Origin of the sequence: Nonomuraea sp. NPDC050680, assembly GCF_040654555.1 — a bacterium.
Classification (GTDB): domain Bacteria; phylum Actinomycetota; class Actinomycetes; order Streptosporangiales; family Streptosporangiaceae; genus Nonomuraea.
The window spans coordinates 112445-169300 of record NZ_JBFAIF010000007.1 but is presented as its reverse complement, the minus strand read 5'-3'; the positions used below and the strand labels follow the sequence as shown (position 1 = coordinate 169300).

Here is a 56856-nt window from a genome sequence, read left to right as displayed (position 1 = left end):
ACCTCGGGAGGTACGGCAGCAATGGCAACGGAGAATTCCGGAGCACCCCACCTGCCACCGTCCTGGCCCGAGGCGCCAAAGCCGGAGGTGCCGACATCCTGGCCCGAGGCGCCCCGACAGGACGCGGCATGGCCTGACTCCTCACGGAGCGGCGCCGCCCAGTCGTCATGGCCGGACTCGTCGCAGTCCTCGCCGTCGTGGCCCGACCCATCGCAGTCCTCACCCTCGTGGCCGGATCCGGCGCAGTCCTCGCCGTCCTGGCCCGATCCCGCGCAGTCCTCGCCCTCGTGGCCGGACCCCGCGCAGTCCTCGCCTTCATGGCCGGACCCCTCGCAGTCCTCACCGTCCTGGCCCGATCCGTCGCGGCAGGGCGGCGCGCCGTCACAGGGGTCGCAGCAGTCCTGGGCGGACTCCGGGCCCGCCTGGTCGGAGGCTCCGCCCTCCTCGGACGCGTGGTCGAACCTCGGCCCGCAGGACGCCCGGTCTCAGCCGCGTCCCGGCGACCCGATGGAGCGCACGGCCTCCTACGGCCAGGGTTCTCCGGACAATCAGCCCACGGCGTACCACCAGTTCCCGCAGAATCCGCTCGGCGAGCGCGCGTACCCGCCCCCGGACGACCGAGGCGCACCCCGCTCCAGTTCCCCGCTGGACGGCCCCCGCTCCAGCTCCCCGCTGGACGGCCCTCGTTCCAGTTCCCCGCTGGACGGCCCTCGTTCCGGCTCGCCGCTGGACGGGCCGCAGGGCGGCTCGCCGCTGGACGGGCCGCGAAATGTCACTCCGCTGGACAGCCGGCGCCGGGGCACTCCGCTCGACGATCGTGCGGTGCCGCGTTCCGCGCCCTCCCCCGACGACCGCCTGGTCGCGTACGGTCAGGCGCCGGTCGGCCAGGCACCGCCCGGCCAGCCGCCGATCGGCCAGGGACCGGGTGGTCACGGACCAGGCGGTCACGGACCAGGCGGCCAAGGACCGGGCGGCCAGGGATCGGACGGCCAAGGACCAGGTGGCCAGCCGCCGGGCGGCCAGCCGCCGACCGGGGAGGACCACCAGGGTGAGCACGGCAGGCCGGGTTCCAACCTGAGCCGCGACCCGTCCGACCCGGACCACAGGTTCGTGACGGCCGGCCAGATCAGCGGCTCCCGCACCCCGCCGCCCGAGCGCCAGCAGGAGCTCTGGAACACCGTCTTCGGCGACGACTACCAGGCGATGGGTGAGCCGGATTCGCTGGACAATCCCGGCAAACCCCTCTGGATCTACGCCCTGGCCGGCTCGGTGGCCATCGCCCTGGTCGGCGCCGTCCTCTGGGCGTTCCTGGCAGGACCGCTGGCCAGCAACGCGCCGGCCGCCACCACCAACACCGGGGCCGCCAAGCCGAGCACGTCGGCCAGCACCTCCCCCACCAAAGCGGTGAGCTCGATCCCCCGTCTGCCGCGGTGGTCCGGCAAGGCCGCCCCCGTGACGGGCATAGTCGCCAACCCCTCGGCCGGCATCACGGTCCCGCGCCTCGGCGGCACCTGGCAGCAGGACCAGCGCGCCACCGTCAAGACCACGTACGGCTTCGACACCCGCCAGTACGTCATCACGGGCACCAACAGCTCCGCCCAGATCCTCACCGGCCCACTCCCGGCCAAGCTGGCGTCCTCGTTCACCAGCGAGGACGACCTGGAGCCGGTGATCAAGCAGGTGGTGCTGAACGCCCGGAAGCGCTTCTTCCCCGAGGGCAACACGGTCAAGAAGATCGCCCAGCAGCCGATCAAGGTCGGGCAGTCCTCGGGCCGGGTCATCGCCTACGCCCTCACCTCGGGCACCGAGAAGGCCACCATCGTCACGGCCGCGATCAACACCGGCAAGGACGTACCGGCGATCGTCTACATGTCGATCCCGTCGACCAGCAAGCAACTCCTGCCGGACGTCAACACGGTCATCAAGCAGATCAAGGTGACCCCCACCTCCTGACCCCTGCCCCCGACCCCCGCGGCCCGGGGGTCGGGAAGGTGGCTCTAGAAGGTGCACTCCAGGTGCTTGATGCCGTTGATGAAGCTGGAGTGCAGGCGGTCCGGCTTGCCCGCCTGGATGCCCGGCACCCGGCGGAGCAGTTCCCGGTACATCACCGTGATCTCCCGCCGGGCCAGGTGCGCCCCGAGGCAGAAATGCGGCCCCGGTCCGCCGAACCCCACGTGCGGGTTGGGCGAGCGGGTGATGTCGAACCGCTCGGGCTCCTCGAAGACGGCCTCGTCGCGGTTGGCCGCCCAGTAGTACAGCACCACCTTCTCGCCCGCCCGGTACAGGTGGCCGTTCATCTCGTGGTCCCTGGTCACCTTGCGGCGCATGAAGTTCACCGGCGAGGCCAGCCGGACGATCTCCTCCACGGCCCCGGTCGCCCGGCCCTGGACGTCCTCCACCCACAGCGCCCGCTGGTCCGGGTTGTTGGTGAGCAGGCGCAGGCCGTACGAGATGGCGTTGCGGGTGGTCTCGTTGCCCGCCACCACCAGCAGGATGAAGAACGAGCCCAGCTCCTGCGAGGTCAGCCGCTCGCCGTCGATGTTGGCGTTGACGAGGGATGACGTCAGGTCGTTCGTGGGATTGTCGGTGCGGTAGGCGGCCAGGTCCTGGACGAGCTGCTGCAGCTCCATCCCGGCGTTGAGCAGGAGCGGGACCACCTGGGTGACGTCGTCGCCGGTGTATTCGGGGTCGAAGCCGCCCAGGATGACGTTCGAGCGCTCGTAGACGAACTGGTAGTCGCGCTCGGGGATGCCCATCATGTCGCAGATGATCTTCAAGGGCAGGCGGGCGGCGACCTCGGTGACGAAGTCGCAGCCGGAGCCCTTGACCAGCAGGTCGTCGACGATCTTGGCGGCCGCGACGTCCACATCCGCCTCGAACTGCTTGATCATCTTGGGGGTGAAGGCCCGGGAGACGATCCGGCGCAGGCGCGCGTGCCGGGGGTCGTCCATGTTGATCATCGAGCCGAAGTACTCGGTGAACTCGGCGGGCATGTCGAGGATGTTCGTGGCCCCGCCGTCGCCCGAGGAGAAGACCTCGGGATTGCGGCTGGCCTCCAGGATGTCGGCATGCTTGACCAGCGCGTAGTAGCCGGGCCCCTGCGGGGCGAAGTCGACCACGGGCTCGGCGAAGAAGGCCGGCGTATCTCGCGCCCGCAGCCGGTCGAAGGCGGCCCTCCGCTCCGCCATCGGCTTGGCCCAGAAATCACGGTCCGACAGGTCGAAGTCCAGCACGTCCATGAACACCATCATTCGGATAGCGGCCTATTCACGTCAACGCGATCGAAGTACACCGTACGTCTGTGGGGCCGGGCGTGCGCGGAAAATCGGTGGCCTCTGGAGGCGGGTGATCTATAGCGTGGGGGCATGACGTTCTTCTTCTTCCTGCGCTAGCGACCCGCCGGCGGGTCGTGGATGACCCACCGCCGGTGATGCGGGACGGCCGGCCGCCGTCCCGGGTCGCGACGTGGGAGAAGGACACGTGCATACACTTGCCGTGGCCAGGGCGGTGCGTGGCATCGAGCCCCTGGTGGCCGCGGAGATCCGACGTGCCGGGCTCGGGGTGGTGCGCGGAGTGCGCCACCGTGAGGTGTGGTTCGAGACGGCCGATCCCGGGCCGGAGCTGCTGGGGTTGCGGACGGCCGACGACGTGCTGCTGGTGGCGGCCGTCGTGGAGGGGATCGGGCACGACAGGGAGGCGCTCGGACGCCTGGCGCGGGCGGCTCGCCGGCTCGACACCGAGAGCCTGACGAAACTCGTCCACCAGATCACCGACCGAGCCGCCGACCGCCCGCACGAGGTACGGGACGGCGGCCTACCGTACGGGGAGCGGGACAGCGGGGTACTGGACGGCGGCCCCCCGTACGCCATGCGGGACAGCGGGGTACTGGACGGCGGCCCACCCTGCGCCGTGCGGGGCGGTGGGGTGGCCGTGCGGGGCGCTGGGGTGGAGGTGTCGGCGTCGTTCGTCGGGCGGCGGAACTACAACCGGTTCGACATCGAGGACGCCGTCGGCGCCGAGCTCGCCCGGCCGCTGGGCCTGCCGTACCACTCCCGCCGCGACGGCCGGGTGCCGCCCGAGGGCTCGACGGCTTGGCGGGTCACTCTGGAGGCCGGGCAGGCGGTCATCGCGCTGCGGGTGCCCGCCAGGCCGCTGCACCGCAGGCCGTACAAGACGGAGTCGATCCCCGGCACGCTGCACCCGCCGGTGGCCGCCGCCATGGCCGGGCTGGCGCGGCTAGACCGCGCCGGCACGGTGCTCGACCCCTGCTGCGGCGCCGGCACCACGCTCATCGAGGCCCGCGCGCTCGCGCCGCACGCGCGCCTGCTCGGCTTCGACCACGACCCGCACGCCGTCCACGTCGCCGCCGCCAACGCCGCCCGCGCCGCAGCCCACGCGATCACCCCGGCCCACGCGGGCCGGACTCCCGCGACGGGCGGCATCGCCTGGGGTGTGGCCGATGCGGGGCGGATTCCCCTGCCAGACGGCAGCGTGGACCGGGTCCTGGTGAACCCGCCCTGGGACCGTCAGGTCGCCCCGAGCGGGCGGCTCCGCCGGGACCCCGGCCGCCTGTGGCGCGAGATCCACCGTGTCCTGGCCGTGGACGGAACCGTCGTGACGCTCCTTCCGGAGGCTTGGCAGCCGCCCGGATTCTGGGTGGACAAGGTGATTCACCTCACCCTGTCAGGACGCCATCCCGTCGTGGCGGTCCTCAGAAGGCCGGCCAGTCGAGGACGAGCCGGTTGACGCCGCCCTCAGGAGGCCAGCCAGTCGAGGACGAGCCGGTTGACCTCCGCGGGCTTTTCGAGGTGGAGGAAGTGACCCGCGCCGGCCACCTGCTCGGTCCGCGATCCGGCCGGCAGGTGGCTCAGCGCGTCCTTGGCCAAGTCGGCCGAGATGCAGCCGTCCTGGGTCCCGTGCAGGTAGAGGATCGGCCCGGTGGTGGCGGGCTCCGGTGCCGGATAGCGCCCGGTGGGCGGGGTGGTGCCGAGCATCGCCCGGTAGTAGCCGATGGCCGCCGCCAGGTTCGCCGGTGCGCCGATGCTCTGCCGGACGAACTCCAGGTCCTGTTCGGCGTCGTAGCCAGGCGACCAGTCGCGCCAGAGCCCCTCCAGGAAGCCGGGGGCGGCGGCGGCCGTCTCGGCCAGGGCGGTCTGGAAGAGAAAGACGTAGAATGAGCGCTTGAGCTGCTCGTAGTCCAGGAATCCGGTCGCCAGGGCGGCCGCCGGTGGCACGGCCATGGCCACGGATCTGCGGAAGCGGTCGGCGGACGCGTAGACGGGGAACGCGCCCCAGTCATGGCCGATGAGCACCGCGGCGGAGTCGCCACCGAGCTCCTCGTGCAGCGCCCGTACGTCGGCGACGAGCGCGCCGGCCTCGTAGGCGCCGTCGGCGGGGATCTCGGTCGGCGCGTAGCCGCGCAGGAACGGCGCGACCGCGCGGTAGCCACGCTCGGCCAGCGCCGGGAGTAGGTGACGCCAGGTGTGGGCCGTGTCAGGGAAGCCGTGCAGGCACAGGGCCAGCGGCCCCTCCCCTACGGCCAGATACGCGAACTCCACCCCGTTGGCGTGGACGGTTCTGATCTCCATGACTGCGAAACCTAGCAGTCGGCCCTCCGCTGGAATAGCACTCCGCTCCGGGACCGGAATCAGCCGCCCTCCTCGACTCCCCGCAGCAGGCAGCGCAGCCCGAACTCGAACTGATCGGTGAAGTCCAGCTCGCCGGCCTCCACCACCCTCCTGGTGAACTCCGGGTAGTCACCGCTCGCGATGACCTCCCTGAGGTATGGTGCGACGCTCTGCCTCCACTCCTGCTCGGTCATCCCGGTGCGGCGGCTCGCCTCCTGCTCGGCCAGCTCCCTGGCGACGGCCCCCAGCACGTAGTCGCCGAGCATCGCGATGACCGCGGCGGCCCGCGTGATGTCGGGGGTCAGCGCGGCGGCGGCCTTCAGCGTGGCGTCGAAGTGGCGCAGGGAGTGGGGACCGAGCGTGGGCCGGCTCGCCATCAGCGTCCCGAGCCAGCCGTGGCGCAGCAGCGCCGACCGCTGCGCGCGCGCCACCCCGGCCAGGTCGGCCCGCCAGTCACCGCTGACCTCCCGAGGCGGCTCCTCGCCCCAGACCGCGTCGACCATGAGGTCGAGCAGCTCGTCGCGGTTGGCTACGTAGCGGTAGAGCGAGGTGGTGCCCGACTTCAGCTCGGCCGCCACCCTGCGCATCGACAGGGCGTCGAGCCCCTCCGCGTCGGCGATCCCGATCGCGGCGCGTACGACCCGCTCGACGCTCATCGTCTGCCGCTTGGGCGAGTACGGCTCGCGGCTCCACACCAGAGACATCCGGCCACCCCCTCTGGTGCCATCGTACGGCAGTGGGTACAGTGTTCCCAATCGCGGGAACACTGTTCCCACAACGAATAGGGGTGGAGTCATGCACGATGTCCTCATCGCCGGCGGCGGCACGGTGGGCCTGAGCGCGGCGGTCTTCCTGGCGCGACACGGCGTCCGGGCCCTGGTGCTCGAGCGCCAGCCGGGGCCACAGATCCACCCGCGCGCCACCGGCCTGGGCATGCGCACCGCCGAGCTGCTGCGCGAGGTCGGCCTGGAGGCGGCCGTCAACGAGGTGGCCGTCGACGCGACCGGCTCGGGTTTGGGCAAGATCACCGTGGACACGCTCGCGGGGGCCGACCTGGCCACCCTGGCCAAGACCCTCCCCACCCGCGCCCAGACCGTCGCCCAGATGGGCTACACGCCGGCCCGGATTCGCGGCACCTGTCCCCAGAACCGCCTGGACGCGGTGCTCCTCGACGCGGCCCGCGCCCGGGGCGCGACCGTGCGCTACGGGGCCGAGGTGGTCTCGGTGGAGCAGGACGGCGAAGGCGTGACCGCGCTGCTGTCGGACGGGAGCGCGCTGCGGGCCCGCTATCTGATCGCCGCCGACGGAGTGCGCAGCCGGGTGCGCTCGGAGCTCGGCATCGGCTTGTCGGGCCCCGGCGCGCTCGGTCCCGCCATGAAGAACGTCCTGTTCCGCGCTGATCTGAGCGAGCTGACCGGCGAGTACACCTTCGGCCTCTGCGAGATCACGAACCCGGCCGCGCCCGGCATGATCCTGACGATCGACGCCAAGAGCGAGTGGGTCTTCCACACCGGTCAGGAGCCCACCGCCGACCTGATCAGGACCGCCATCGGCGACCCCGGCCTGGAGGTCGAGATCCTCAGCGTGCTGTCGTGGCGGGCGCGCGCCCAAGTGGCGGACCGGCTGTCTCAGGGCCGGGTGTTCCTGGCCGGGGACGCGGCGCACGCCGTACCGCCGACGGGGGCGTTCGGCCTCAACACCGGCATCGCGGACGCCCACAACCTGGCGTGGAAGCTCGCCTGGGTGCTGTCCGGCGAGGCCGCGCCCGGCCTGCTCGACACCTACCACGACGAGCGGCGCCCGGTGGCGGTGCTCGCGATGGAGCAGTCACTGCTGCGGATGCGCGACCTGCGGCTGCACTTCGACGGCGGCCCGGACGCGCCCCGGCGGCGCGCCGAGGCGGGCGCGGTGAACGCGCCCATCGTCCACCTGGGCTACCGCTACGGCGCCTCGGTCGACGAACTGCCCTCGACCGAGGACGTGGCGCTGACCTTGGACGGCTCGCCCGGTTCGCGGCTGCCTCACGTCTGGGTCGGCGAGCGCTCCACGCTCGACCTGGTCGGCTCAGCGTTCTGCGTGTTCGCGGCCGAGCCGGTGACCGGGATCGACGTGCCGGTGCACGTGGTGGACGGCTGGCCGTACGGGACGCTGCTCGTACGGCCGGACGGGTTCGTGGCCTGGCGCGGCGAGGAGGGCCTGGCCGAGGCCCTCAGAAGGTGTACTTCAGGTGCTTGATCCCGTTGATGAAGTTGGACAGCAGGAAGTCGGGCTCCCCCTCTGACCTGATGCCGGGCAGGCGCGTGAACAGCTCGCGGAACATCACGGTCATCTCCCTGCGCGCCAGGTGGGCGCCCAGGCAGAAGTGCGGGCCGGGACCGCCGAAACCGACGTGCGGGTTCGGATCGCGGGTGATGTCGAACGTGTCGGGGTCCTTGAACACCGTCTCGTCACGGTTGGCCGAGTTGTAGAAGAGCAGGACCTTGTCCCCCTTCTTGTAGCGCATGCCGTTCATCTCATGGTCCTGCGTAAGCGTGCGGCGGAACTGGATCACCGGCGTGGCGTAGCGCACGATCTCGTCGCACGCCTTGGTGACGCGGCCGTCGAAGTCGTCCAAGAGCAGCCGCCGCTGCTCGGGGTGGTCGGTGAAGAGCTTGAGCCCGTACGCGATGGCGTTGCGGGTGGTCTCGCTGCCGGCCACCACCAGCAGGATGAAGAACGAGCCCAGCTCCTGCGAGGTGAGCCGCTCCTCGCCGTTGACCAGCAGGCTGACCAGGTCGCCCGTGGGATGCTTGCGCCGCTCGTCGCCCAGGCGGGCGGCGAGCCGGTTCAGGGAGAAGCCGGCGTGCAGCAGCTTGGCCAGGCCGCGGGCCACGTTGACGCGGCTGAAATCGGGGTCGATGCCGGTGTACTCGGGGTCGGCGTTGCCGAGGATCACGTTGGTCCGCCGAAGCACCATGTCATGAAATGTCGCCGGAATGCCCATCATGTCGCAGATGACGCGGACCGGGAGCCGGGCGGCGATCTGCGCCACGAAGTCGCCCGGCCCCTCCTCGATCGCCCGGTCCACGATCTCGGCGGCGGCCGTGGCAAGGTCCTCTTCCATCTTGGACAGGATGCGCGGCGTGAACGCCCTGGACACGATCCTGCGCAGCCGGGCGTGCCGCGGGTCGTCCATATTGATCATCGAACCGAAGTACACCGCCAGCCAGCGCGGCATGTCGGGCACGCTGTTGGAACACGGCTCACTGCTGAACACGGCCGCGTTCCTGCTGGCCTCGGTCACGTCCATGTGGCGCACCAGGGCGTAGTAGCCGGGCCCGCCCTTGATGAACGGCACGGCCTGCTCCGTCAGGAACACCGGCTCGTCCAACTGGCGCAACCGGCGGAAGACGGCCATGCGCTCGGCCTGGGGCAGCCCCCAGAACACCAGTTGCGAGATGTCCAGATCACTGGAGAGCGTCATGAACACCAAGCCTTCTGCAAGTAGTCACTTACGTCAAGACCGCGCGGCGATGAGCTCGGCCCCCTTCTCGCCGATCATGATGGCCGGGGCGTGCGTGTGTCCGCGGTTCAGGGTCGGCATGATCGACACGTCCACGACCCTGAGCCCGTCGAGGCCGCGTACCTTGAGCTCCGGGTCGACGACCGACTCGGCGTCGGTGCCCATGCGGCAGGTGCCGACCGGGTGGTAGAGGGTCTCGCCGCGCTCGCGTACCCACTGGGCGAGCTCGGTGTCGCTCTCGGGCCCCTGGTAGGGGGCCATCGGACCGCCCGCGTACTTGCTCATCGCGGCGGTGGCGAAGACCTGCTTGGCCGTCTTCAGCCCGGCGACCAGCCGCTTGACGTCGGCCTCCCGGGTCAGGTAGCCGGGGTCGATCACCACCTCGCGGCCGCTCAGCCCGACCCTGCCGCGGCTCTCCGGCTGCAGCAGCACCACGCCGACGGTCATCCCGTGCCCGGTCGGCGGCGTGAGGCCGTGGTCGATGAACGGGCCGGGCGCGAAGATCAGCTCGATGTCGGGGGCGGGCTCCTCCGGCGAGGTCCTGATGAACGCCACCGCCTCGCCCACGTTCGTGGTGAGCATGCCGGAGCGCAGCACGATGTAGCGCAGGAGGTTGCCGATCGACTCCGCCTTGGTCAGCGTGACCGGCTGCTTGGACTGCACGTACACACCGCTCGACAGGTGGTCCTGCAAGTTCTTGCCGACCTCGGGCAGGTCCCGCACGATCGGGACGCCCTCCTCGCGCAGCTCGTCGGCCGCGCCGACCCCCGAGCGCATGAGCAGGTAGGGAGAGCCGATCGCGCCCGCCGACAGGATGACCTCCCGCTTGGCCTTGATCTGCCCGCCGCCGTCGTGCTCGACGCCGACGGCCCGTGTGCCGTCGAACACCACCCGGTCCACGGTCACGCCGGTGATCACCGTCAGGTTGGGCCGCTTCAGCACCGGACGCAGGTAGGCGTCGGCGGAGCTCCATCTCCTGCCCCGGTTCTGGGTGACGGGAGTGGCGCTGCAGCCCTCGTTGGAGCGGCCGTTGAGCTCGCCCAGCCGCTGTAATCCGAGCTCGTCGCAGGCTTTGAGGAAGGCCGCGGTGGTGACGTTGGGACTGCGCAGCTCGGAGATGAACAGCGGGCCGGACGAGCCGTAGACGCCGCCGTGGTTGCTGCCGACGCGGTGCTCGGCCTTGGTGAAGTACGGCAGGACGTCGTCGTAGGTCCAGCCCGGGATCCCCCACTGGTCGTAGTCGCGCTCGCAGCCCCGTACCCACATCTGCGCGTTGAGCGAGGACGAGCCGCCGATCACCCTGCCCCTGGGCCAGTAGAGCTCCCGGCCGGACATCTCGCTCTGCTTGGCGGTGGTGTAGTTCCAGTCGTAGTCGGTCTTGAACAGCTTGGCGAAGCCCGCGGGCATGCGGATCTCCAGCTTGTCGTCCTTGCCGCCCGCCTCGAGCAGCGCCACGGACACCCCGGGATCGGCCGTCAGCCTGTTGGCCAGGACACACCCCGCCGACCCGGCCCCGACGATCACGTAGTCGTACTCCATGGCCCCTCCCGGGCGTAAGTAATCTGGTACTTGCTTACTCCAGGCGATGTACCGCGTCTATACGCATCTATAACTGGCCTCTGAGGTGACCGTCGGGTGCGGCTTTTGCCCCTACGGTGGTCCGCGTTCAGCAGGCCACCGCAGGGTGCGGCTTTTGCCCCTACCGGTCGGTATGTCTTGCTGCCATGATGGCGCGCAAGCCGTACACAGGGAGGAAGGCGCTCATGCTCAACCTGTCGATCGTCCTGGAGGACAGTGCCAGGGCCACGCCGGATGGCACGGCCATCGTCTTCGGTGACATGCGCCTGCCGTACTCAATGATCGACACTGTGGCCGCGCAGGTGGCCAACCTGCTGGTCTCGCGCGGCATCGGCAAGGGTGACAAGGTCGCGCTGGCCTGCCCCAACCTGCCGTACTTCCCGTTCGTCTACTACGGCATCCTCAAGGCCGGGGCGACGGTGGTGCCCCTCAACGTGCTGCTGCAGTCGCGGGAGATCGCCTACCACCTTGACGACAGCGACGCCAAGGCGCTGTTCTGCTTCGAGGGCACCCCCGAGCTGCCGCTGGGCGAGCGCGGCAAGGCCGGCTTCGAGGCGGCCGAGGGGTGCGAGCACTTCTTCGTGCTGCCCGCCACGCCGCTGGCGACCGAGTCCGTGTACGGCGAGTCGATCTGGGCGGCGCTCGACGGCATGTCCGGCGCGTTCGAGACCGTGCAGACGGCGGCCGAGGACACGGCGGTGATCCTCTACACCTCCGGCACCACGGGCCGGCCCAAGGGCGCCGAGCTCAGCCACCAGAACATGCTGATGAACGCCCTCGTCTGCGACCAGATGTTCCCGAGCGCCGAGGGCGGCGACGTGATGATGGCGGTGCTGCCGCTGTTCCACTCGTTCGGGCAGACCGTCGTGCTGAACCAGGGGTTCCTGCGGCGGGCCACGGTCGTGCTGATGCCGCGCTTCGAGCCGGGCGAGGCGCTGGCGCTCATGGCCAAGGAGGGCGTCACGTTCTTCGCCGGCGTGCCGACCATGTACTGGGCGATGCTGTCGAAGGTCCACGCGGACGGCGTCGCGCCGCCCGCGAGCCTACGGACCGCCGTGGCGGGCGGCTCCGCCTCTCCGGTCGAGGTGCTGAAGGACTTCGAGAAGACGTTCGGCGTCGCCATCCTCGAGGGGTACGGACTGTCGGAGACCTCGCCGGTGGCCAGCTTCAACCAGCCGGACCACCCCGCCAAGCCGGGCACGGTCGGCACCCCGATCTGGGGTGTGGAGATGAAGCTCATCGACAGCGACTGGAAGACGATCGAGGGCGAGGGCCCGGGCGAGATCGCGATCCGCGGCCACAACATCATGAAGGGCTACTACGGCCGTCCGGAGGCCACGGACGAGGTGATGAGCGACGGCTGGTTCCGCAGCGGCGACATCGCCACCCGCGACGCCGACGGCTACTACGCGATCGTCGACCGGTCCAAGGACATGATCATCCGTGGCGGGTTCAACGTCTATCCGCGCGAGCTCGAAGAGGTCCTGATGACCCACGAGGCCGTCTCGCTGGCCGCCGTCGTGGGCGTACCGCATGACTCGCACGGCGAGGAGATCAAGGCGTACATCATCCGTACGCCCGGCTCGACCGCGACCGAGGATGACCTGATCGCCTGGGCCAAGGAGAACATGGCGGCCTACAAGTACCCGCGCGTCGTGGAGTTCCGCGACGCGCTGCCGATGACCGCCACGGGCAAGATCCTCAAGCGCGAGCTCCGGTAGCCCCTCCGAACCCGACCGGCTGTGACGGCGTGGCGCGCGTGCGCCGCGCCGTCGCTGCCGGGCGCAATCCGGGCTAACTTGTCCGCTTCGCCACCACGGCCCGGCCCATGGCCGGGTCATCGCAGAACGCGCCGTCCGCGCCCAGGTCGAGCAGCCTGGTCAGCCAGCCCATCACGTCGCCGGTGGCGCGCGGGAAGGCGGGACTGGCCGGGTTGCCCAGCCGGTAGTCGAGGGGGAGCTGGGAGTTCTCGTTGCGGATGGTCCAGACGTGTACGTCCAGCCGCCTGCGGTGGGCGTCCTGGACGAGCGTGGTGGGCTCCGTCACCTTGCCGTCCGCTCCCACGGGCACGACGCGGCGGGTGTCCACGCCGATCCCGTTCGCGTACGAGGCCACCTCGCGCAGCCCCTCCGGCTTCACCATGTCGTCATAGGTACGCTGATCACCGGCGGCGACCCAGTCGTACGGCGCCCCGCCGAACGTGATCAGCTGGATCAGCGGCAGCCTGGTCTTCTTGCGCAGCTCCCGCAGGTTCGCGGTCTCGAACGACTGGATGTACACCTTGCGCATGTGGTTGCTGTTGAGTGTCTCCAGCAGCGGCTCCTCCAGCGACAGGCCGATGGAGTCGAAGTACGTCGGATGCTTGGTCTCCGGATAGACGCCCACGCCGTGGCGCTGCGCGAGCCGCACGACCTCATCGAACGTCGGGATCTCCGCCACCCCGTCGAAGGCCGTGTTGTCGGGCCGCAGGTCGGGCACGCGTTCCTTGGCCCGCAGCGTCTTCAGCTCGGCCAGCGTGAAGTCCTCGGTGAACCACCCGGTGATCGGCCGCCCGTCGACCGTCTTGGTGGTGCGCCGGTCGGCGAACTCCGGGTGCGCGGCCACGTCGGTGGTGCCGGTGATGTCGTTCTCGTGCCTGGCCACCAGGATGTGGTCCTTGGTGGAGACCAGGTCGGGCTCGATGTAGTCGGCGCCCATCGCGATGGCCGCCTCGTACGACAGCAGCGTGTGCTCGGGCCGGTGGGCGCTGGCGCCCCGGTGCCCGATGACGACGGGGGCCTGGCCGCGGCGCTCGGCCGTGGCGGCGTGGGGCTGGAGCAGCACGACCGCGACCGTACCACCGGTCAGGACGGCCAGAGCGCTCGCGAATAATCTGCGCGTCAGCATGCCGCGTACGTTAGACCGGCAAAGTGGCCGGTGAGTGACGACCGGGCACACAACCGTTGATCACCTGTTGCGCGGAAGGCCGCCGCGCGTCATCGAACACCTGTATGGTCCTGAGGCGTGCTGGCACTCTTCGACCTCGACAACACCCTGATCGACCGCCTCGACGCCTTCAAGCGCTGGGCCGCCGAGTTCGCCGCCGACAGGGGACTGGGCGCGCAGGATGTGGCGTGGATGATCGAGCTGGACGCCGACGGCTCCATCCCGATGAGCACGTTCTTCACCCACGTCCGCGAGCGGTTCGGGCTCGCCGAGTCGGCCGACTCGCTCTGGCAGGGCTACCGTGACCGCCTGCCGCACCTCGTCACCTGCCGCCCCGCCGTGCTTGAGTCCCTCGACATTCTGCGCTTGTCCGGCTGGCGGGTCGGCATCGTGACGAACGGCATGACCGACAATCAATCCGGCAAGATCCACCACAGCGGCTTAGTCGACCGGGTGGACGGTTGGGCCATCTCGGACGCCGAGGGCGTCCGGAAGCCGTCCCCCGAACTGTTCGAGATCGCCGCTCACCGATGCGGCACGTCGCTGGCGGACGGCGGGTGGATGGTGGGCGACGACGTGGAGAAAGATGTGGCGGGCGGTCGGGGCGCGGGTCTCCGCACGATCTGGATCGACCGCGGCGTGTCCCCGGGTCAGTCCCCAGGGGCGGACCATGAGGTGAGCGACGTACTCGAGGCGATCGCCCTGCTTGATGTGGGCTGTTGATGGTCGTTTCCACCCTCATCTCGAGCGTCGGATAGCTGGACCATCTCTCAGCCGCGCTGACCAAAGTCGGGGAGCCGTACATCCATGGATGTACCGCCGTTTTCGCCCGGCGGGACGAGAGCGCCGAGGTCACGCGCCGCGAGGCTTGAGGGGTGACGAGACGAATAGACGCCTTGGACGTGTTGCGCGGCGTGGCGATCATGGGCACGCTCGGGACCAACATCTGGATCTTCACCGATCCAGCGGGCCCGGCGGGGTTTCTGGGGATCGGTCGCGATATGGGGGTCGTGGAGACGTTCCTGCGGTTCCTGTCCAACGGCAAGTTCCTCGGCCTGCTGACCCTGCTGTTCGGCGTCGGCCTCGAACTCCAGTACCGCAGCGCGGTGCGCAAGGGACTGGCCTGGCCGGGCAGGTACCTCTGGCGGGCGACCCTGCTGCTCGCCGAGGGGGCGCTGCACTTCGTCCTGATCTTCGAGTTCGACGTGCTGATGGGCTACGCGATCACCTCGGTGATCGTCGCCTACCTGATCGGCCGGAGTGATCGCGTGGTCAGGACCTGGATGGTCACGGTCGGCGCGCTACACCTCACGCTGGTCAGCCTGCTCACGGTGGCCCTGCTGGCCGCGGACGACAGCACCCCCCGGACCCCCGTCGACACTCTCTACACCGACGGAAGCTGGCCACAGCAGGTCGCCGCCCGCCTCCACCAAGTCGCCCTCTATCGCGCGGAACTGATCTTCATCGTCCCCATGGGCATCGTCCTGTTCCTGCTCGGCTCCCGGCTGCTGCGCGCGGGCCTGTTCGACGAGCGCGGCGCGAGGCTGCGCCGGAGGCTGACCGCCCTCGGGCTCGGGGTCGCCGCGCCGGTGAACCTGGTCATCTCCTACTCCGGACCCGCCTGGTTCGCCGTCGAGCGCTACGTCCTGGCGCCGCTGGTCGCGCTCGGCCTGCTCGGGCTGATCACCTCGATCGTGCTCGGCATGGACGGCGCGCCCGGCATGATCCGCCGGGGCGTCACGAACGTCGGCCGTACGGCACTGTCCTGCTATGTCTTCCAGAATCTGGCCGCCAGCATCCTCTGCTACGGCTGGGGCCTGGGCCTGGCGGCCGGCCTCGACTGGCTGCGCCCCTGGTGGGTACCCGTGGCCTGGGCCGGGATCTGCCTGCTCTTCATGACGCTGACCGCGCTATGGCTGCGCCGATTCGAACGGGGACCGCTCGAATCGGCCTGGCAATGGGCGTACCGGGCTCCGTGGGCGAAGCGGGCAAGCGTCCACTAGGGCGTGTGAAAGCGACCATCTCCCAGTGAGCTGGGTTCCCTTTCCCGCTGCCTTGACGTAAGCGGAACTGGGGCGATAGGTATGGCGCTCCCACTTCCCCAAGATCAGGATCGCCAGTGCCGAGACTGTCCGTTGCCTGCTTATCCGGCTTGGCGATCCTCCTCCCCTTGTCGCCTGCGGCGATCGCCCCGACCGGCTCCAGCGTGGCCGTCGGTGCGGGTGCGGCGGCCTTCCTGGTCGTTCCCGCCGTGCTGCTGCGCCGCCGGCGATGGGTCCTCCGGCTGAGCGCGACCTTCCTGATCCTGCTCGCCGCGGCCGCCGTCACGCCGCCGCTCACCGGACTCGGCCGGCCGAGCGAGGCGGAGGTGCGAGCCCGGGTCACCATGGGCGAAGCTCCCGCCGTCGCCACCGGCCACCGCAGCGGCGTCATGCGCTTGGTGCCCTTCGACGACGATGCGCTACTGCTGATCGGCGCCGCCTTCGCCGCGGCCGCTGTGCTGCTGCTCGTGCTCGGGTGGCTGGTCCACCGGCCAGAGACCGGGCCGCGCGAAGTGCTCCCGATGCGGTGGCGGATGTCGCTGACGCTGTGGAGCATCGCGCTCACGCTGGTGAGCATCCCGTACGCGATCTCCCTATTCTCTTCGAGCACGACTGAGTACGACATCATCTTGGGCGGTTGTTCCGGCTTCGACCTGTACATGTCGGCCGACTTCCTGCTGTCCCCCTTGCACCTTGTGCCGCAACCCGCGCTGGTGGCGGTGGGCTTCGGGGTGTGGGCGCTGCTGGTGTGCAAGGGCTACCGGCGGTGGGGCCGCGCGGTCGGCTGGGCGACGGTGATCCCCTTGGCGGCGTTCGGGGCGCTGGCCTTCGTGATGGCCGGACTCGACGTGGTCGCCGGTGAAGGATGCGCGCGAACCTGGGGGCAGATGTACGAGCCCGGCATGTTGGCCTGGCAGCTCTACGAGGTCGTCACCGCCGTTCTGATCATCGTGGCGGTACGCGTACGCCGCGTGCGACGGCCGTACCGGAGTCCGGACGTCCGCGCCGCCGCCGCGCTCGCCGTCGTCCTGCTGCTGGTCACCGTGCCGCGCATGGACGCCCCGATCGGGAAGGTCACGGCGGCGAGCTCCCCGGTCTGCGAACCGTGGGAAACCGCCCGCTACGTCCCGGTGCAGCCGTCAGCCGGGCAGCGCGAGCTCGCCTTCCTCTGCCTCGTCAGGCAGGACGGCGAGCAGCCGGGGCAGTTCACCGATGTGCCCGACGATCGAGTGGTCGCGATCGGCCGGCGACTGTGCGAGGCGGTCCTGCGCGACGGCGCACCGGATCGGCGGGCCGAGGAGGGGCCGCTGGGGACGTACCTGCGGAATTATGAGACCGTCGAGGCGCTCGCGTACTTGTGCCCGGAGGTCGAGCAGCGCCAGGACCAGCAGGCCGAGCGGCAACAGGACGCCGAGGTGGCCTTCATCGAGAAAGCCCGCGCGCGCTGCGCCAAGGTGCCGGGACACCGGCCGTCGATCCGCGCGTCCTGGACCGACCGGGCCACGCTGTGGTCGGAAGCCGGCAGCATCAACGCGTACGAAGACGACCCGGACGACGACTTCCCCGCACTCGACAACGCCTTCACCAACGGGCTGGTGGGAACCGCACCCGGGCAGCTCACCATCCTCACGGCCGACGAGGCCATGCACGTGTGCGTCACCGGGGAGGCCTACCGCAGGCGGCCCCCCGTCGAGCTGAAGGGCTGGGAGAGGGTGGTGGAGGTGGGGTACCGCAGCGGCAACGGCGACCTCACCCTCACCGGTGACGACGGGGGCGACCTGGAGAACCTGGCGGTCAACGGCCCGGGCCGCTACCGGGTTCGAGTGCACATGCGCGGCGCGAAGGCCGCGCTGAAGAGGGAGGGGGATGCCCGGCAGGAGTTCCTCATCATGGTCTATCCGGGGAAGTCCGAGCGGACTGCGCTACTGAAATAGCGTCCTTTGCCCTACCCGACGCTGTTGGGTCATTTGCTCTGGGCGGCCAGAAGTTTCGGCGCCGCCAGCCTCGCCGCCCGCTTGCTCAGACCGGGCTCGAACGCCCCGAAGAACCCGTCACTCACCAGCAGCGTGACGGCGTTCTTGACCCTGATGAGCACGACATCCGCCGCCTGAAGCTCGGCGTCCCTCGTCGCCATCATCTCCTTGTACCTGATCCCGTACACCCAGCTCCCGACCGTACCGATGGAGAGTTTGGTGATGGCCGACTTGGCGCGTTTGGTCTTCGTCTTGGTTCCGGCGCAGTCCCGGACCATGGCCTTGCCCACCGTCTGCCAGGCGGCCATCTTGGCCGAGGTGCCGCTGATGGCGAACTGCTTGACGCCCGACGGCAGGCCCTCCTTGTCGAGGTAGACGGCCGCCGGACTTTTGAGGAGGGGCTTCAGGGCCCTCATCGCCCGTACGCACTTCTTCGTGTGGGCCGACTCGGCGTCCAACGCCTCGCGGATGTGCTTCGGATTGGGGGCGTAGGCGTCGCCCAGGTCTTCGGGCGTGATGAGGGCCTCACTCAGCTGAGCTGAGGTCAGGGGCTTGTCAGGGGCGGCGGCCAGCGCGGGAGTGGCGGAGGCCAGAAGGAGGACGGCGGCGGAGCCGCCTAAGATCACGAAGCGCATGGCAACGCATCCTAGTGAGGTGATCACCGGGGTTCCCCGGGCGTTTCGTCACACGATCGTCTCGATCTTTGTGACGGTCCGTGGTGGCTGGGGCCCCTTGAGGGATCCCCCTCCGGGGGAGCGGAAGAGGACGGTCCGTGGCGGCTGAGGTCCCTCGGGGGAACCCCTCCTGGGGGGCGGAAGAAGACGGTCCGTCGTGGCCGAGGTCCCTCAGGGGAACCCCCTCCGGGGGCGGAAGAAGACGGTCCGTCGTGGCTGAGGTCCTTCGGGAGGGAATTCGCCCCCCGGGGGGTGGAAGAAGGGGCGCCGTAGAGACCCGCCTTTCGGCTTTACGCGACTATGGCCGATGAGCGCTGCTTGCCGCGCGGTTTAAGGCGCGCATGTGCATTGTCTGTCATGACGCCATATATTCGCCATAAGTTCGCCATACGAGTGCGTCCACCTGCGCAGATGCGATATACCAGCATATTTAGCAGCGATTGATACATCTACCTCGGCCCAGGCCCTTGTTGAGTAGGTTTCGATCATTTACTGTCCAGGTGATCAATTCACTCACCTTGGAGTGGCGGATGAAAAAGTGGGTTTTATCCTGCATCATCATGGCGTTAGCGGCCACGACAGGCGTGAGCGTGCCGGCCCATGCCACATCGGCGACTCTGGATGAACAGCCCCCGTCGGCGGCCCCGACGATAGAGCCCGGGTTGAGCGCGCGGCTGGCCGCCGGTGCCAAGATCAGGGTGAATGTGGTCACCAAGAGCCGGGCGGATCTCCCGGAGGCGTCGAGTGCCGGTCAGGTGCTGCAGACGATGTCCCGGTTCCCCATGGTCACCCTGCGCGTCGACGCGGCGGCGGTGGACCGGCTGGCCAAGCTGCCGAACGTGGTGAGCGTCTCGGAGGACCGGCCCGTACCACCGGTGCTCGCCGAGAGCATCCCGCTGATCGGCGCGGACAAGACGCGGGCGGCCGGCCTGACCGGCGAGGGCAGCGTGGTGGCCGTGCTGGACACCGGCGTCGCCGTCAAGCACCCCTTCCTGGGCGGACGGGTGATCGAACAGGCGTGCTTCTCCCCCATCGACGCCGACTACGGCGCCACCAGCCTGTGCCCGAACGGCACCGCCACGCAGACGGGAGCCGGCTCGGCCGACTCCGAGAGCGGGCCGTGCGCCGACGCCGCCCTCGACTGTGATCACGGCACGCACGTGGCCGGGATCGCGATCGGCGACGGCAAGAACGTGGCCGGAGCCCCGCCGGCCGGGGTCGCCCCGGGGGCGAAACTCGTCGCCATCCAGGTGTTCAGCAAGTTCACCTCCGACGACTTCTGCGGGGCGGGCGCCTCGCCGTGCGTGCTGAGCTTCACCAGCGCCCAGGTGGCGGGGCTGGAGAAGGTCCTGCAACTGAAGGAGGCCGGTACGGCGCTGGTGGCCGCCAACCTGAGCCTGGGCGGCGGCCAGTACACCTCCGCGTGTGACACCGATCCGCGCAAGCCGGCCATCGACGCGCTCCTGGCCGCCGGGGTCGCCACCTTGGTCGCGGCCGGGAACAACGGCTACGGCGACGCGGTCAGCGCGCCCGCCTGTGTGCCCTCGGCCATCACGGTCGGCAGCACCACCGACACGGACGAGGTGTCCGCCTTCAGCAACCGCGGTCCGCTGCTGGACCTGTTCGCCCCCGGCACCTCGATCGTCTCCTCGGTGCCCGGGAACACGTGGGGGTCACTGAGCGGCACGTCGATGGCCGCTCCGCACGTGGCCGGCGCGCTGGCCGTACTCCGCCAGGCCTTCCCCCAAGCGAGCATCGGGCAGCTGGAAGCGGCCATGGAGAGCTCAGGCAAGCCCATCGCCTATACGAGCGCCACCACCCCCCGCCTCCGGCTGGACAGCGCGGCTCTCCCGCCGACCCAGCCCACCGACGGGGCCCTCTGGCCGATGTACTTCGCCAACTTCAAGGACTACGCCATCCCTGATCCGGGCAGCGTGGACTCGCCGATCGTGGTGAGCGACCTCCTCGGTATGACCCCGTCACAGGTGCACGTCTACGTCTCCATCCAGCACCCCTGGGTGGGTGACCTGAAGCTCTCCCTGATCAGCCCGGACGGGAAAGTACATGTGCTGAGGTCGCCGTCCTCGGACGGCGCCGATTTCATCGACGAGACGTACAACGTGGACATCAGCGCCGTGACGAAGCAGAACGGGACCTGGAAGCTGCGTGCCGCGGACGGCTGGTCACCCCATTCCGGCATCATCGACGCCTGGTCGATGGACTTCCCCTACTTCGAGAACTGGACCGAGTACGCCATCCCCGACAAGGGCGGCCTCGTCAAATCGCCCATCACGGTCACGGGCTGGCTCCCTGGTAACGCACCCCAGAAGATGACGGTCTCCGTGGACATCAGTCACCCCTGGCGGGGCGATCTGAAGATCGATCTGATCGGCCCGACCGGCGTCGTCTATCCGCTGCGCGCGGCGAACTCCAAAGACGACGGCGACCAGATCGAGGAGACCTATCCGGTGGATGGGAGATCCTCATCGGCCAACGGGACGTGGACGTTACGCGTCGAAGACGTCACAACCGGCGACACGGGCTACATCAACGGGTGGATGCTGAGGTTCTGAACCGTCGGCAGCAGGTGTGAGGGGCCGGTGAGCCCCTCACACCGGAAGCTCTAGGGCCAGTCGATCGACGGACGCAGCGGGACCCCGGAGTGTCCCTCCGAGTCGAGTTTGACGCCCAGCACCTGGTGCAGCTGCACCTTGTTGCGTTCGAAGCCCACGATGCAGCCCGCCATGTACAGGGCCCAGACGCGGGCGGTGCCCATGCCGACCTCCTGCACCGCGTCGGCCCAGTTGGCATCGAGGTTGGCGCACCAGTGCCGGAGGGTCTCGGCGTAGTGCTCGCGCAGGTTTTCCTCGTGGCGGATCTCGAATCCGAGGTCCTCCATCTGCCTGACCAGGTAACCGACCGACTCCAGCTCACCGTCGGGGAAGACGTAGCGGTTGATGAAGCCGCCCTTGTTGAACGTCTTCTCGGTGCCGGTCGGCCGGGTGATGCAGTGGTTGAGCAGGCGGCCGCCCGGCTTGAGCTTGCTGTAGAGGAAGGCGAAGTAGGAGGGCAGATTGCGCTTGCCGATGTGCTCCGTGAGACCGATGGAGCTGACCGCGTCGAAGTCCGACTCGACGACGTCGCGGTAGTCCATGAAGCGGACCTCGGCCAGGTCCTGGAGCCCGGCGTCGACGATGGCCTTCTGGGCCCATTCGGCCTGCTGCTTGCTGAGGGTGACGCCCAGGGCCTTGACGCCGTAGTGCTTGGCGGCGTGCATGACCATGCCGCCCCAGCCGCAGCCGACGTCGAGCAGCCGCATGCCGGGCTTGAGGCCGAGCTTGCGGGCCACCAGGTCGAACTTGGCGTATTGCGCCTCCTCCAGCGACGACTCCTTGGTGGGGAAGACGGCGCAGGTGTAGGCCATGGACGGGCCCAGGACCCACTCGTAGAAGCGGTTGGAGACGTCGTAGTGGTGGTGGATCGCCTCGGCGTCACGCTGCTTGGCGTGCCGGGAGCCGAGCTTGGCCAGCGTGCTCTGGCGGATCTCCTGCGGCGGCGCCGGGACGCGCATCATCAGCGGCTTCAGGCCCAGCGATCGGACGGCCGCCACCTTCTCGGCGGTCGTCAGGTCGTTGGTGGTGATGTTCCACATGCGGTCGAGCAGGGCGTACATGTCGCCGTGCACGTCGATGTGGCCGGAGATGTAGGCCCTGGCAAGGCCGAGCTCTCCGGGTGCCTGCGCGAGGTAGGCGACCGCTATCGGAGACTTCACCTCCAGGGCGAGGTCCGCGCCGTCCGGCCCGGCCTTGCTGCCGTCGTAGGCCATGAACGCGATGTTGGCCTGCGGGCCAACGATCTTCTCAAAGATGGATGCGAGAGCCATCTGCTCACCTTCCCCGTACACACTTGTCGTACAGGTCAAGCATTCGGCCGTTCGGGTCGTATTCCTGCTTGACCGGCCAGTAAGCATCGCCGTTGTACAGCTGCCAGAACTGCTCACGGGCGTAGAAAGAAGTCGAGTAAAGCGACTTGTGCCCGTCGAGCTCGTGCACAGAGTTCTCGATGAGACGGTTGTAATAACCGTCGAACTGCCCCCGAGGCAGCGGAACCATTCCCCAGAAGCCGAAGTTCACGTACAGCTTTCCGGGCTCCAGGGGGTAGAGCGGCCAGCGGGATGAGGCCCGCAGCGGGCACATCCACACCGGCGTCATGCCGACCTTGTCGTGGAAGAACTCCAGGAACTCCGCGCCCCGCTCGACCGGGGTCTCGACGTCCTGGATGACCGATTCCTGGACGGGCTGGTCGCGCCATCTGTCGACGCGCGCCACCACCCCGTATTTGCGGTCGAGCGCGACCAGTCGCCGGTAGACGTCGGAACGCATCCAGCGGCGCGGCATCAGCGAGCGGACCACCGGCTGCTGGACGCCGAAGGCGCGCGAGCACCAGAACCAGTCGGTGTCCCAGCGCCACAGGTAGTCGCGGATGCTCAGCCAGTCGCGGTTGCGCTGCCTGATGGACTGGTAGTAGATGCGCATGCCGGTGTAGTCGGAGGTGTAGGGGGCACGCTCGGCGAAGCGGCCGACCGTGAGATACATCTCCCCCGGCTCGAAGAAGACGCCGTCGACGAAGTCGACGGTCTCTCCGTCATGCTCCATGCTGTCGCAGATCTCCTGCATGGCCAGCATGCACTTGTCGGCGTCGGTGAACTTGACGTGCGTCAGCTTGACGTAGGGCTGGACCTTCCTGAGCTTGATCCTGATGCGCAGGGCGTAGCCGAGCGTGCCGTAGGAGTTGGGGAAGGCCCGGAACAGGTCGCGGTGCTCGTTGTCGTCGCGGGCGACGACGATGCGGCCGTCTCCGGTCAGGATCTCGAGCTCCTCGACCGACTCGTGCGGCAGCCCGTCTCTGAAGCTGGTCGACTCGATCCCGAGCCCCGTCACCGCGCCGCCCAGCGTGATCGTCTTGAGCTGGGGCACCACATAGGGCATGAGCCCGTGTGGCAGCGTGGCGTCGACCAGGTGCTCGTAGGTCGTCATGCCCTGGACCTCGGCCGTCATCGTCACCGGGTCGACACTGATGACCTCGTCGAGCTCCCTGGCGGAGAGCTTGGCGGTCTTGCCCGAGTCGCGGAATCTGAAGAGGTTGGACGTGGCCTTGGACAGCCGCGGCGAAGCGTCCCCCGGGATCTCCGCGTACGACTGCCTGATGTGCTCTACTGCCCGTCGGTGTGTCGACATCGTCGTCGTCACGGAAGCACCCCCTTGAGCCGGTAGAGATCGTCCGTAAGAAGGTATCTCCCTGGACTGACATCGACCAGACCGGGGTCGTTAAAGACACGAAAACTGTTTATCGTGCCCGGTCGAATGCCTACGCGGTGGGCGAACTCGGAAACTTCCGGCGGATGATCGGCGATACACCGTTTATCACGTTGGCCACCTCGTGGCCGTCCAGCGCGGCCGTGAGGTTGTCCATCGTGGCCGTGAGCAGGCGTCCGGTGGACTCCGGCGTGACTCCGGCGACGTGCGGCGACAGCAGCACGCCGTCGATCTCGCGCAGCGGGTCGCCGTCGGGCAGGGGCTCGGTCTCGAACACGTCGAGCGCCGCGCCGCCGAGGTGCCCGCCGGTGAGCGCGTCGGCCAGCGCCGCCTGGTCGACGACCCCGCCCCTGGCCGCGTTGACCAGCAAGGCGCCCTGCTTCAGCCGCCGGGGATCGATCAGCCCGCGAGTCTCGTCGGACAGCGCGATCACCACGACGACCACGTCGGAGGTGGACAGCAGCGGCGCCAGCTCCTGATAGCCCGGCTCCGCACGGGGTGTGCGGGTCCAGTAGGACACCTGGCAGCCGAACGCCCGGAACAGCCGGGCGCAGGCCGCGCCGATCGGACCGTAGCCGACGATGCCGACCTGCCGGCCGTGCAGCTCGCGGGGCTGCAGGCCCTGCTGCGGCCAGTGGCCCGCGCGGACGGCGGCGTCGGCTTCGGCGAGCTTGCGCGACAGCGACAGGGCGGCGGCCAGGCACCACTCGGACACCGCGACGGCGCTGACGCCGGCCGTGTTGGCCAGCGGCACGCCCGCGGCGGCCAGCGCGGCCAGGTCGTGGCCGTCGACGCCGACCGAGGGCTGCTGGACGAAGGCCAGCCGGGGCGCGGCGGCCACCGCCTCGGCGTCCAGGGCCAGCTGGCCCGTCCAGTCGCCGAGCACGATCTCCGCCTCGGCCAGCGAGGCGAGAAGCGCGGCGCGGTCGCGGACCGGCGGCACCCGCACGGCCACCCGGTCGCCGAGCGGCGCGAGCAACTGCCGCAGCACCTCCTCGGGGAGCGGCGGCAGTGCGAGCAGATTCCAGGGCGTCATGCGACCACCGGCCCCACCATGGAGAGGCAACTCATGCCGTCACCGGCCCGACCGTGGAGAAGGCAACTCATGCCGCCACCGGCACGACCGTGGAGAAAGCAACTCATGCCGCTACCGTAAAGCTGGCGATCACCTGCCGCATCAACCCCTGATCTTGTCTCCACCGTGCCTCGGTGGCCGTCCACGACAGGACATAGGCGGTATTCCCGATCGCCACCGCCCGCTGCACCTCGTGGTACTTCACGCCCTGCGTGCTCCACGGCGCGTCGCCGGTCGGCCCCGCCGTGTAGGTGAACTCCCACTCCACGGCCTTGGTCCCCTGGTGGGTGACGGACCTGCGGCGCAGGGTCCGAAGGTCCTGGTCGTTCTGCCCGGCGGTCTCCTGCGAGTCGCGGATGATCTGGTTCGGGTCGAGGTTGACGTAGATGGCCTGGACGTCGAAGTGCCCGGTCCGGTCCCGGCGCGTCCACTCGGTGTAGGCCTCCTTGCGGGCGCCCTTCCAGCCGGTGGGCCGCATGATGGACCAGCCGTCGGGCGACTTCCAGGCCCGTACCGCCGCCACCACCCTGGTCGGGGTGGGCGTCGGGGTGGGGGTGGGCGTCGCGCTGGTCTTGGCGCTGGGCGGCGGCGTGCTCGGCGGCGCGCTGGCCACGGCGCTCTGCGTGACGCGCGGCGCGCCTTCGGCCGACCCGCTGAACTTGAAGAAGGCGAACCCGCCGCCCCCGACCACCAGCACCGCCGCCGCTGCCGCCGCGAGGAGGGTACGGCCGCCGCGGGGTGGCTTCGGCTCCACCACGACCCGGTCGGCGTTCGGCTGCTTGGCGGCGACGATGGCGGCCAGCAGCGCGTCGGCCTGCTCGGCGTTGACCCGTTCGTGCGGCTCCTTGCGCAGCAGCCCCTGCAGGGCGGGGTGCATGATCGGCGGGATCCGGCGGTAGTCCGGCTCGTCGCTCAGCAGCGCGTTCAGCGTGGCCATGGGATCGCCGCGCTCGAACGGCGACCGGCCGACCAGCGTGGCGTAGAGCGTGGCCCCGAGCGACCACAGGTCGGAGGCGGGCCCGGACTCGGCCGCGCGCACCCGTTCGGGAGCCAGGAAGCTCGGCGAGCCGGTCACCATCCCGGTCTGGGTGAGCGACGCGTCGCCCTCGGCGGTGGCGATGCCGAAGTCGGTGAGCACGGCCCGGCCGTCGTCGGTGAGCAGGATGTTGCTCGGCTTGACGTCGCGGTGCAGGATCCCGACCTCGTGCGCGGCCCGCAGCGCCGACAGCACCTGCCGGCCCACGTCGGCCGCCTGCCGCACCGGAAGGGCGCCGGAGGTGGCGACGACCTCCTCCACCGAGGGGTACCGCACCAGCTCCATGATGATCCACGGCCGGCCGTCCTCCTCGACCACGTCGTAGATCGCGACGACGGAGGGGTGGTTCAGCCGTGCCGCCATGCGCGCCTCGCGGGCGGTACGGAGCAGCTGCCGTTCCTGGTCGGCCCGGGGCAGTCCCTCGGGCAGGAGCACTTCCTTAACGGCGATCTGCCGGTTGAGCAGTGTGTCGCGGCCTTCCCAGACCACGCCCATACCGCCGCGCCCCAGTTCGCGCAGTAACTGGTAGCGCTTGGCCACCAGCCGGTTGCTATCCGAAACCATGTCCAACCCTTGTAGACCCACCCGAACAGTGGGCAAGTTTCCCATACCTCGCGTATGTCTGCCTGAAGGACGGGAAGGCGGCTTGCCAGAGGTCACCGAATGTTGTTCTACTGAGGCCAGCCGAGTCGTAGGAGATGCCGATGTCTGAAGGCCGTCAGGGCCCGCTCGCCGGGATCCGGGTGCTGGAGCTCGCGGGACTCGCGCCGGGCCCGTTCGCCGGGATGATGCTCGCCGACCACGGCGCCGACGTGCTGCGCGTCGACCGCGTGTCCGCCGTCTCCGACGAGCCGCGCACGGACGTCATGGACCGCGGCAAGCACACCATCGGCCTGGACCTGAAGTCGCCCGAGGGCGTCGCCGCGCTCAAGGAGCTGGCCAGGAACGCCGACGTCGTCATCGAGGTCTTCCGGCCCGGTGTGGCCGAACGGCTCGGCATCGGCCCCGCCGACCTCCACGCGGTGAACGAGCGGCTGATCTACGGCCGGATGACCGGCTGGGGACAGGACGGGCCGCTCGCCGCCACCGCGGGCCACGACATCGACTACATCGCGATCTCCGGCATCCTGTCGATGCTCGGCCGCGCGGAGGACAAGCCGACGCCGCCGATCAACATCCTGGGCGACTTCGCCGGCGGCGGTCTCATGCTCGCGTACGGTGTGCTGCTCGCCCTGTTCGAGCGGGAACGCACCGGCAAGGGCCGGGTGATCGACGCGGCCATGGTGGACGGCGCCGCGATCCTGTTCGCGATGTTCTACCACGGCGTCCAGAGCGGCTTCTGGGGCCCGCGCGGCACCAACCTGCTGGACACCGGTGCGCCCCACTACGACACCTATGAGACGGCCGACGGGGAGTTCATGGCGGTCGGCTCGCTGGAGCCGCAGTTCTGGGACGCGATGGTGACGCGGATGGGGCTGACGGACCTGCCGGACCGCGGCGACAGGAAGCAGTGGCCGGCGCTCAAGGCCCGCCTGGCCGAGGAGTTCAGGTCGCGGACGCGGGCGGAGTGGGAGGCGGTGTTCGAGGGCTCCGACGCGTGCGTGTCGCCGGTCCTGTCCATGAAGGAGGCCGTCCGGCATCCGCACAATGTGGCCAGGGGCGCCTTCGCCGACGTCGGCGGCCTCAGCCAGCCGGTCCCCGCCCCGCGCCTGCTCGGCGTGCCGGACCAGGACCTCTCGCCCGCCACCCGGCTCGCCGACCTGTCCGCCTGGGGCCTGAGCGCCGAGGAGGCGGAGAAGCTGCGTTCCCAGGGGGTGCTGGCCTGACATGGACCCCGACCTGCTCGACGGCGCCCTGTACGCGGGCGACCCGGCACCCGTCTATGCCTGGCTGCGTGAGCACTCCCCCGTCCACCACGACGCCGCCAACGGGCTGTGGGGCATCTCCCGCCACGCCGACATCACGGCCATCGAGCGCGATCCCGGGCTGTGGACCAGCACCGGCGGTTACCGCCCCCAGCTGCCCTCCGATCCGTCGATGATCGGGATGGACGACCCGGAGCACGCCGAGCACCGCCGCCTCGTCTACCGGCGCTTCACGCCGCGCCACGTCCACGAGCGCTACGCCGCCCGCGTCCGCGAGGTCGTCGTCGAGCTGATCGACCAGGCCCTGGAGGCCGGCACCGTCGACGCGGTGCCCGCCCTGGCCGCGCCGCTGCCCGCCCGCATGATCGGCTGGCTGCTCGGCTTCCCCGACGCGGACTGGCCGCGGCTCAAGCACTGGTCGGAGACCACGATCGTGGCGGGCGGCGGCCTGCGCTACGTCACGCACGAGGCCGCGGTCGCCGCGGGCGAGTTCGGCGAGGCCGTACTGGCCCTGGCCGCCGAACGCCGCGCGTGCCCGGCCGACGATCTGGTGACCCTGTGGTCCGGCCGGGCCGCCTACGACGACGACCACCTGGCGAACGAGGCGCTGCTGCTGCTCGACGGCGGCGCGGAGACCACCCGTACGGTCATCGCGACCGCGATCGACGCGCTGATCCGTCACCCGGACCAGTGGCGGCTGCTGCGCGAGGACCGCGGCCTGATCGACAACGCCGTGGAGGAGTTCATCCGCTGGACCACCCCGATCCTGAACATGTGCCGCTCGGCCACCCGCGACACCGAGCTCCATGGGCAGCGCATCGGGCGAGGCCGGCAGGTCCTGCTCATGTACGGCTCGGCGAACCGGGACGAGGCGGTGTTCGAGCGTCCGGAGGTGTTCGACGTGACGCGCAAGCCGGGCGGGCACATCGCGTTCGGCCTGGGGACCCACTTCTGCCTGGGCGCGTCACTGGCCCGGCTGGAGTTACGGATCTTCTTCGAGGAGTGGATCGACCGGGTGGGCTCGGCCGCCTGGGCCGACGACACGGGCCCGCGCATCCTGCCCAACGCGTTCGTGCGCGGCGTCACGTCCTTTCCCGTCGTGCTCTCGCCGCGCGGGTGAACTGGTCGTCGAAGCGGCGGGGGAAGGGCACCATCCGATGCTTGTGCCGGTACGGCGCGGCCTGCCGTACCACGTTGAACCCGGCGGCGGAGACGATGCGGCCGGCCGTCGCGAACAGCGGCCAGGCCGGACGGACGGCGCGATGGGCCACCCCGGCGGGCAGGCCGGGCGGCGCGGCGGGCGAGACGAGCACGAGGCGCGGGCTGAGACCTTCGAGCAGGGCGCTCTCGCGGGCGTACGCCACCAGCTCCAGGATCTCGCCCGGCGGCCCGGAATGCACGATCAGCCAGTCCCCCGGAGCCGTCACAGGCCATGGGCCCGGCGGGTCCCCGGGCGCCGTGGCGGGCGGCGGGTCCAGGAGCGACAGGGGATCGATCCGATCCGAGACCGAGCGCAGATACGACAAGTGCGGCCCGCTCACCGGCTCGGCCAGCCACGTCTGGGCGAAGCGGAGCGGCCGGTCCTGGATCAGCGGCCGGTAGGCGTCCCAGCGCAGCAGCCTGGCCAGGTGCACGACCCGCGCCCCCGGCGGCACGCCCGCCGCGTCCAGCTCGCCGCCGAGCCCGGCGGGGAAGGCGTCCACCACGATCTCGTCGGCCCACGCGAGCACGGCCGGGTCGCGCGGCCACTCGGTGCGGATCGTGGCCGCGGCGCCCGGATGGACCGTGTGCAGGTAGGCCCGGACCCGGGTGAGATGGCCGAGCCCGCCGCCTCGGGCGTAGCAGACGATCATGCGTTCTCGTTGAACACCTTCAGGTAGCCCTCCGTCTCGGCGGCCACCGTGAAGTCCCTGCGTACCCGCTCGGCCGCCGCCGTGCCCAGCTTGGCCAGCTGCTCGTCCGTGGCCCGCGCGGCCCGGTCGACCGCCGCCCGGCACTCGTGCGGGTCCCCGGCTGCGAAGCGGAAGCCGATCTCGTCGTCGACCAGGTCGGCCAGCCCGCCCGCGTCGGAGGCGAGCAGCGGGACGCCGAGGGCCGCGGCCTCCAGGGCCACGTTCGGCAGGCCGTCGTAGAAGGAGGGCAGCGCGACCAGGTCGCAGGCGGCATAGAGCGCGGGCAGCTCGTACCGGTCGAGGAACGGCAGCCGCGTGTGCCCGGCCGGCACGGCCAGGTCGGCCTCCAGTTCCCCGACGAGCAGCAGGTGGAACAGGTCGGCGTGCCCGGAGGCGGCCAGCGCGTCGAGCAGGAAGCCGACGCCCTTCTTGTTCTTGAGCTGCCCGATGAGCCCGATCGTGCGCCGACCGGCGGCGGCCCGCCTGGCCAGGCCCGCCGCGCGTTCGGAGGGCAGGACCTGCCAGCCGGCGGTGTCGATGCCGTTGGCCACCCACCGCACCCGCGCCTCCGGAACCAGCGCGGACACCAGCGGCGCGTGCCCGGAGGCCACCACGCACACCGTGGCCGAGGCCCGTAACGCGTCGAGCAGGGCGCCCCTGCGGCGCAGCGAGAAGACACCGGTGTCGAAGTCGTTGCCGCGCAGCAGCGTCACCAGCGGGGCGCCGAGCCACGCGGCCAGGATCGGGGCGCCGAGCATGGCGTACGTGCCGCCGAACGCCACCACGTGCGTGTACGACTCGCCGCGCAGCACGGTCCACAGCCGGCGCAGCGCGTGCTCGGGATTGTCCTCCAGCGGCACGGTGAGCAGCCGCCCGCCCCGCTCGCCGCCGGTCTGCCAGGGCCGCGCCCGCCTGGTCAGGTGCGCGACGTCGATCTCCACGCCCGCCTCACGCAGGCCCCTGACGATCCTGTCGCAGGACTCGGCCATGCCGCCCCTGCTCGGCGGGTAGTGCTCGGTGAGCCACAGCAGCCGCATCAGCTGTCCACGAAATCGCGCTCGTCGCCGTCGCCGAAGTCACCGAAGTCGCCCTGGTCCTCGGGGTCGAAGGCGCCTCTGTCGTAGTCGTCGAACGTGCCGTACCAGCCGGGGTCCTGGTAGGTGGAGGAGGTGCTCTGGTAGTGGTCGCGGCGGAAGCCGCTGGTCCAGAACGGGTCGTAGGCCGAGCCGTAGCCCTGGGCGGTCGCGCACTCGGGACAGACGCCGCCGGGCCCGACGTGCCGGTCACAGATCGGCCTGCCACACCCGGCGCAGGCGGTGACCGGCGCGCGGCCGCAGCGGCCGAGCACGAAGAATCCGGTGCTCACCATGCACGGGATCACGCGACCCTCCTCCTCTGCGTCCACCTGAACGGTTCGGTCGCCACCGTCATGATCGCCCCGAGCTGGTCGCGCTCGGCGGGCAGCGGCACCTTGGCGGCGGCCCTGATCACGGTCTTCACGCCCGGACGGACCTTCACCCGGATCCACCACGGCGGCGGGGTGCCCGGCCGCGCCGGCACCTGGCCCTTGGCCAGCGAGCGGCTGGTCTGAATGTGCTGCACGGCCTTGGCCTTGGTCTTGGTCTTGCGCTTGCCCCGCGGGTTGACCTTGACGATGCGGCGACGCCTGACCACATCGGTGACGGCGAGCGTGAGCACGCTGCCGTCGCGTAACTCCGAGCGGACGCTGAGCCACGGATCGCGCACCCACCACTCCTCGGCCCGGCGCACCGGCCGTACGACGGGCAGGGACCGGTGCGGGCTCTCCTTTCCGGGGACGCCGTGGCCGCGCAGATCGGCGGTGATGCCGACCATGCCGCCGCCGACGTCTTCACAGAGCACCCTGATCAACGGCACCAGCAGGCTCTCCGTACGCGCGGGCAGCCGCCACTTGGGCCGGCGGACGAGCCCGCGATGCCGGGAGAGGCTGGCCAGCAGCGTCGCCCATTCCGCCCTGGGCAGCGTGGCCGACAGCGTGTGCTCCCAGATGAGGGTCTGGTGCAGCGGGTGGAACCCGGCGATCGCCGCCCGTGTCTTCCGCCAGAACATGGCTCGAAACACTACACACGGCGATAAACCTCGGCGAGCCTCGCCCGGGAATCCGCCCAGCTGGGCACCCTGCCCCTGGCCCGCTCCGCCATCGCCCGCGCCTGGTCGGGGTACTCCAGGAGGATCCGGATCGCGCGGGCCAGCTCGGCGGGCCGGTCGGGCGCGACCAGCCGCCCGTCCTCCCCCAGGATCTCCCGTACGGCCGGCAGGTCCGAGGCCACCACCGGAGTGCCGGCCGCCATCGACTCCAGGATCTTGAGCGGGGCGCAGCCCTGGTCGAGGTTGCGCGGGCAGGCGGTGAGCGGGGCGGCGGACACGGCCGCGCCGGCCAGCCAGCCGGCCACCTCGTCGTGGGGCAGCGTGAACCGCCACACCATCCGCTCGGCCACCCCCAGGCGGTCGGCGAGGCGCTGGAGCGGTTTGGCGCGGCGTTCCGGGACGGAGGAGCAGACGACCAACCGCAGTTCGGTCAGGTCGGCCAGCCTGGCGAAGGCGCGGAGCAGCACGTCCACGCCCTGCCAGCGCTGCAGGGCGCCTACGTAGATCAGGTAGCGCTCGGGCGTGCCGGGCGGGCGGGCGCCGCCCGGTGTCGCTGACGCGGCTCCGGCGGCCTCAGCCACCGGCGCGGTCGGCGCGGTCGGCGCGGTCGGCGCGACCGGCGCGGTCGGCGCGGTCGGCGTCGGGGTGACGGGGTTGGCGGCGTTCGGAACGAGGAACACCTTTTCCGGATTTATCCCCATTCTGCGGATGGCGTCCCCGATGACGCTCGATGGCACGACAACCGCGTCCGCCTGTTCCAGGCAGTGCGCCTCCAGCCGCCGCAACTTGGCGACCGTGGCGGGGGCCGCCTGCGGCCAGGTGTGCGGCAGCTCGATGGACGGCAGCCCGTTCACCTCGTACACCACCTTGTGCCGGTGGCCGAGCGCCGGCAGCGCGCTCCAGGGGTCACGCACGTGGACCAGTTCCAGCGTCTCCAGGTGCGGCGCGAGATGGCGGGCGACCCAGTGCGAGTATGCCTCGGCCCGGTCGATCAGGTTGGGGATCTGCTCGTCGAACCTGGCGATCTGGACACCGCCCTCGCGCTGGTAGCGCGGCAGCCCGCCCCCGCCCAGCACCCCCAGCAGCCCGCCTCCGAACCGGTCGAACAGCTCGGCGGCCATCTGCCCGATGTGCACCGCCGACCCCTTGCTGGAAGGGAACCGGTCAAAGGCGAAATAGGCGGCACGCACGGCGCGCAGTCTATTCGCGCCGTTTCCGCTGACGCACAGCTTCTACCGACGCACGGCGTCGAAGCCGCCACCGTGCTCGGTCTGTGAGGCCACGACCCGAGCCCGAACGGGCTCGGGTTCGGTGCGGACGATCAGTAGACGGCGATGTAGAGGTCGGCGCCACCGGGGTGGTGCACCTCGAGGTCCGTCATGAACGCCCGCGCGGGCGTCCCGCCCGACTCGGTGTGCTTCCACACCTGCTGCCAGGCGTCGACGATCGCCTGCGGCATCTGGCCGCGCGCCTCGACCCGCAGAGCCGGGCCCGCTGGCACGCGTACGGCGACCATGCCCTCGGGCAGCCTGGGGACCGTCCGCACGCCGATGCCGACGATCTGCGTGTAGGCGCCGTGATGGTCGCTCTCGTAATCGGTCAGCACCGCGTAAAGGTTCTCGTCGACGCGTCCCGGGATGTGCGCGAACGCCCCGGGGGCGCCCGCCCGCTGCCACAGCACGGGCAGCTTCGCCCTGGCGGGGTCGATCTCGTCGGCGTTCGAGGTACGTACGGCGATACCGACGACTGTCAGCTCGTTTCTCTCAGTGACCTCCACAGGCCCTCCATCCCCCTAAGTATCCCGGCCGATCATATGGCCATAAGAAACGGGAACCCCCTCCTTAGCCACCCACCGCATAAGATGGACGAACGTGAAGTTCCTTAACGGCCTCGAGCCGCAATACGACCTGACATACAGCGACGTGTTCATGGTCCCGTCGCGTTCCTCGGTCGGTTCCCGGCTCGCGGTCGATCTTTCGACGAACGACGGCACGGGCACCACCATTCCGATCGTCGTGGCGAACATGACCGCGGTCGCCGGCCGGCGCATGGCCGAGACGATCGCCCGCCGGGGCGGCATCACCGTGATCCCCCAGGACATTCCCATCGACGTCGTGACAGAGGTCGTCGACTGGGTCAAGAAGCGCGACCTCATCCACGACACACCGCTCACGCTGACGCCGCACGACACGGTCGGCGAGGCCATGCAGCTGCTGCCCAAGCGCGCGCACGGCGCGGTCATCGTCGTCGACTGGGACAACCGGCCGGTCGGCGTGGTGACCGAGGCCGACTGCCAGGGCGTCGACATGTACACGCAGCTGTCGCAGGTGATGTCGAGCGAGCTGCTGACGCTGCCGGCCGGGCTGGAGCCGCGCGCGGCGTTCGACCGGCTGCACGGGGGCCGTCACCGCCTGGCGCCCATCGTGGACGCCGAAGGCCGGCTGGTCGGCATCATGACCCGCACGGGCGCCCTGCGCGCCACGCTCTACCAGCCCGCGCTGGACACCGCCGGCCGGCTGCGCGTCGCCGCCGCCGTCGGCGTGAACGGCGACGTCGCGGCCAAGGCCAAGGAACTGCTCGAGGCCGGGATCGACTGCCTGGTGGTCGACACCGCGCACGGGCACCAGGAGAAGATGGTCTCCGCCCTGCGCGCGGTCCGGGCGCTCGACCCGGGCGTGCCGGTGGCGGCGGGCAACGTGGTGACCGCCGAGGGCGTGCGCGACCTGGTGGAAGCGGGCGCGGACATCCTCAAGGTGGGGGTCGGCCCCGGCGCCATGTGCACGACGCGGATGATGACCGGGGTGGGGCGGCCGCAGTTCTCGGCCGTGCTCGAATGCTCGGCGGAGGCGCGACGGCTCGGGCGGCACGTGTGGGCCGACGGCGGTGTCCGGCACCCGCGCGACGTGGCGCTCGCCCTGGCCGCGGGCGCGGCCAACGTGATGATCGGCTCGTGGTTCGCCGGGACGTACGAGTCTCCCGGCGACGCGCGGACCGACGCCGACGGGCGCAGGTACAAGGAGAACTTCGGCATGGCGTCCGCGCGGGCCGTGCGGCTGCGCACGGCGGAGGACAGCCCGTTCGAACGGGCCAGGAAGGCGCTGTTCGAGGAGGGGATCTCGACCTCGCGCATGTACCTGGATCCGCGGCGGCCGAGCGTGGAGGACCAGATCGACGCGATCGTGGCCGGGCTGCGGTCCTCGTGCACGTACGCGGGGGCGGCCAGCCTGGAGGAGCTGCACGAGCGCGCGGTGGTCGGCATCCAGAGCGCCTCCGGCTACACCGAGGGCATGCCGCTGCACCAGAGCTGGTAGCTCGCTCAGGCTGGTAGCTCGCTCAGGCTGGTAGCTCGCTCGGGCTGGTGGCGCGGCTCGGGCTGGTGGCGCGGCTCAGGTTCTGCGCCAGCCGCCTGCCGCGTGGATCCCGCCGTCGACGTGCACCGTCGTGCCGGTCACGAACCTGGCCAGCTCGCTGGCCAGGAACACCGCCGCGCCCGCCGCGTCGGCCGGCTCCCCGAGGTGCCCGAGCGGCGGCAGGCGTACCGGCTCGAAGGGTCCGTCCGCCATCCGCTCCCGCACGTGTGTCTCGCCCTCGGTGGGCAGCCCGTCGGGCGCGATGGCGTTCACCCTGATGCCCAGGGGCGCGAACTCCAGCGCGAGCGACTTCGTCAGGCTCTCCAGCCCCGCCTTCATCGCCGCGTAGACCGCGAACCCCGGCGCCGCCTGGTGCGCCTCGCTGGAGGTCACGTTGATGATCGACGCCCCGGCGCCCATCATCGGCAGCATCCGGCGGATCATGCCGGTGACCTGCGTGAAGTTCTCCTCGATCAGGGTCCGCTCGCCGCGGGCCGTCGTGTCGGCGAACGCGGCGTGGAACGTCCCGCCCGCGTTGTTCACCAGCACGTCCACGCGCCCCCACCGCTCGTGCACGGCCTGCGCGAACACCTCCACGGCGACCGGATCCCGCACGTCCAGCGTCATCGCGAGCTCGCTGCCCGTTTGAGGCTTGTCCCGGTCGCAGATCGCGACATGAGCCCCGAATGCCGCGAACGTCTCCGCGATCGCCCGCCCGATCCCCCGGGCCGCCCCGGTGATCACGGCAACGCGCCCGGTGAGCAGGATCCCATCGGCAGAAAGGGCGGCCATGAACGATGACCATATCCCGAGCGCATAGAGTCGTCGGGTCCATTCCTGATCGCCAATACTCGTAACAGGAGCAATTCGTGGCACTCGAGAAGCCGGAAATCGACTTCCCGGAGGGTAACCCGCCCACCGACCTGGAGATCGTCGACATCGTCGAGGGGAACGGCCCCGAGGCCAAGCCCGGCCAGGACGTCAGCGTCCACTACGTGGGCGTCGCGTTCTCGACCGGCGAGGAGTTCGACGCGTCGTGGAACCGCGGTGAGGCGTTCGAGTTCCCGCTCGGCGGCGGGCGTGTCATCGCCGGCTGGGACCAGGGCGTGGCCGGGATGAAGGTGGGTGGCCGCCGCAAGCTGGTGATCCCCCCGCACCTCGGCTACGGCAACCGCGGCGCCGGCGCCCGCATCAAGGGGGGAGAGACGCTCATCTTCGTCGTCGACCTCCTGGGCGTCCGCTGACACCTGAGCGTCCGCTAACACCCTGGGGCGGGTCGCACACCCGCCCCACCCCTCGGGGGCCCCATCGCCGTGCAAAATGCTGGTCCTGGCGCGGCGGATTTGTCGGCGAAGTACGGCAACATAGGGCATGTGCTGTTGATCGACGTGGTACGGGTTTCGGAGGCGGTGACGCGCACGTCCGCCCGGCTCGGCAAGGTCGGCCATCTGGCCGAACTGCTCGGCAGGGTCGGTGCCGATGAGGCGGAGATAGCCATCTCCTACCTGTCGGGTGAGCTGCCTCAGCGCCAGGTGGGTGTGGGCTGGCGGACCCTCCAGGATCCGCCCCCGGCCAAGCTGGCCGCCACCGCCACCCTGACCCACGTCGACGCCCTGCTGTCGCGGATCAAGTCCGTCTCCGGCCAGGGCTCGCAGGCGACCCGCAAGGCCCTGGTCACCGAGCTGTTCGCCGGACTGACCAGCCAGGAGCAGGCGTTCATGCTCCGGCTGCTCAGCGGCGAGCTGCGCCAGGGTGCCCTCGACGGAGTGATGATCGAGGCGATCGCCAAAGCGTCGGGCGCGCCGTCCGCCGACGTGCGGCGGGCGCTCACGCTGCGCGGCTGGCTGCCCGCCGTGGGCGCGGCGGCGCTGACCGGTGGCATGGCGGCGTTGCACGCCTTCAAGCTCGAGGTGGGCCGGGCGGTCTCGCCCATGCTCGCCGGCAGCGCCCCGAACGTCGCCGCCGCGCTGGAGAAGGCGGGCGCCCCGGCGGCGCTGGAGTGGAAGCTCGACGGCGTACGCGTGCAGGCCCACCGCTCCGGCGACCAGGTTCGCGTGTTCACCCGCACGCTCGACGACATCACCGCGCAGGTGCCCGAACTCGTGGAGGCCGTGCTCGGCCTGGCCTCCGACGATCTCGTGCTCGACGGCGAGGTGCTCGCGCTGGGTCCCGACGGGCGGCCGCACCCGTTCCAGGTGACGGCCAGCAGGGTGACCACCAAGACCGGCGCCCCGCGGCTGCGGGAGGACACGCCGCTGAGCGTGTTCTTCTTCGATGCGCTGCGGGTGGACGGGGCCGACCTGCTCGATCTGCCCTACGCCCAGCGCCAGGAGGTCCTGGGCCAGACCGTCACGCCCGGTCTGCTCACGCCGCGGCTCATCACGGGCGAGGTGGCGGAGGCGGAGAAGTACTTCATCGACGTGATCAAGGCCGGCCACGAGGGCCTGGTCGTCAAGTCGCTGACCTCCCCCTACGCGGCCGGCCGCCGGGGCGCCGGGTGGATCAAGGTCAAGCCGAGGCACACGCTCGACCTGGTCGTCCTCGCGGCCGAATGGGGTCACGGCCGCCGCGAAGGCAAGCTGTCCAACCTCCACCTCGGCGCCCGCGACCCGCAGAGCGGCGGGTTCGTGATGCTGGGCAAGACGTTCAAGGGACTGACCGACGAGCTGCTCGCCTGGCAGACCGAACGCTTCCTGGAGCTGGCCGAGGGGTCCACCGAGGAGTGGACCGTCAATCTGCGGCCTGAGCTGGTCGTGGAGATCGCCTTCGACGGGGTGCAGCGGTCGCCGCGCTATCCCGGTGGGATGGCGCTGCGATTCGCGCGGGTGCTGAGGTACCGGCCCGACAAGCGGGCCGCGGACGCCGACACAGTGGAGACTGTCCGCTCGCTCATGATCTGACCCTTTGGTACGGCTCTTGCTCCTCTTGGGATGCCCTCGCCTATCCCCAAGGTGACAGAGTCGGCGTTTTCCGGCTGCCCCAAGATCCTCGGCGTACGCTCAGCGTTCTGGTCGACTCGTGACCAAAGTGATATATATCACTGAATGTCCCATTAAGTTGTCTTTACTCGCTGTTTGTCGCATATGTTCGACCACGTTCGCGGGGCACCCGCCCCGAGCGAGGGATCGGCCGACGCGCGCCCCCATATCCGCCCCGACCTGGCCTTTCCCTGTCCTTTCCCCTAGCTAGGACTGTGGTTTACCTTGGGCCAGCACTCCTACAACCCGAGCCGTCCGAACTCGGAGAGCCAGAAGAAGACTCCGGCCAAGCGCCGTTGGGTCACCGTCGCGGCCGGCGCGGCCGTCGTCGCCGCAGCCTCGACCACCGCCTGGGCGGCCGTCGCCAACGACGACGCCCCCAAGCCCACCGCGGCACTGGACGCGTCGCCGTCCCCCACGTACACGAGGGCCGACACCCCTCCGCCGGCGACCATGACGCCCCAGCCGAACACGCCGAGCACCAAGTCGGCCGCCCCCAAGCCCTCATCCAAGCCGTCATCCAGCCCCAAGGCCACCTCCCTGCCGAAGGCCGAAGCCGCCCAGCCGCCGACCAAGCCCGTCGAGAAGGCGAAGACCGAGCCGGTCCGCAAGGCGAAGACCGAGGCGGCCAAGCTGAAGACCCGCGTCCTCAGTTCGGGCACCTGCGGCGCGTCGTACTACGACGAGGGGCAGATGACCGCCAGCGGCGAACGCTTCGACCCGTCGGCCATGACCGCCGCCCACAAGACACTCCCGCTCGGCAGCAAGGTCCGTGTCACCAACCCGGCGAACGGCGACTCGGTCACGGTCCGCATCAACGACCGCGGTCCGTACGTGGGCGGCCGCTGCCTCGACCTCTCGGCAGCCGCCTTCTCCGCCATCGGCGACACGGGGTCCGGGGTCATGAGGGTCAAGTACGAGGTCCTCGCCCGCTCCTGACGCCGAGACCCGCGGTGCGTTAACCTCCACCCATGCCACACCTCTGTGACTGATCAGCAGCCGCCCGGCCCATGACCGGCCGGGCACCCCGCGAAGCGATCCCCCTTCGCCCGTCCGGCCCAGGACCGGCCGGACGGCTCGGCTGCTTGGAGTCACCAGGTGTCAACCGTTCCTCCCCGCCTGCCCGGAAACTCGCTGCTCGCGCTGCTGCGCGGCAACCCCGACTTCCGCCGCCTCTTCCTCGCCTCGGCCCTCAGCCTGACCGGCGACTGGTTCACCTTCGTCGCCCTGAACGCCTTCGTCTACCACCGCACCGGCTCGGCCGGGCTGACGGCCCTGCTGTTCGCCGTCGAGTCGCTGCCCGGCATCCTGCTGATGCCGCTCATCGGCTCGCTGACCGACCGCCTGGACCGCCGCCGCCTGCGCATCGCCTGCGACCTGGCCGCCATCGTCCCCCTCGCGGGCCTGCTCGCCGCCTTCCACCTGGGGTCGGTCCCGGTGGCGCTGATCTCGCTGGCGGTGCTGTCGGTGTCGGCCGCGGTGTCGAGCCCGATCCCCGAGGTCGTACTCCCCAACCTCGTCGCCCCCGACCGGCTGCCCACCGCGCAGGCCGCGCTCGGCAGCCTCTACTCCTCCGGCCTGCTGCTCGGGGCCGGGCTCGGCGGCCTGGCCACGACCGCCTGGGGCGGCACGGCCACGCTGCTGATCGACGCCGCCTCCTTCGTCGCGTCCGCCGTCCTCATCGCCCGCATCCGCCGCCCGTTCTCCACGGGCGCGGAGAGCCGCCGGATGCGCGTACGCACCGACACCGCCGAACTGTGGCGCTTCATCCGCGCCACCCCCACCGTGGCGGCCCTGCTCCTGCTGACGGCGGGCCTGCGCCTGTGTTACGGCATGGTCGGCCTCCTGCCCGTCTACGCGCTCGAACGGTTCGGCGCCACCGACGCCGGAGTCGGCGTCCTCTACATGGCGCAGGGGGTGGGCGCCGTGCTCGGTCCGTTCCTGGGCCGGCGGCTGATCGGGACGTCAGCGCGGCGGCGGCTGATCGTGTCGGGTGGCGCTCTGGCGGTGTTCGGGCTCGGCTACCTCGCCCTGGCCCAGGCCGGCGGCCTGTGGTCAGGCGTACCCGCCGCCATGGCCGGCCACCTCGGGGTGGGCGCGTGCGCCATCCTGGCCATCAACGGGCTGCAACTGGCCAGCCCCGACCACATCCGCGGCCGCGTGCTGGTCACCGCCTTCGGATTGTCGTCGGGGCTGCAGGGCGTGTCGTCGCTGGCGGTGGCCCCGCTGACCGTCGCGCTGGGCATGGCCGGGGCCACGCGCGCGCTCGGCGTACTCGCGGTCGGCTTCGCCCTGGTCTGGCTCTTTTACGCGCTCCGGCTGCCCGAACCAGCGGAGTGAGGCTCACTGATCGGCGACTGGGCGGATGGTGGGCGTAGAGGCATGCGGCCGCAAAGCCTCGGCCCTGTGCCCTCAAACCTGGCCTGACCAGCGCTTATGTGGGTAAACCCGCAATGGCCGCGAGGCCATGCTCCGCAGCGGACGCGCCACCGGCGACGTCGCGAGGCACAAGTCGCACGGCCTGTCACAGATGCGGGCCGCACTTTGTGAGACGTTCTGGGAGCCGGGCGGCGAAGTGATCCACTATCAGGACGGCAACGCCCTGTCGGACGCGCATACCAAGTTCGTCGTATTCATGCTGTGTGAGCCGGGTCAGCCCATGCTCACGTACGTCGAGGAAGAGGAGCTGGCGCAGCGGGCCCACCTGCGCGCCCCGCGTCCCACCGGCGGCTGAGTTCGATACGACGGACCCCGCACGGGGCCGGCTTCACCGGGCGGCCGGAGAGCTGGACATCGGCTCTCCGGCCGATCGCTGTCGGATGTCCTGTGGATCGGTGATCAGGTGCGCGCAAGAGTGCGGATGATCAGGTGCGCGCAAGAGTGCGTACGAGAGTGCGCGTCAATGCCGTGCGGTCATGGGCGGGGGCGGCTCACGCGCCGTGATCGCCGCGCCGGGAGTCGTCCTCCAGCGCCTCGACCGCGTCGAGCAGACCCCGCAGGCCGATCTCCTCGCGCTCGGCGTCTGTCGGATCGAAGAGCCATTCGGTGACCGGCAGTTCGGCGGCCTCCTCCGGACGGCTCGTCTCGACCAGGGTCACCTCCGCCTCGACCTCGATCTGGAGCTCGTACAGGAAGCCGTCCTCACCGCTCGGAGTGTTCATCGTTCCTCCATGGTTGGCTTGGGTGTGCGGTCAAAGGGACCTGGAGTGAAGACGTGGGGCTACTGGGCGGCGGCGGTCTGCTCGAGCCAGTCGCGGTAGCGGATCTTGCCGAGGATCGCGCCCTCATCCGGTACCAGCGTCCGCTCGCCCGGCACGCTGCCGTAGTAGCGCGCCTGCGGGTCGGCGACCACCGTGCGCGGGTCGCCCCAGGCGGCCAGGGCGTCGCGGAAGAACTCATCCATCCGGGACTGCTCGGGCCCGGCCACCTCGACCCGGCCGTTCAGCGGCTGCCCCATCGCGACCCGGCCGACCGCCTGCGCGACCTCGTCGCCCGCGATGGGCTGGAACCGCACGGGCGCGATCCGTACCGTGTCGCCGTCCGTGGACTGGTCCGCGATGCTCCGGACGAACTGGAAGAACTGCGTCGCGTGTACGAGCGAGAACGGGATCCCCGACTTCTCGATCAGCTGCTCCTGAGCGATCTTCGCGGCGAAGTAGCCGTTCTCCGGCATCCGCTCCGTCCCCACCACCGACAGCGCGACATGATGCCCGACACCGGCCGCCGCCTCCGCGGCGAGCAGGTTGCGGGTGGAGGTCTCGAAGAACTCCATCACCGCGGCGGGCTCGAACGACGGCGAGTTCGACACGTCAATCACCACCTGCGCACCCGCCAGCACCTGCGCCAGCCCTTCTCCGGTGAGGGTGTTGACACCGGTGCTCGGCGCCGCCGCCACCGCCTCGTGGCCGTGCTCACCCAGCTTCGCCACCAGCTTCGATCCGATCAGGCCAGTACCGCCGACCACGACGACCTTCATGGCACAACCCCTTCTGTCCGCCGGGGCACCCACGTGCCAACCGGTCCGCCAGCTAAGACAGGGCAGCCTCCGGGCTTGTGACAGCTGCCGCGAAATTCTCTTCTCAGGCTCTTCCTGGCTGTGCCACGCCCCTGGCCTGTCCCCGCTGCTCAACGAGATAGGCAGCAGGTACTATGCCAGGAATATCCCAAAGCTCGCATAACCCGACAAAAGGTACGCCGGAGCGGGGGCGATGGCAGTGGCGGATCCTGGAGCAGGCGGTCCGGAAGATCTCGAACAGGCGGCGGCGGTGTTCGTCGGTGTGCGGCCGCGCCTGTTCGGGATCGCGTATCGGATGCTGGGCGCCACCGAAGCCGAGGACCTCGTGCAGGATGTCTGGCTGCGCTGGCAGGCGTACGACCGCGCCACAGTGGGCAGCCCGGCCGGGTTTCTGGCGACGGTGACCATGCGGCTGGCGATCAACGCGGTCCAGTCCGTACGCGTGCGCCGCGAGACCTGCGCTGGCCCATGGCTGCCCGAACCCGTCGACACCGGCGCGGACCCGTACCTGGGCGCCGAGCGCGGCGAGGCCCTGGAGTTCGCGGTCCTGCTGCTCCTGGAGCGGCTCTCGCCCACGGAACGGGCGGCGTACGTGCTGCGGGAGGCGTTCGACTACCCCTACCGGCAGATCGCCGGCATCGTCCGGCTCAGCGAGGCGGCCGTACGCCAGCTGGTCAGCAGGGCCCGCAAACACCTGCTCGTCGAACGCCACACCCCCGTGGCCAGGACCGAGCAACGCAGACTGCTGGCCGCCTTCGTCACCGCCGCCCACTCCGGCGACCTGACCGCGCTGGAAGAGCTCTTCACCGCCTGGGCCGGCGCCGACGTGGCCTGCACGAGGACGAACGGGGAGTCTGCTTCACGACTCGCCAGAGCTGACAGCCCGCGTGGCCTGGCGGCGCGCTCCGGCGCGGGCCCCGGCAGCCGCGGTAATGATCGTGACGGCGACCAGCAGCACGCAGCCGCCCGCGATCGCCGCGACCACACCGGCCACGCCGATCCGCGGTGTCGCGAGTGGCACTGACACGTCTCGAGCGCCCCTTCTACTCCCCCGGTACGTCGGAAAAGACGGGGCAGCAGTCCGATCTGTGACAACAGGCTCTGAACTGTCCCGTGTCTGTGCCCCGCAGCTGTGAACTGTGCTCGCCGTACTAGCCGTCGACGAACGTGACCGTCTCGTCGAGCGGCGCCCTGCCCGTACGGATGTAATCCACCGTGACGTCCTCGAACCCGATCGACATGCCACAGAAGAGAATGAGCCCCTCCGGCGGCGAAACGACCTCAGCGACGGTCTTGCGAAACACCGACCACGCCATCTGCGGGCAACTGTTCAACCCCTCGGCACGCAACAGCAGCATGACAGTCTGCAAGAACATGCCGAGATCAGCCCACTGAGGCCGGCCCATGTCACGATCGATGTAACAGAACAACGCAGCTGGCGCACCGAAAGCCTGCCAGTTATCGGCAGCGGCCCTCTGCCGCGCCTCCCAATCCCCCCGCGGAATACCCAGAGCGCCATAACGCTCCTCACCAAAAGTTGAGCGACGCTCATAGTACGGAGACTTCAGCACCGGCGGATACATCTCGTACTCCCGCTCATCCCAAGGATCAGCAGCCGCCACCCGCTCCCCCGCACGCTTCTTCAACTCGGCCAACGGCCTGCCCGTCACCACGTACGCCCGCCACGGCTGAAGATTCGATCCCGACGGCGCCCAAGCCGCAGCCGACAACACCCGCTCCAGCACCTCCCGAGGAACAGGCCGATCAACAAACCCCCGCACCGCCCGCCGACTCGTGACCGCCTCATAGACATCCAAGATCCCCAACCTCCCTTCTATGGTCGCGTCCACGACAGTATCATTCGGAAAAGTATCATTCAATACCATTCGATGGCAAACGTGTCCCACGCATGGTGAGGAAAGAGGCCTCGTACAGGAGCCGATCGCGAACGTCGCCGTCGTCCGCTACGTCCAGCTACAGGAGCGATCTCCACGCCGGCCGACGCCGACGTCTATTGCGGGAAGGCGCTGAGCGGCACCGCGCCTGTCCCGTCTCCAGGTCGCAGGTGCGGACCGGTTGCGCGAGCGCGCTTACGCCTCGCCGTCGGCGGGATAGGCGAACCGGGTCAACAGATCCCTCAGCTGCTCGGACCCGTCAGACCCCAGGTCGGCAACCAGACGCTCAGCCAGCGGCTCCGCCGCCACATGAGCCGCGTCGAAAAGCTCGACGCCCTGAGGTGTGATCTCCACCGCCCGCACCCGCCGGTCCCCCGGAACGCTCTTGCGTACGGCCAGCCCCTTACCCTCCAGGTCGTCCACGACCCGCATGATTCCCGCTTTGTCCGACCCCGTCGCCGCCGCCAAGTCCCGCTGCACCGTGGGCCCGCGGTCGACCAGCACGATCAGCACGGCAAAGTGCCGCAACTCGATGCCGAACGGCCGGAGCGCCTCTGACATGACCGTGGCCGCGCGCCAGTGCGCCTGACGCAGCAGCAGGCCGAGAGCGAAAGGCGAGGCATCCCCGGGACGGTCGGTCGCACGTGAAGCGGTGGGCCTACGAGGAACATCGGCGCTCATGAGGTTATATTACCGACCATCTTTTCATTCGATACCGTAGCAAATGAAATTAATTACGGCTCGGCGCCAGGGCACGAGGCAGGCCGAGGTCAGCCAGTGTCAGCCGCCGCCGGGCCCTGCGGGCGCTCAGTCCCGTCCGGGTACGGCCATCTCACCGAGTAGGGACCAGTCGTCCTGAGGAATGGTCGCGTTCACGATGCGCGGCGTCTCGGCGAGGTACGGCGGCAGGGTCCGCTGCGCCTGCTTGAAATGCTCGGACTGGACGTGCGCCGCCCCGGCCTCGTCATCGCGAAACGCCTCGACCAGCACATACTCGGCCGGATCCGCCACACTGCGCGACCAGTCGAACCACAGGCAGCCAGGCTCGTCGCGGGTCGCCTGGGTGAAGTCGCCGACGATCTCGGTGAACCGGTCGGCGTGCTCAGGCAGGACGCGGAACTTCGCGGTGATGAAGATCATGGAGGCCATTTCCTTCGGTGAGCTGCGTACAGATCGAGATTAGCGTCAGCCACTCGCGAATCGACGTACCCACTCAGCACGGAGGCTCGTACCGTCGGTTGACGTCAAAGCCCGCATTGACGTCAACCGGCGGCACGAGCCCCAGATGGAAGACCCGCTCAGGAGCCTGGCCACGCGTTACTTCACCAGGCGAACCGTCATCGGATAGCGGAACGGGTTCTCCGAGAGCGCCGAAATGCCACCGGCGATGGACAGCACGACCGCCGCCACCCAAATAACCGGAATAAGCACGACCCCGATGATGGTGAACGGCAGCAGGAACGTCGCCCCCACCACCGTGAGCTGGAAGTTCAGGGCCTCCAACGCGTGCCGCCGGATGTAGGGCGAGGTCTTGCCGCCCGTCAGCAGCAGGATCAACGGCCCGATGATCGGGAACCCCACCAGCGTCAGCAGATGAGCCGCCGAAGCCCCGAGCCGTTCGTTGCTCTCCGGCGACGCCTCGGGCCGAACCGGCGCGGGCATGGGGCGGATCCTGGGGACGGCGCTCGTGCCGTACAGCTCCGCCATGATGGGCATCAGATCACCATGCGTACGCGCGGTCATCGCGCGCTCCAGCCGGTCGTCGAACTCGAGCTTGTCGAAGCGCCCCTCCGCGAAAGCCGCCTGGACGTGCTCGACCACGTGCTCACGGTCCTGGTGGGTGACGCGCAGGTGAGCCGGCGGCACCTGTCCCGGGCCCGGGGGTGTGGGTACCCCAGCCATAACAGCCATGCCTCTCCTTAGATTCGTGCAGTCTCCCTCCATACTGACCGCCGCACGTCATCGTGGCCATCGGGAGAATCCCCGATGTGTCCCCTAGATCACCCCGACGCGCGTGACCGTTTGGCGGTATAAAAAGGACTCATGAGATGGCGAGACCGCTACGGCATTCGGCGGCTGCGCGGTTCCAAAATCGCGAAGTTCGATCGGGAAGCCACTGACGCAGATATCGAGGCCCTCATCGCCTTCGCCAAGTCGCGGCGAGGCGTCGAGTTCTTCGTCGAGCCCGAAACCTTCGCGACGGACACCACGGCCGTCGCCGTGGCCGACGACGGCGAGTGGACCCGCCGCCGGGTCGGCTCCCCCGCCGTGATCCACAAGGTCGCCCGCGACCTTGCCCTGCCGGTGTACGACGTTCAGATCATGGGCTACCCACCCCGGATGCGCGCCTACAACGAACGGCGGCGTCGCGAGGAGAACCTGTAGCCGTCACAGCCCCCGTCATCGCGTCTCCACCCGCTCGGCGCCGGCCAGCACGTCACGCACCGAGGACCATCCGGCGAGAGCGTCCCGTACGTCCGCCCGAGTCTCCTCCCTCAGCGCCTGCGCGTGGGCCCGCTCGAGCACGTCGTCCAGGCGCTCGATCCGGCCGCTCGTCGCGGAGCGCACCGCCGCCTCCACCATGGCCAGGCTCATCACGTTCTCGTGCACCTCGCCGGACGGCGGCTCCCCGGTCCGGAGCGCCCGCACGAACACCTGCAGAGCGCCGGCGATCCCGGAGTACGGCGAGCCGGCCGGTTCACCGGCGTCCACCTCGGCGTCGAGGACCGGCTCGTGGTCGCCGTCCCAGAGCGCGGTGCCCTTCTCGCCGCTGACCCGCCAGGACCCGTTCCACGAGGTGATGTCGCCGGGACTGCACCAGCTGCCGTTGTAGACGTACCGGGTCCCGCCGTCCATCTCGAACACCACGGTCGCGTTGGCGTCCCCCGCGAACCAGCTCCACGGCGGGTTGTACGACTGGCAGTACGCCGTCACCGGCTCGGCCCGGAGCAGGAAACGCGCCGAGTCGAAAGCGTGGATCGCCATGTCGATGAGCAGCGGGTACGCCATCAGGTCGCGAAACCCGCCGAACCGCTCGGACCGGAAGAACGCCGTGCTCACCGTCCCGATCGCGCCGAGCCGCGCGGTCATCCCCCGCAGCGCGGCGAGCTGCGGGTTCCAGCGGCGGGACTGGCTGACCATGAACAGTTCACCGGTGACCTCGGCCGCGGCGGCCATGGACAGCGCCCGGCTCACGTTCTCCGCGACCGGTTTCTCACCGAGCACCGGCAGACCGGCGAACAACGCCGCGGTGGTCACCGGGTGGTGCGCCTCGGGAATGGTCACGTTGATCAGCGCCTGGGCGCCGCTCTGCCGGGCGAGGGCGACGGCGTCGGGGCCGACCGGGAGGTCCGGCAGGCCGGCCGAGTCGGCGACCTCCCGGGCCAGCGCCACGTTCAGGTCGGCGATGCCGGTGAGCACCACCTCGGGCGAGTCGGCGACGGTGGCCAGCCAGGCCCGGCCCATACCGCCGGCGCCGACGATGACCACCCGGAGCGGATCTGCCGGACTGGAGGGGATCGTCCGAAAGCTCACTGGAGCGGTCCCGTGTAGCCCTGGCCCTGGAAGAACTCCTCGGTCGCGTACCGCAGGAGCACGGGATGGCTCCGCTCCGGCCGGTCGGTGCGGGCCCAGGCGACGCCGTTCGCGATGACCCGGCGCACATCCTTGTGATGGTAGGTCGGGTACGCCTGGTCCCCCGGCCGGAAGTAGAAGATCTTGCCGTGGCCGCGGCGGAACGTGCAGCCGCTGCGGAACACCTCCCCGCCGCTGAACGAGCTGACGAACACGAGCTCGTCCGGTGCCGGGATGTCGAAGAACTCCCCGTACATCTCATCCTCGTCGATGATCAACGGGTGCGGCACGCCCTGGGCGATGGGATGCGTGGGGTCGACCGTCCAGATGAGCTCACGGTCGTGCTCGTCGCGCCAGCGCAGGGTGCAACTCGTACCCATCAGTTTGGTGAAGATCTTCGACCAGTGCCCGGAGTGCAGCACGACGAGTCCCATCCCGGACAGCACATGCCGGTGGACGCGCTCGACGACCTCGTCGGCGACCTCGTCATGCGCCGCGTGACCCCACCAGGTGAGCACGTCGGTGTCGGCCAGCACCTCCTCGGTCAGCCCGTGCTCCGGATCGTCCAGGGTGGCGGTACGGACGACGCAGCCGTCGGCGAGGTTCTCCTCGATGCCCTCCGCGATCGTCGTGTGCATGCCGTTCGGATAGATCTTCGCCACGTGCTCCTCGATCTGTTCGTGGCGGTTCTCACCCCACACCGTCACACGCAGCGGGCCTGCAGTTCCGTTTGTCATGTCGAACCTTTTCTGCTGAGGGATTGCTGGTTCTGCCGGGGGTTTGCCGGGTTCACTTGACGGCGCCTGCCGTCGTGCCCGCGGCGACGTAACGCTGGGCGACGACGAGCAGGACGATGGCCGGGATGGAGGCGAGCACGGCGGTGGCCATGACCGAGCTCCAGTCGTTGACGTATGTTCCGATGTAGGTGTAGAGCCCGAGCGTCACCGGGCGCACGTCCTCGGTCGTGGTGAGGGTGAGGGCGAACAGGAAGTCCGCCCAGGAGAAGAGGAAGGTGAACAGGGCCGCGGTGATGAGCGCGTTGCGGCTCATCGGCAGCACGATGGAGATGAACGTCCGGACGTGACCGGCCCCGTCGACCCGGCCGGCCTCCAGGACCGCCCGCGGGATGTTGATCATGAACGCGCGGACGATCAGGATCGCGAACGGGATGCCCGCGGTCGAGTCGGCGAGGATCAGGCCCGGGATCGAGTTGAGCAGTCCCAGGTCGTTGTAGGCGGTGTAGAGCGCGTTCGCGATGACGATCCCCGGGATCATCTGCGAGATCAGGATCCCGAAGAGGAACGCGCCCGCGAAGCGGACCTTGAAGTGCGCCAGGGCGTAGGCCGCAGGCATCGCGATCAGCAGGCTGAACACGACCGAGCCGAGGGCGACGACCAGGCTCGTGACCAGGTTGCGGCCCTGCTGGCCGAGCGCGGTGGCGTAGCCGTCGAAGCTGAGGTCGAACGGCAGCCACGGGGTGCCGACCGCCGAGCCGCCCGGCTGCAGCGAGACGTTGACCATCCAATAGATCGGGAACAGCAGAACGGCGAGGATGACGATCCCGGCGACGGTGCTGCCCCAGCCGCCCCGGGTCTCCCGGCGCCGCCGGGCGGCATGCGTGGTGGTGGTCATGACTGCCTCACTCGTCCACGGCACGCCGGTTGGCGCGCAGGTAGAAGATGGCGAACACCAAGGAGATCGCGATCAGGATGTTGCCGAGCGCGGCACCCTGACCGAAGTCGAACTGCTGGAACGACAGGTGGTACGACTGCGTCGCGATGGTCTGGCTGGCGTTGGCCGGGCCGCCGCCGGTCAGTGCCAGGATCACGTCCAGCACCTTGATCGTGTAGACCACGCCGAGCACCAGCACGACGCTCACGACCGGGCGCAGCAACGGCCAGGTCACATACCGGAACCGCTGCCAGCCTCCCGCCCCGTCCAGCGCGGCCGCCTCGTACAGATCCTCCGGGATGTCCTGGAGCCCGCCGTAGAGGATGGTCAGGTTGAACGGGATGCCGACCCAGATGTTCACCAGGATCACCGCCACCAGGGCCAGAGAGGTACTGGTCAGCCAGCCGGGGTGGTCGCTCGCCACTCCGATGGCGGCCAGGAACCGGTTGAGCGCGCCGTTGTCCTTGTCGAGGATCCACCGCCAGACCGCGCCGGAGGCGATCAGCGGGATCAGCCACGGCAGCAGGATCAACGACCGGAGCACACCGTTGAGCGGGAAGCGGCGCCGGAAGAACATCGCCAGGGCCAGACCGATGACGAACTGCCCGGCGATCGAGCCTGCGGTGAACAGGACGGTGTTCAGCATGGCCTTGCCGAACACCGGGGAGGACACCACCTCGGCGTAGTTGGCGAACCCGACCCACGGCGCCTCGCCGGTGTAGAAGGTGCTCGTCGAGTACTCCTGAAAGGCCATCACGAAGTTCTTGACGATCGGGTAGCCGAAGAACGCCACCATGTAGATCACGGCCGGGGCCAGGAACAGCACCTGCGCGGCGCGGCTCTGGAAGCGGAGCGAGTGCCAGAAACGGGGCCCGGCAACGGTCCCGTCATCCGCCAGGCTCGCCGGCGGTGGTGGATCTGTCTGACGTTCCATTGTGGACTGTTGTTGGTGCTCAACCATTCTGGGCCGTTTCCAGGGCCTTGGCCGGTGCGGCCTGGCCGGTCAGCGCGGACTGGAACGCGGTGTAGATCTTCGTGGCCGCCTTCGGCCAGTCCGCGCCGAGTTCGCCGGTGCGGGCCCGTGCGGTCGGGATCTGGTCGACGAATCCGGCCATGTTCGGGTTGCTCGAGCTGAACTTCTCCAGCAGCGCCGTCTTGGTGGGGATGGTCTGGGTGTCCTTGGCGAGGCTGAGCTGGTTGTCGTCGGAGTTGAGACAGGCGACGACCTTGGCGGCCTTGGCCTGCTTGTCCTTGTTCCCGGTCTGCGGCACGGCCCACGTCTCACCGCCGAGCGGCGCGACGATCGGCTTGCCCGCGACCGGTGCCGGGATCTGCGCCACCCCGTACTTGACACTCTTGTCCTCGTCCAACGTGGGGAACTGCCACGGCCCGTTGACCGCCATCGCGGCCTTGCCCGCCCGGAACTGATCGTTGACGTCCGCCTGGGTCCAGTTGAGAGCGGACTTCGACACCGAGCCGTCGTTCATCAGGTCGACCCACAACTGCACGGCCTGCGCGGTCTCCGGCGTCGCGATGTTCTTCTCGTCGCCACCGTTGGACCACATGAACGGCAGGAACTGCCAGGTGCCCTCATAGTTCGCCGGTGCCGAGAACGCCAGCCCGTACGTGCCGCCCGAGGTCAGCTTCTTGGCCGTCGTCTTCAGCTCCGCCCAGGTCGTCGGCGGCGTCACGCCCGCCTTGGCGAGCAGGTCCTTGTTGTAGAACAGCCCGATGGTGTTGGTGATCGGCTGCAGGCCGTACAGCTTGCCCTTGTACGTCGAGGCGTTGACCACGCCATCGACGTACCCGTCGGCCTTGAGCCCGAGGTCGTTCAGCGGAGTGAGGGCGCCGCTCTGGGCGATCTGCTGCAGATCGGGGTTGTCCAGCATGAGGATGTCCGGAAGGGTCCGCGAAGACGCCTGCTGGAGCACCTTCTGGATCAGGGTCGCGCCGGGCACCGCCTCGCGCTGGATGGTGACACCGGCCTGCTTGCCGCAGGCGTCGATGGCCTTCTGCCAGACCGTCTTGCTCGGCTCGTTGTTGTAGTAGTCGAGCACCCGCAGGGTCGAGGAGTCGCCGCCGCCGTTCGAGCCGCCGCCGTTCGAGCCGCCGCCGCAGGCGGTGAGTGCGAGAGACAGAGTGAACATCGAGGCGAACGCGGCCTGGGCTCGGCGGGATCGGGGGGAGCGGATCATGTCGTGTCCTTTCGGATACGGAGAGTTTCCGGGGGGATCGAGCCTGTGTCGATACGTATCGACGGGGGTGGTGTGTGTCCGTCGATACGTATCGACGACGCGGTCGCGGGCCTCTGGCCGAGGCCACCGGTGATCAGTTGGAGGGAGTGGGCATCACGGTCGTACGACGGGTGAGTCGTGGCGCGACCAGGTCGATTACGGGACGTTCCACGCCGGAACCCGGATCGAGTAACCAGAACAGCGTCTCCATCGCGCGCCGCGAGACGTCGCGAGGTTCCTGGGAGACATTCGTGTACGGCGGATCGGACTGTTCGGCCTCACGGTCGGAACTGAGTCCGATGAGGGAGATGTCACGGCCCGGCACGACGTCCCGCTTCCGCAGCGCGTTCAGCAGCGGCACGATCGCGTCGCTGTGCGGCACCACCACGCCGAGACGCCCACCGGTCCGCCGGGCGAGGAGCTGATCGGCCGCGTCGGCCTCCCGTCCATCGACCGGTTCGGTCACCGTCAGCGGAAGGCCGCGCACCTGCGCCTGCCGCCGCGCCGATCGCAGAACGCGGCCGACGTAGTTCAGGCCGCGCTCCATCGCCGGGGCCGGGTAACCCACCACGACGATCTCGTCATGCCCGGTGTCGGCCAGCTCGTCGACGGCCATCCGGGCCGCCGCCTCGAAATCAAGGTCGACGCAGTGCAGCCCGGCCGGGTCGGCCGGCACACCGATGAGCACCACCGGAACGGACAGCGCGGCGGCCACCGGGACCCGGTCGTCCTGCTCCTCGATGTCCATCATGATGATCGCGTCGCACAGGGCCCGTCCGGCGAGGCGCCGCAGACCCGCGGAGCCCTCGTCCGCGGTCACGAGCAGAACCTCGTGATCGTGGGCGCGGGCCGAGTTGGCGATGGTCTCGATGAACGGCAGCAACCCGAAGGCATCGCCGCCGATTCCGAAGCGCACGACCAGACCGACCACCCGGGTACGACGCCCCGCGAGAGACCGGGCGCCTGAGTGCGGCTCGTAGGTGAGTTGTTCCATCGCGTCCAGGACCCGTTGCCGCGTGCGCTCGGAGATGGGTCGCTTGCCGGTCATCACATAGGACACGGTGCTCTGCGAGACACCGGCGATACGCGCGACGTCCTTGCTGGTGAACGCCGCCATGACACCTCCCTGGAGGAAATCGTCGATGCGTATCAATGGCAAGTTCCGACAGGCTACGACTTCGATCGTCCGAGCCGCAAGACATCTCCCTGCAACATTTCCGCCATCCCGCCGCGCCGTCAGAGTGAGCGAGGAATCGTGGCGGCGGGAGGGCATGCGCCCTGGACCGACGAAGGCCCGGCCTCGCCACGGGCACCGGTGCGGCGGCAGACGTTTCTCTGGTTGTGGATCGGTGCGTCTCTGGTTGTGGATCGGCGTGATGATCAGCAGCGTCGGCGCGAGGGCGCAGACGGTGAGCACGCCGGCTATTTATCCGCGATCCGGACGCCGCCATCATCGTCACGCTGGTTCAGACCGCCGGGGTGTCGGCGGAGGCGCTCGACCGCGTGCAGGCGTACCTCGTGGTGGTCGCGGTCCTGCTCAGACCCGGCGTGGAGCGAGGCGGTCTTACCGCCGTTCTCGGTTTGGTTGGGGCCAGGCTCCGACATAGGGCGACCAGCGGGACGGTGTCATCAGCGAGCCTCGCCCGTGAGGATCATCGTCCAAACGTGCTCTGCCACGGCCCGTGGCCATGGCCATGGCCCGGCGTAGAAGACCTTGGGAGATGTGGTCTGGTGCGTGCGACGGATCATGTAGTGGCCGCCGCAGCTCAGCAGCTCATAGACGAGTGCGCGGCAGGAGCAGGTGTAGTCCACTATCCGCTGGCGGACCGGTTCCTCCTTGGTCCAGTCGATGTGCGTCGTGGTGGCGGCGGTGCTGCGGCCTGGCGGGTGGGCGGAGAGTCTTGGACAAGGCCAGGCATCTGCCTCTAGACCTAGAAGCTCAGGCATAGCGGCAACCTCCCCTACCTTGATGTGGCAACGTTCTTGCTGCTCGTTCCTTATGAGCATATGCCTACAAGCTCTTATGAGGTAGTGGGGTTGTGATGATGACGTGTTGTGATCGACTTCGGTTCCGATCGACCTGTGCACCGCCAGCTCGCCGACATCATCCGCGCGGACATCGCAGCGGGACGACTCGAGCCTGGCCAGGCACTCCCGTCAGAGGGCCGGCTGATGCAGGAGTACGAGCTCGGCCGCGTCGCCGTACGGCAGGCACTCGGGGTGCTGCGCAGCGAGGGACTGATCGTCACCGTGAAGCGTGAAGGCTCCTACGTCCGCCCACAGGCCCCCGTCGAACGGGTGGTCGTGGAGGGGCCAGCAGAGGTCACCGCTCGCATGCCCTCCCCAGACGAGCGAAGGGAACTGGACATCCCCGAGGGTGTCCCGGTATTCGTCCTCAGCCGGCCACACAAGCGCAACCGCATCCTGCCTGCCGACCGGACAGCCCTCGTTTGGGGTGCAGAGAGATGACACACGGCCTGACAGTTCAGACAACGAGCAAGCAAAGGCCGACGATGCTAGCGGCGGCCAAAGCCAAGAATGCCGCCCCGATATGGTCGTAGGCCCGGCACACGAGAGTGATCAATTGGGCTCATCCCCGTGTGCGCGAGCAGCACGACGGGGCCCGCCGTAGCGTACAGGAGACACTGGGACCATCCCCGCGCGGGCGGGGATGGTCCCGCCCTGCGCTCAACGCAGGCATACCGTCGATTGTTGCCACTCGTCGGAGTCCAATTGCGGCTTGGGCGGGGCGATGCGGCGGACCAGGTCGAGAGCCTCCTTGCTGGCAGCGGGGATGCGTAAGTCATCAAGGTCAGTGCTGACGACGCGGCGATGCCCCTATTCACTCGGGAAGGTCTCCACATTCACTAATGCGTCCGACTTGGCCAACGACTCCTTTACTCGCTCCAAAACCTGCGAGTCGTCTTCAAAATAGGCAGCATCAAAAGGGCGTATAGCCAAATAGGCACCTGGCCGATTCGCGGAATCCAGTGTCACTATCGTCGGCCGATTGTCCGTAGAAATATTCCACCCGCGACGCGCTAGAATTTTTACAGCTTCATTAAGCGCATTCCTTTTTTTTGGGGTAGTGACATCGACTACTATCGTGTTGACGACTTCGATGTCTCCGTCTACGTCGCCTTCACGAGTAGTCTCAGCAACCACCTTTCCAATGCTGCGCACGTCATCAAGAACTCTCGAATCGACCTGGAATCTCGTGGGCCCACATCCCGATAAGAGAAGGCAGGAGCTTAAAATAATAAGTGCCAGCGTACTGCGCGCTCCACCGTTGGATCTGCTTCGAGTCAGCATAATTCTCCGAGCATCCCTTTTTAATTGCACGTCCGGCGGTTCGACCTGACGCATGTCCAGTACTTGGCAGCCGCTCCTCCGATTGCCCAGGCATCCTCGAGATAATCTTGTCGAGCTATCGCAATATTCCCATCTGTTGCGCCGAGCCTCCCGCCTTCCATCCACGCTCGGTAGTTTTTGAAACTCAGCGAGGGGAGCATCCCTTGCTCCAATTCCGCCCAGTATGTTTTGGGATCCACGGTAACCCCTGAGCAGCCACAATAAGCTACACAATCCGCAACCTCAAAGTCAATGGAAAATGGAAAGGTTACGCATACGCCCGAGGAATCCACTTCGGCGGCATAAAGGGCAAAGTCACAGGAAACTTCCTGAGCCCCTGCAATGAATGGTTCACCGAAATCAACGACATCCAGCTAAACATCGGCAGCGACATCAAAAGGCGCAAGTTCCCCACCCTCTTCTAGAAGAAGATCTCCCAACGTGTCTCACAAGATATCCTCTGAAAGAATCCTGCTGATCCTCGCATCGCTGGCGCTACTGGCGCTAACCGGATGCGTCGGCCAGGAGAAGTGGTATCCAATTTCCTCGATCAAGGTGTCCGCCAACCAGCAAAACATCGTGGCCGAGCTCCTATTCAGCGACAAGCGCGAGGATGGAACCTTTTGTGAGAAGGTCGTAGACACGGAGGTCACCGAGTCCGCTTCCCATGTGGTCGTCGGCGTTGGGTGGAAAACTCCTGTGGCTCTCTCCCTCCTTGGGAGGAGAGACCCACAAAAGACATTGGGTACGCCTATCCCGTGCAGCTGCGTCTTACACAGCCGCTCGCCCAACGGACAGTCCGCGACAAGTCCAACGATATGAAGATCCCGGTGACCAATGACTGAACCTGGGTCCACGAGTCAACGGCCAAGGGCGTGTGGCTCTGGCGCGAAGTGTGCGCCGCGATCACGGGCAGCGGCGTGGCTCTCGCTTGGCATTGATCGCGATGGGGTAACGGGCCGCACATGAGTACGGGCCGCTCCGTGATGATCGGGTTCGACCAAGATCTTGATCGTCACCAGAGCGGCCGCGGAGTTCATTGTGCAGCATGCCGGGTCCCCGGCAGGCCAAGCCTGCCTGCAGATCTTCTTTCCCCACCTGACCGAGCTGGTTGTCGAGGAACTGATTGATCGCGGCGGTTGTGTGCTGATCAAAGCAATGGATTGGCTTAAGCGGCCGTTTCATGGTCCTCGTCCAGGTTGTTGATCAGGGGGATTAGCCAACCCGCATTGACCGGCCCCATGGCAGTGTCCAGTTCGGATGGGGTGGGAAGGCGGTCGAGCAGGGTGGTCGGGGACAGGAGTTGCTGCAGGGCGTGCATGAGCAGGTTGGCCATCGAGTAGCTCGGGTCGGCGGTCAGGGCGCGTTCGAGGGCGATGGTGGCCAGGACGCTGTCGCCCGTGCGCCAGGAGGCCATGGCCAGCAAGGAGGCGGCCGGTGGGGTGAAGCGTGGTTCCAGGCGGCGGGTGAGGTCTTTCCAGAGGGCGGCGTGGGAGTCGCCGGCGAGGGTCCAGGCTTCGTCGCGGATTCTGATCACCGCCAGGTCGAGACCGAGTCTGGCGGCTTCGGCGTCGTCCAGGCTGCCACCGGCGGCGTGGGTGGCCAGGGCGGCGCGGACTCTGACCAGCCCCCGGGTGACGAACTGCTGGGCGAACGCGTTCGCGTCCGTGGCCTCCATCAGCCGGGTGCGGAACTCGGCGACGGCCTCCGCCGTGGCGCGGCGCATCGACACCCGGACGGGGCCGGTGAGCGGGGCGATGGTGCGTTCCAGACTCTGGCGGTCGGGCAGGGCCACCAGGCCGTGCACGGTGGCCTCGGCGGCGATCTGGCTGGTCGAGAGGTCGTACGGAGTGCCTTCGGGAGGACAGCAGCGGGGCACGTCGCATACGTACGACCAGTAGCGGCCGCCCTCAGCCCGCAGGGCCTCGTCCACGCCGACACCTGCCCGGGCAGCCAGTTGGCGGGCCTCGTCCACGGCCGGGGTGACCCGGTCTCCTGAGCCGTAGCCGATCAGGATGATGTGGGTGATGGCCTCCCGATCGAACAGCGCCGACAAAGGCTCCAGCGTGCCCGGCGGGAACGGCAATGGCCAGCGGGTCGCCAGCTTGGCCTGGCCATGGGTGAGGCCGAGCACGATGAGGCTGTCGACCGGGTGGAA

50 protein-coding genes (1 of these 50 running past the window's edge) are annotated in these 56856 nt (G+C 69.3%); 19 read left to right on the top strand and 31 right to left on the bottom strand.

Annotated features, from left to right (window positions below; genetic code table 11):
• Positions 1 to 507: 507 nt before the first annotated feature.
• Complete coding sequence (locus AB0H88_RS25175; RefSeq protein ID WP_357648342.1) at positions 508 to 1953, top strand: hypothetical protein; 1446 nt, start codon at positions 508 to 510, stop codon at positions 1951 to 1953.
• 44 nt (positions 1954 to 1997) lie between these two features.
• Here the strand turns inward: AB0H88_RS25175 and AB0H88_RS25170 are convergent, their stop codons facing one another.
• Positions 1998 to 3239 carry a cytochrome P450 gene (locus AB0H88_RS25170; protein ID WP_357648340.1) on the bottom strand — a complete coding sequence of 414 codons (1242 nt, stop codon included), beginning with the start codon at positions 3237 to 3239 and terminating at the stop codon, positions 1998 to 2000.
• 241 nt (positions 3240 to 3480) lie between these two features.
• Between AB0H88_RS25170 and AB0H88_RS25165 the strand changes: the two genes are divergently transcribed.
• A complete protein-coding gene (locus AB0H88_RS25165; protein ID WP_357648338.1) occupies positions 3481 to 4746 on the top strand; it encodes a methyltransferase domain-containing protein in 1266 nt (421 codons plus the stop codon).
• A gap of 8 nt (positions 4747 to 4754) precedes the next feature.
• Here AB0H88_RS25165 and AB0H88_RS25160 read toward each other — a convergent pair whose 3' ends face one another.
• Both AB0H88_RS25160 and AB0H88_RS25155 read right to left on the bottom strand, forming a co-directional pair.
• Positions 4755 to 5588, bottom strand: coding sequence for an alpha/beta hydrolase (locus AB0H88_RS25160; protein WP_357648336.1), 834 nt, complete (start codon positions 5586 to 5588; stop codon positions 4755 to 4757).
• A 59-nt stretch (positions 5589 to 5647) separates the two neighbouring features.
• On the bottom strand, positions 5648 to 6331 hold the full coding sequence (locus AB0H88_RS25155) for a TetR/AcrR family transcriptional regulator C-terminal domain-containing protein (RefSeq protein ID WP_357648334.1): 684 nt from the start codon (positions 6329 to 6331) through the stop codon (positions 5648 to 5650).
• Between the two features lie 91 nt (positions 6332 to 6422).
• On the opposite strand from AB0H88_RS25155, the gene AB0H88_RS25150 reads away from it, so the two are divergent.
• Complete coding sequence (locus AB0H88_RS25150; RefSeq protein ID WP_357648332.1) at positions 6423 to 7862, top strand: FAD-dependent monooxygenase; 1440 nt, start codon at positions 6423 to 6425, stop codon at positions 7860 to 7862.
• On the opposite strand, the gene AB0H88_RS25145 is transcribed toward AB0H88_RS25150, so the two are convergent.
• Both AB0H88_RS25145 and AB0H88_RS25140 read right to left on the bottom strand, forming a co-directional pair.
• Complete coding sequence (locus AB0H88_RS25145) at positions 7837 to 9090, bottom strand: cytochrome P450 (RefSeq protein WP_357648330.1); 1254 nt, start codon at positions 9088 to 9090, stop codon at positions 7837 to 7839. The two genes, AB0H88_RS25150 and AB0H88_RS25145, sit on opposite strands and share 26 nt — an antisense overlap.
• Before the next feature lie 33 nt (positions 9091 to 9123).
• Positions 9124 to 10668 carry a GMC family oxidoreductase N-terminal domain-containing protein gene (locus tag AB0H88_RS25140; protein WP_357648328.1) on the bottom strand — a complete coding sequence of 515 codons (1545 nt, stop codon included), beginning with the start codon at positions 10666 to 10668 and terminating at the stop codon, positions 9124 to 9126.
• Between the two features lie 224 nt (positions 10669 to 10892).
• On the opposite strand from AB0H88_RS25140, the gene AB0H88_RS25135 reads away from it, so the two are divergent.
• Positions 10893 to 12428, top strand: a complete 1536-nt coding sequence (locus tag AB0H88_RS25135; protein ID WP_357648643.1) for a long-chain fatty acid--CoA ligase — start codon at positions 10893 to 10895, stop codon at positions 12426 to 12428.
• A 73-nt stretch (positions 12429 to 12501) separates the two neighbouring features.
• Here AB0H88_RS25135 and AB0H88_RS25130 read toward each other — a convergent pair whose 3' ends face one another.
• Positions 12502 to 13593: a glycerophosphodiester phosphodiesterase gene (locus tag AB0H88_RS25130; protein ID WP_357648326.1), complete on the bottom strand. Its 1092-nt coding sequence runs from the start codon at positions 13591 to 13593 to the stop codon at positions 12502 to 12504.
• Positions 13594 to 13710: 117 nt separating this feature from the next.
• Between AB0H88_RS25130 and AB0H88_RS25125 the strand changes: the two genes are divergently transcribed.
• The 3 genes from AB0H88_RS25125 (at position 13711) to AB0H88_RS25115 (ending at position 17608) form a co-directional block, all read left to right on the top strand.
• Positions 13711 to 14355 carry an HAD-IA family hydrolase gene (locus tag AB0H88_RS25125; protein WP_357648324.1) on the top strand — a complete coding sequence of 215 codons (645 nt, stop codon included), beginning with the start codon at positions 13711 to 13713 and terminating at the stop codon, positions 14353 to 14355.
• A gap of 152 nt (positions 14356 to 14507) precedes the next feature.
• Positions 14508 to 15635, top strand: coding sequence for a DUF418 domain-containing protein (locus tag AB0H88_RS25120; protein WP_357648322.1), 1128 nt, complete (start codon positions 14508 to 14510; stop codon positions 15633 to 15635).
• Positions 15636 to 15802: 167 nt separating this feature from the next.
• Positions 15803 to 17608, top strand: a complete 1806-nt coding sequence (locus AB0H88_RS25115; protein ID WP_357648320.1) for a hypothetical protein — start codon at positions 15803 to 15805, stop codon at positions 17606 to 17608.
• 29 nt (positions 17609 to 17637) lie between these two features.
• Here AB0H88_RS25115 and AB0H88_RS25110 read toward each other — a convergent pair whose 3' ends face one another.
• Complete coding sequence (locus tag AB0H88_RS25110; protein ID WP_357648318.1) at positions 17638 to 18282, bottom strand: hypothetical protein; 645 nt, start codon at positions 18280 to 18282, stop codon at positions 17638 to 17640.
• A 701-nt stretch (positions 18283 to 18983) separates the two neighbouring features.
• Here AB0H88_RS25110 and AB0H88_RS25105 point away from each other — a divergent pair.
• Positions 18984 to 20894 (top strand): S8 family serine peptidase, encoded by a 1911-nt coding sequence (locus AB0H88_RS25105; RefSeq protein WP_357648316.1) that lies wholly within the window; start codon positions 18984 to 18986, stop codon positions 20892 to 20894.
• 50 nt (positions 20895 to 20944) lie between these two features.
• Here the strand turns inward: AB0H88_RS25105 and AB0H88_RS25100 are convergent, their stop codons facing one another.
• The 4 genes from AB0H88_RS25100 to AB0H88_RS25085 form a co-directional block, all read right to left on the bottom strand.
• A complete protein-coding gene (locus AB0H88_RS25100; protein WP_357648314.1) occupies positions 20945 to 22204 on the bottom strand; it encodes a cyclopropane-fatty-acyl-phospholipid synthase family protein in 1260 nt (419 codons plus the stop codon).
• 4 nt (positions 22205 to 22208) lie between these two features.
• On the bottom strand, positions 22209 to 23558 hold the full coding sequence (locus AB0H88_RS25095) for an FAD-binding oxidoreductase (RefSeq protein WP_357648641.1): 1350 nt from the start codon (positions 23556 to 23558) through the stop codon (positions 22209 to 22211).
• Positions 23559 to 23688: 130 nt separating this feature from the next.
• On the bottom strand, positions 23689 to 24672 hold the full coding sequence (locus AB0H88_RS25090) for an NAD(P)-dependent oxidoreductase (RefSeq protein WP_357648312.1): 984 nt from the start codon (positions 24670 to 24672) through the stop codon (positions 23689 to 23691).
• A 103-nt stretch (positions 24673 to 24775) separates the two neighbouring features.
• On the bottom strand, positions 24776 to 26311 hold the full coding sequence (locus AB0H88_RS25085; RefSeq protein ID WP_357648310.1) for a serine/threonine-protein kinase: 1536 nt from the start codon (positions 26309 to 26311) through the stop codon (positions 24776 to 24778).
• A gap of 140 nt (positions 26312 to 26451) precedes the next feature.
• Here AB0H88_RS25085 and AB0H88_RS25080 point away from each other — a divergent pair, with 140 nt between their 5' ends.
• Entirely contained in the window at positions 26452 to 27573 is a 1122-nt protein-coding gene (locus tag AB0H88_RS25080; RefSeq protein ID WP_357648308.1) for a CaiB/BaiF CoA-transferase family protein, read from the top strand.
• Position 27574: 1 nt separating this feature from the next.
• The gene (locus AB0H88_RS25075) at positions 27575 to 28732 is read left to right on the top strand and encodes a cytochrome P450 (RefSeq protein WP_357648306.1); all 1158 of its coding nucleotides are present in this window, start codon (positions 27575 to 27577) and stop codon (positions 28730 to 28732) included.
• Here the strand turns inward: AB0H88_RS25075 and AB0H88_RS25070 are convergent.
• From AB0H88_RS25070 to AB0H88_RS25045, 6 genes are all read right to left on the bottom strand, one after another.
• Positions 28695 to 29465 carry a hypothetical protein gene (locus AB0H88_RS25070; protein WP_357648304.1) on the bottom strand — a complete coding sequence of 257 codons (771 nt, stop codon included), beginning with the start codon at positions 29463 to 29465 and terminating at the stop codon, positions 28695 to 28697. The genes AB0H88_RS25075 and AB0H88_RS25070 overlap by 38 nt on opposite strands.
• Complete coding sequence (locus AB0H88_RS25065) at positions 29462 to 30541, bottom strand: glycosyltransferase family 4 protein (protein ID WP_357648302.1); 1080 nt, start codon at positions 30539 to 30541, stop codon at positions 29462 to 29464. The genes AB0H88_RS25070 and AB0H88_RS25065 overlap by 4 nt, the downstream gene beginning before the upstream one ends.
• Positions 30541 to 30885, bottom strand: coding sequence for a hypothetical protein (locus tag AB0H88_RS25060; RefSeq protein ID WP_357648300.1), 345 nt, complete (start codon positions 30883 to 30885; stop codon positions 30541 to 30543). The genes AB0H88_RS25065 and AB0H88_RS25060 overlap by 1 nt, the downstream gene beginning before the upstream one ends.
• The gene (locus tag AB0H88_RS25055; RefSeq protein WP_357648298.1) at positions 30882 to 31592 is read right to left on the bottom strand and encodes a hypothetical protein; all 711 of its coding nucleotides are present in this window, start codon (positions 31590 to 31592) and stop codon (positions 30882 to 30884) included. The genes AB0H88_RS25060 and AB0H88_RS25055 overlap by 4 nt, the downstream gene beginning before the upstream one ends.
• 11 nt (positions 31593 to 31603) lie before the next feature.
• Positions 31604 to 32821: a glycosyltransferase gene (locus AB0H88_RS25050; RefSeq protein WP_357648296.1), complete on the bottom strand. Its 1218-nt coding sequence runs from the start codon at positions 32819 to 32821 to the stop codon at positions 31604 to 31606.
• A gap of 131 nt (positions 32822 to 32952) precedes the next feature.
• The gene (locus AB0H88_RS25045; protein WP_357648294.1) at positions 32953 to 33408 is read right to left on the bottom strand and encodes a GyrI-like domain-containing protein; all 456 of its coding nucleotides are present in this window, start codon (positions 33406 to 33408) and stop codon (positions 32953 to 32955) included.
• 94 nt (positions 33409 to 33502) lie between these two features.
• On the opposite strand from AB0H88_RS25045, the gene AB0H88_RS25040 reads away from it, so the two are divergent.
• Positions 33503 to 34942, top strand: coding sequence for a GuaB1 family IMP dehydrogenase-related protein (locus tag AB0H88_RS25040; RefSeq protein WP_357648292.1), 1440 nt, complete (start codon positions 33503 to 33505; stop codon positions 34940 to 34942).
• 75 nt (positions 34943 to 35017) lie between these two features.
• Here the strand turns inward: AB0H88_RS25040 and AB0H88_RS25035 are convergent, their stop codons facing one another.
• The gene (locus tag AB0H88_RS25035) at positions 35018 to 35773 is read right to left on the bottom strand and encodes an SDR family oxidoreductase (protein WP_357648290.1); all 756 of its coding nucleotides are present in this window, start codon (positions 35771 to 35773) and stop codon (positions 35018 to 35020) included.
• 77 nt (positions 35774 to 35850) lie between these two features.
• Between AB0H88_RS25035 and AB0H88_RS25030 the strand changes: the two genes are divergently transcribed.
• From AB0H88_RS25030 to AB0H88_RS25010, 5 genes are all read left to right on the top strand, one after another.
• Positions 35851 to 36225, top strand: a complete 375-nt coding sequence (locus AB0H88_RS25030) for an FKBP-type peptidyl-prolyl cis-trans isomerase (protein ID WP_357648288.1) — start codon at positions 35851 to 35853, stop codon at positions 36223 to 36225.
• Between the two features lie 129 nt (positions 36226 to 36354).
• On the top strand, positions 36355 to 37881 hold the full coding sequence (locus AB0H88_RS25025; RefSeq protein WP_357648286.1) for an ATP-dependent DNA ligase: 1527 nt from the start codon (positions 36355 to 36357) through the stop codon (positions 37879 to 37881).
• A 303-nt stretch (positions 37882 to 38184) separates the two neighbouring features.
• Positions 38185 to 38898, top strand: coding sequence for a septal ring lytic transglycosylase RlpA family protein (locus AB0H88_RS25020; RefSeq protein WP_357648284.1), 714 nt, complete (start codon positions 38185 to 38187; stop codon positions 38896 to 38898).
• A gap of 159 nt (positions 38899 to 39057) precedes the next feature.
• Positions 39058 to 40299, top strand: coding sequence for an MFS transporter (locus AB0H88_RS25015; protein WP_357648282.1), 1242 nt, complete (start codon positions 39058 to 39060; stop codon positions 40297 to 40299).
• A 127-nt stretch (positions 40300 to 40426) separates the two neighbouring features.
• Positions 40427 to 40693 carry a hypothetical protein gene (locus AB0H88_RS25010; RefSeq protein WP_357648280.1) on the top strand — a complete coding sequence of 89 codons (267 nt, stop codon included), beginning with the start codon at positions 40427 to 40429 and terminating at the stop codon, positions 40691 to 40693.
• A gap of 196 nt (positions 40694 to 40889) precedes the next feature.
• Here the strand turns inward: AB0H88_RS25010 and AB0H88_RS25005 are convergent, their stop codons facing one another.
• Both AB0H88_RS25005 and AB0H88_RS25000 read right to left on the bottom strand, forming a co-directional pair.
• On the bottom strand, positions 40890 to 41120 hold the full coding sequence (locus AB0H88_RS25005; protein WP_357648278.1) for a hypothetical protein: 231 nt from the start codon (positions 41118 to 41120) through the stop codon (positions 40890 to 40892).
• A gap of 59 nt (positions 41121 to 41179) precedes the next feature.
• A complete protein-coding gene (locus tag AB0H88_RS25000) occupies positions 41180 to 41935 on the bottom strand; it encodes an SDR family oxidoreductase (RefSeq protein ID WP_357648276.1) in 756 nt (251 codons plus the stop codon).
• Positions 41936 to 42167: 232 nt separating this feature from the next.
• On the opposite strand from AB0H88_RS25000, the gene AB0H88_RS24995 reads away from it, so the two are divergent.
• Entirely contained in the window at positions 42168 to 42998 is an 831-nt protein-coding gene (locus AB0H88_RS24995) for a sigma-70 family RNA polymerase sigma factor (RefSeq protein ID WP_357648274.1), read from the top strand.
• A 127-nt stretch (positions 42999 to 43125) separates the two neighbouring features.
• Here AB0H88_RS24995 and AB0H88_RS24990 read toward each other — a convergent pair whose 3' ends face one another.
• The 4 genes from AB0H88_RS24990 to AB0H88_RS24975 all read right to left on the bottom strand — a co-directional run bounded on the left by AB0H88_RS24990 (position 43126) and on the right by AB0H88_RS24975 (position 45780).
• Positions 43126 to 43824, bottom strand: a complete 699-nt coding sequence (locus AB0H88_RS24990) for a nitroreductase (protein ID WP_357648272.1) — start codon at positions 43822 to 43824, stop codon at positions 43126 to 43128.
• A 240-nt stretch (positions 43825 to 44064) separates the two neighbouring features.
• A complete protein-coding gene (locus AB0H88_RS24985; RefSeq protein ID WP_357648270.1) occupies positions 44065 to 44550 on the bottom strand; it encodes a MarR family transcriptional regulator in 486 nt (161 codons plus the stop codon).
• Positions 44551 to 44676: 126 nt separating this feature from the next.
• The gene (locus AB0H88_RS24980) at positions 44677 to 45009 is read right to left on the bottom strand and encodes a putative quinol monooxygenase (RefSeq protein WP_357648268.1); all 333 of its coding nucleotides are present in this window, start codon (positions 45007 to 45009) and stop codon (positions 44677 to 44679) included.
• 177 nt (positions 45010 to 45186) lie between these two features.
• The gene (locus AB0H88_RS24975; protein ID WP_357648266.1) at positions 45187 to 45780 is read right to left on the bottom strand and encodes a DUF1707 and DUF4870 domain-containing protein; all 594 of its coding nucleotides are present in this window, start codon (positions 45778 to 45780) and stop codon (positions 45187 to 45189) included.
• Between the two features lie 132 nt (positions 45781 to 45912).
• Between AB0H88_RS24975 and AB0H88_RS24970 the strand changes: the two genes are divergently transcribed.
• Positions 45913 to 46254, top strand: a complete 342-nt coding sequence (locus AB0H88_RS24970) for a hypothetical protein (protein WP_214642774.1) — start codon at positions 45913 to 45915, stop codon at positions 46252 to 46254.
• A gap of 15 nt (positions 46255 to 46269) precedes the next feature.
• On the opposite strand, the gene AB0H88_RS24965 is transcribed toward AB0H88_RS24970, so the two are convergent.
• The 6 genes from AB0H88_RS24965 to AB0H88_RS24940 all read right to left on the bottom strand — a co-directional run bounded on the left by AB0H88_RS24965 (position 46270) and on the right by AB0H88_RS24940 (position 52464).
• The gene (locus tag AB0H88_RS24965) at positions 46270 to 47403 is read right to left on the bottom strand and encodes a Gfo/Idh/MocA family oxidoreductase (protein ID WP_357648264.1); all 1134 of its coding nucleotides are present in this window, start codon (positions 47401 to 47403) and stop codon (positions 46270 to 46272) included.
• A complete protein-coding gene (locus AB0H88_RS24960) occupies positions 47400 to 48179 on the bottom strand; it encodes a ThuA domain-containing protein (protein WP_357648262.1) in 780 nt (259 codons plus the stop codon). Before AB0H88_RS24960 ends, AB0H88_RS24965 begins: the two co-directional genes overlap by 4 nt.
• Before the next feature lie 52 nt (positions 48180 to 48231).
• Positions 48232 to 49074, bottom strand: coding sequence for a carbohydrate ABC transporter permease (locus tag AB0H88_RS24955; protein WP_357648260.1), 843 nt, complete (start codon positions 49072 to 49074; stop codon positions 48232 to 48234).
• A gap of 7 nt (positions 49075 to 49081) precedes the next feature.
• A complete protein-coding gene (locus tag AB0H88_RS24950; protein ID WP_357648258.1) occupies positions 49082 to 50047 on the bottom strand; it encodes a sugar ABC transporter permease in 966 nt (321 codons plus the stop codon).
• Positions 50048 to 50066: 19 nt separating this feature from the next.
• Positions 50067 to 51308, bottom strand: coding sequence for an ABC transporter substrate-binding protein (locus AB0H88_RS24945; RefSeq protein ID WP_357648257.1), 1242 nt, complete (start codon positions 51306 to 51308; stop codon positions 50067 to 50069).
• A gap of 133 nt (positions 51309 to 51441) precedes the next feature.
• On the bottom strand, positions 51442 to 52464 hold the full coding sequence (locus AB0H88_RS24940) for a LacI family DNA-binding transcriptional regulator (protein ID WP_357648255.1): 1023 nt from the start codon (positions 52462 to 52464) through the stop codon (positions 51442 to 51444).
• A 965-nt stretch (positions 52465 to 53429) separates the two neighbouring features.
• Here AB0H88_RS24940 and AB0H88_RS24935 point away from each other — a divergent pair.
• Positions 53430 to 53816: a GntR family transcriptional regulator gene (locus AB0H88_RS24935; RefSeq protein WP_357648253.1), complete on the top strand. Its 387-nt coding sequence runs from the start codon at positions 53430 to 53432 to the stop codon at positions 53814 to 53816.
• 2050 nt (positions 53817 to 55866) lie between these two features.
• Here AB0H88_RS24935 and AB0H88_RS24930 read toward each other — a convergent pair.
• Positions 55867 to 56856 carry the 3' portion of a DUF4192 domain-containing protein gene (locus AB0H88_RS24930; protein ID WP_357648252.1) on the bottom strand. Its footprint extends 81 nt past the window's final position, so the window shows 990 of its 1071 coding nt (coding positions 82-1071); its start codon lies off the right edge, out of view; it ends in the stop codon at positions 55867 to 55869.

Excerpts from the sequence above, each read along its gene's own strand:
- AB0H88_RS25175 (WP_357648342.1), top strand. The coding sequence starts at position 508 with ATGGAGCGCACGGCCTCCTACGGCCAGGGTTCTCCGGACAATCAGCCC.
- AB0H88_RS25170 (WP_357648340.1), bottom strand. The coding sequence starts at position 3,239 with ATGGACGTGCTGGACTTCGACCTGTCGGACCGTGATTTCTGGGCCAAG.
- AB0H88_RS25160 (WP_357648336.1), bottom strand. The coding sequence starts at position 5,588 with ATGGAGATCAGAACCGTCCACGCCAACGGGGTGGAGTTCGCGTATCTG.
- AB0H88_RS25155 (WP_357648334.1), bottom strand. The coding sequence starts at position 6,331 with ATGTCTCTGGTGTGGAGCCGCGAGCCGTACTCGCCCAAGCGGCAGACG.
- AB0H88_RS25150 (WP_357648332.1), top strand. The coding sequence starts at position 6,423 with ATGCACGATGTCCTCATCGCCGGCGGCGGCACGGTGGGCCTGAGCGCG.
- AB0H88_RS25145 (WP_357648330.1), bottom strand. The coding sequence starts at position 9,090 with ATGACGCTCTCCAGTGATCTGGACATCTCGCAACTGGTGTTCTGGGGG.
- AB0H88_RS25140 (WP_357648328.1), bottom strand. The coding sequence starts at position 10,668 with ATGGAGTACGACTACGTGATCGTCGGGGCCGGGTCGGCGGGGTGTGTC.
- AB0H88_RS25135 (WP_357648643.1), top strand. The coding sequence starts at position 10,893 with ATGCTCAACCTGTCGATCGTCCTGGAGGACAGTGCCAGGGCCACGCCG.
- AB0H88_RS25130 (WP_357648326.1), bottom strand. The coding sequence starts at position 13,593 with ATGCTGACGCGCAGATTATTCGCGAGCGCTCTGGCCGTCCTGACCGGT.
- AB0H88_RS25110 (WP_357648318.1), bottom strand. The coding sequence starts at position 18,282 with ATGCGCTTCGTGATCTTAGGCGGCTCCGCCGCCGTCCTCCTTCTGGCC.
- AB0H88_RS25100 (WP_357648314.1), bottom strand. The coding sequence starts at position 22,204 with ATGGCTCTCGCATCCATCTTTGAGAAGATCGTTGGCCCGCAGGCCAAC.
- AB0H88_RS25095 (WP_357648641.1), bottom strand. The coding sequence starts at position 23,558 with ATGTCGACACACCGACGGGCAGTAGAGCACATCAGGCAGTCGTACGCG.
- AB0H88_RS25090 (WP_357648312.1), bottom strand. The coding sequence starts at position 24,672 with ATGACGCCCTGGAATCTGCTCGCACTGCCGCCGCTCCCCGAGGAGGTG.
- AB0H88_RS25085 (WP_357648310.1), bottom strand. The coding sequence starts at position 26,311 with ATGGTTTCGGATAGCAACCGGCTGGTGGCCAAGCGCTACCAGTTACTG.
- AB0H88_RS25080 (WP_357648308.1), top strand. The coding sequence starts at position 26,452 with ATGTCTGAAGGCCGTCAGGGCCCGCTCGCCGGGATCCGGGTGCTGGAG.
- AB0H88_RS25075 (WP_357648306.1), top strand. The coding sequence starts at position 27,575 with ATGGACCCCGACCTGCTCGACGGCGCCCTGTACGCGGGCGACCCGGCA.
- AB0H88_RS25070 (WP_357648304.1), bottom strand. The coding sequence starts at position 29,465 with ATGATCGTCTGCTACGCCCGAGGCGGCGGGCTCGGCCATCTCACCCGG.
- AB0H88_RS25065 (WP_357648302.1), bottom strand. The coding sequence starts at position 30,541 with ATGCGGCTGCTGTGGCTCACCGAGCACTACCCGCCGAGCAGGGGCGGC.
- AB0H88_RS25055 (WP_357648298.1), bottom strand. The coding sequence starts at position 31,592 with ATGTTCTGGCGGAAGACACGGGCGGCGATCGCCGGGTTCCACCCGCTG.
- AB0H88_RS25035 (WP_357648290.1), bottom strand. The coding sequence starts at position 35,773 with ATGGCCGCCCTTTCTGCCGATGGGATCCTGCTCACCGGGCGCGTTGCC.
- AB0H88_RS25010 (WP_357648280.1), top strand. The coding sequence starts at position 40,427 with ATGCTCCGCAGCGGACGCGCCACCGGCGACGTCGCGAGGCACAAGTCG.
- AB0H88_RS25005 (WP_357648278.1), bottom strand. The coding sequence starts at position 41,120 with ATGAACACTCCGAGCGGTGAGGACGGCTTCCTGTACGAGCTCCAGATC.
- AB0H88_RS25000 (WP_357648276.1), bottom strand. The coding sequence starts at position 41,935 with ATGAAGGTCGTCGTGGTCGGCGGTACTGGCCTGATCGGATCGAAGCTG.
- AB0H88_RS24995 (WP_357648274.1), top strand. The coding sequence starts at position 42,168 with ATGGCAGTGGCGGATCCTGGAGCAGGCGGTCCGGAAGATCTCGAACAG.
- AB0H88_RS24985 (WP_357648270.1), bottom strand. The coding sequence starts at position 44,550 with ATGAGCGCCGATGTTCCTCGTAGGCCCACCGCTTCACGTGCGACCGAC.
- AB0H88_RS24980 (WP_357648268.1), bottom strand. The coding sequence starts at position 45,009 with ATGATCTTCATCACCGCGAAGTTCCGCGTCCTGCCTGAGCACGCCGAC.
- AB0H88_RS24975 (WP_357648266.1), bottom strand. The coding sequence starts at position 45,780 with ATGGCTGTTATGGCTGGGGTACCCACACCCCCGGGCCCGGGACAGGTG.
- AB0H88_RS24970 (WP_214642774.1), top strand. The coding sequence starts at position 45,913 with ATGAGATGGCGAGACCGCTACGGCATTCGGCGGCTGCGCGGTTCCAAA.
- AB0H88_RS24960 (WP_357648262.1), bottom strand. The coding sequence starts at position 48,179 with ATGACAAACGGAACTGCAGGCCCGCTGCGTGTGACGGTGTGGGGTGAG.
- AB0H88_RS24955 (WP_357648260.1), bottom strand. The coding sequence starts at position 49,074 with ATGACCACCACCACGCATGCCGCCCGGCGGCGCCGGGAGACCCGGGGC.
- AB0H88_RS24950 (WP_357648258.1), bottom strand. The coding sequence starts at position 50,047 with ATGGAACGTCAGACAGATCCACCACCGCCGGCGAGCCTGGCGGATGAC.
- AB0H88_RS24945 (WP_357648257.1), bottom strand. The coding sequence starts at position 51,308 with ATGATCCGCTCCCCCCGATCCCGCCGAGCCCAGGCCGCGTTCGCCTCG.
- AB0H88_RS24940 (WP_357648255.1), bottom strand. The coding sequence starts at position 52,464 with ATGGCGGCGTTCACCAGCAAGGACGTCGCGCGTATCGCCGGTGTCTCG.